The following is a 49620-nucleotide window of genomic DNA, read 5'->3' as shown; positions in this document are numbered from 1 at the left end:
CAGCCGCTTGGACAACGCTTCGCGTTGCCCACATATCCACAGCCCCGACGACTACGCCGGTTTAATCTATTGAAAAATGGAGAGAAGGCGAGATCGAGAGAGCTAACTTTAAAACATTGAGATAGGGGTGAAAATGCCGCGCTATGAAGAGACAAACCACAATTGCGACACCAGCTTAAACTTCTCTCTAGATACGCCCGGGGGGGGCAGCTATCACTGTTGGCTAGAATCAGCTTATGTTGAACAGAAAGCGCCCCTTGTATCCGTTGATTGCGGATACCGGTGACCTCTATCTTTGGCTTGTCCGCTAGCGGTCCGGCCCGTGACTGAGCCAACTACGAGAAAGCCATTCCCGCCTTCCAGCTTGCCCTATCTGCATACATCACCTTATGCTGGGATAGCGTTTCCATGGCGCTGTCATCAAAACCGCCGGTGTTATAAAGTATGAAATGTCCCATCAAACCTTGCTCCTCAGCTATGCTCTTTACCTTGAGAAACTCTTCTATATCATTTATTCCGAGCGCCTTTTCCCGGTCCTTGACACTGATCATAAGGTCCTGGCCATCTTCATAACTCTTCGCCCATATGTCTATCTCATATTCTCTGCCGCCCTCGAGACTGACTCTTGCGGGTTTGACTTCCCGGTAAGAGGTGAATTCCGCCCCCTCCTGGTAGTTATATACCTTGTCCTTGAGTCTGGCTCCCTCTTTCTTGAATTCCTCGAACCGCAAATACCTCATCAGAAGATATTCAAGAAAGTGACCCTTGTGGTAGCTCTGAAGACCTCTCAGACTCCTCAATTCTCGCTTTAATCTCTCTATTTCCCTCTTCTGCTTCTCCCTCTCCTCGGCCAGCGCCTCGCCTAGAGGGAGGCTATCTATCTCTTCCTCATACTTATACCTGAACACCTTGTAGAAAATATCATCTTTCATCCCTCGATACCTTGCGCTGGTATCCCCTTCTGCTATGAGATCCCCCTTCACCAGCATCTGCAGCTTTTCCTCTGCCTCCCGGTCTGTATAAGGCAGCCCAAGCTTCTCTATGATCTCCTTCCTGGTCCATTCCCTCTCCCTGTTCTTTGACAAGAATAGCACTATTTTCTTGGCATATACATCATTTACCTGCATCAAGGTCCTTCCGATATACTCAAGCCATGTGCCATAAATAGTCCCCCTACGAAGCTCATATTCCAGGGTATTGAGCAGTCCATCCACAGTAGTGAGGTCCTTGCCCTTGTAATGGCTCCTTATCACAGCACTTATATAAAATGGGTCTGAATCCACAAGTTTGTTGAGATACACCGCCACATCTTCTGCTACGGGCACGCCTGTCATGATGCTGTAATTTAGCACAGCCTCAAGGCCTTCTTCATCTGTGAGGTTGCCGAGCTCCATCTCCACGAATCTCCCTGGCAGCTGCATGTGGATGATATTTCTAAGCCAGCTTACCCAGCTACCTGTAACCAGCAGGGGGGCTATTTTGGACTCGGCTAGGGAGAGATATGTGCTTGCAAGGTCACTGGCAACCTTGGTCCTTTCCCTGTCATAGTAAATCTCACTGTTAAGGAACTGGAATTCATCAATGATTTGAACTATATAGTCTCCACTTATGCCTGCTATCCTGTGAGGTGCAGCCTGGGCATGATCCCATATATTATCTATAAGACCGCTTTTGAGGGCGAGTTTGAAAGCGTGGATATTCTCTTCGATTTTTGTGAGGCCAAGTCCACCAGCTTTGGCCTCGAGGATGTCCAGGGGTTTTGGATCCCGGCAGAATTCAACATCCCTTGCTTTAAATCCTATATATTGGGATATGAATGTCCTATAGAAAAGCTCCGCAAAATCGACGATCCATCTACTCCCCTCTTTTACTTCAAAATAGAATGGAATGATATTGCTATTCCGGGTGTAAATGATATTATACAGCCTCTCGACCAAGGCGGTTTTGCCCTTTTTTCTCCTGGAAAGAAGAGCGGTGGAACGGGAGAGCTTTCGAGGTATATTGTCCACCCATTCTATGAAAAAGGAAAGCTCCTCATGTCTACCTACAAAAAACTCTGGCTGGCCAATTCGTTCCTCGATGGCATAAATTAAGTCTTTTCCGCCCACGCCACTTTCCACCCCTTTTGCGCGGCACCAGGCGTCCCGGTCGCAAGACCTGAGGAGAGGCGCCGATCTTGCTTTCTTGAGATATATTTACACCCCATCCTTCGCTTGCATCGGTATGGGAACCTATTTACAAAAATTACCTATCCCCGTTGAACTCATGGACCGCATCAATCATGGCCACGATATTGGCGATCGGGGTATTCGCCTGAACATTGTGAATGGCATTGAATACAAAACCACCGTTTTTCGAGAAGATTTCACAGCGTCGCAAAACCTGATCCCGGACCTCTCGCGGCGTGCCAAAGGGTAACGTCCTCTGCGTATCAACCCCGCCGCCCCAAAATACAACCCGGTCCCCATATTTGCTTTTCAAGAGCTCAGGGTCCATCCCCGCCGCCGAGCACTGAACAGGGTTTAAGATATCAAACCCCGCTTCAATGAAGGCATTAATAAAAGGTTCGATGGCCCCACAACTATGTTTGAACGTCTTCCATCGCGTATTTCGATGAATCCACTGGTTAATCCGTCGATAATAAGGCAGCCATAATTCCCGAAATGTCTTTTCCGAGCAAAATGTGCTGACCTGGGTTCCAAAATCCGTGCCGCAGACAAATACCACATCCACCAAGCCGCCGATCCTTTGATTGAGTTTGGCCAGATTTTCCAGCGCAATCTCGGTTTGCTTCGCGAAGACTTGATGAATATATTCCCGGCGCGTCACAGTGGAAATATACCATTCCTGGACATCCCGGATTCCCTTGGGATATCTCAAACCCGGTCCAGGTACAAGGGCGATATCCCCCAAACCGGTGCCGCCGAAATTGGCGATGACAGCCTTCCCTTTGGCTGCAGCGTCTTTAATGGCATTTTCAAAATAGGTCAGATCCTCATCGGAAATCGGTTGATATTCTTCCAGGTTATCCTCGGGGTTCAACGCCTCTTCGTCAATTGGCTCCTGGCGGATGATCGCATCAAAGTAATAACCGCCTTCCGGCATTTTCCCACTGGGAGGAGAGTTTAAATCACCGGCCGGATAAATATAAGTATTCCCTGCCTCATCAGTGGTGGTATTGAACTTCTCCGGAACAAGTACTTCCAAACCATTGAATCTCCAAGACTTCCAATTTTCATTGGGAAAGCCGAACATAGTATTTCGTCCGTTCACACCAATGACATCAATACCAATAGCGTCTCTTAAATCATCCTCGATCTGGCCTAACATTTGAAATGGCTCATGAATCTTGACCGGCCGCTTTTCCAGGCCATAATAATCCCGTAAAGCAGCTACACAGGTTACATGCATGCCGGAGACAGGCGTACTGTCGAAATCAATCGGCACCCTATCAGGCACCTGGTGATTCAATGCCCTTACAACTCTTTCCCTAGAATTCATCATCAACCCTCCATCATCGTATCAAAAAAACTGCCGCTCACCAAGATCCGCCCGGATGGCGCCCGTCGCATGGGTCATTTACGATTACGCAGGAACAGGTCATTTGCAAGATCAACAGCCTCATTTCTGCAGGGAGATTGCGGGAAGCCCTCATGCTCGCATATAAGTATTACCATGCTTTGCGCCGCGGTGACGATAATATCGCCAGTCTTCGCGCATAGATGACGAAATCCTCGTCAGAGCTCGGACATCCGACCCTCTTTGGTACCCATACCTAACCTTTACCAGAAATATGGGTAATGTATAGACTCATAGATTAAAATCTATCCTTGTTTACCCAGTTGGGCGGAGCCTCTCCTTTCAAGACAGCAACGATGTTGCGGACAACCACGGCGGTCATGGCGCGGCGAGTTTCAATAGTAGCCGTACCAATATGAGGTGTAACCAGCAAGTTAGGGAGCCCGAGCAATGGATCGTCTGGTGATGGAGGTTCATTTGGCATGACATCTACCGCAGCTCCCGCTATGGTCCTATTTTCAAGGGCTTCGCGCAGAGCATCGTAATCAACGACACCGCCACGCGCAGCATTGATGAAATATGCGCCCGGTTTCATCAGGGAAAACTCCCGGGCCCCAATCAACTTGCGGGTCTCGGGCGAAAGTGGCACATGAACGCTCACAAAATCAGATACTCGGAATACCTCATGGAAATTCACATAGGAGATCCCGAGCCTATTCTCGATATCTACATCCCGCCGGACATCGTAATAGACCACCTTCATATCGAAACCAAGCATGCGCCGGGCAACTGCGCGGCCAATCCGGCCAAGCCCGATCAATCCTAGCGTCTTCCCGTGAACATCATTCCCGCGCATGAGGTCGGCGTCCCAACCCCTCCATCGCCTCTCGCGAGTATAATTCGCGGCCTCTACTATGCGCCGGGCTGCGCAAAGGATCAATGCAGCAGTGAGATCCGCCGTTGCTCCCGTTACCACATCTGGCGCATTTGTTACTATAATCTTCCTTGCAGTCGCAGCCTCGACATCGATATTGTCATATCCCACTCCGAAGTTTGAAACGACCTTAAGGCGTGGCGCTCTGGATAAAAGTTCCTCATCCACCCGCACCGCCACACAAAACAAGGCAGTGGCCTCGCTGATTTCCTCCAGCAGTCTCTCTCTGGGCATAACGCTCGGACCATCCCAGATCTTGACTTCCCCAAGCTCATAAAGTGGCGCTAAAGGTTCTTCAGGAACGATCCTTGTGATTAGTATTATAGGCTTCATGACGTCGCCCGGCGCAGAGGACACCGCAAAATCCGACACCTTTTTCGATTTTGCGAGCTAGCAGCCCCATAACCAGGCTTTCACTCCTTTCGAGATCTGATTTGTCCGTCCCCGGGAGCAGCCATATGATGAGGAAGCCGCACTCCCAAGAGCCCCGCCCGTGTAGACGAACCAGGCCTGGCTGGCATATGGCACGGGGATCTTGTAGCCGCATTTAAAGTCATTAGGAAATCAGGCCTGGCAAACGCGAGACGCTGATTCTCTATTCAAATCCGCGGACTTCCCATCTAGATCTTTGACGCAAAAGCCCCAAGTCCTTTGAATGCAGGAGACAAATTTGAGAGAGCCCGGACATAGACTTCGCGGTAGAAGGCATTATAGATATCTGCCTTATTTCGGTCAGGCTCCACAACGCGAGCTACTCGATTCGTCTGCCTGCAGGCGTCCGCGACATCAGGATAAACGCCAATACCTACGCCCGCAAGCAACGCAGCTCCTTTCACCACGAGCTCTTGCCCTTCGGGAATAATGAGAGGCCGGTTGAATATGGCGGCCTTGATATGAAGTTCGGACTTGCTCATCGCAAGCCCCCGCATTTATGCGCGGGGTAGCTGGCGGGCCATTCCCAGCCTCTTCTGACTTATATCGCTCACATGGTATTGGAAGAACAGCTCCCCCTGGCAAACCCCACCGCCAGCTTCACGGCCTGGATCATGCTCCCCGGATTGGCGCGTCCCTGGCCAGCCTTTCCGAAAGCCGTCCCATGGTCAACCGAGGTCCTGATGATGGGGAGCCCGAGTGTAACGTTGACACCGCTCACAGAGAGCCATTTGCCAGTTTCGGCATCCAGTCGAAAGGCAGAGGTCTTCATGGCTATATGGCCCTGGTCATGATACATCGCAATTGCCGCGTCGTATTGTCCACCTCGCGCCTTCGCAAATACCGTATCTGGCGGCACAGGCCCCTCAGCCAGGATCCCTTCTGCCTGCGCCTCGCGGATAGCCGGGCCGATCTCCTCGATCTCTTCGGAGCCAAACAAGCCTCCTTCGCCTGCATGCGGATTCAGGCCGGCAACTCCGATCCGGGGTCTTTCGATCTCAAGGCGCCTGAGGGCATCATGAGTAAGTCTTATCACCACCAGCACGCGATCTTTCTTTATCAGGTCACATGCACGCCGGAGTGATACATGCGTTGTCACATGCACTACTCTAAAATCACCATCAGCCAACATCATGGCGTAATCTCTCGTCCCAGTGAGTTTCGCGAAGATCTCTGTATGGCCCGAATAGTGGTATCCTGCGAGATTCAGTGACTCTTTATGAATGGGCCCGGTCACAATAGCGTCCACCTGACGCTCAAGGGCAAACCCTATAGCTTTTTCTATATACTCATAGGCCGCTTTACCCGCTACAGGGCTTACTTTGCCATATTCGACCTCACCAGGCCCCACATTATTCAGATCGATCAGATCAATGGTGCCGTGGGAAAAGAGACCATCACCCGGAGACGCAATGATATTTACTGACAATCCGCCGCCTGTCATCCGGATAGCGTCTGTGATCTGATCCATATCGCCAATTATCAAAGGTCTTGCGAGCGAATAGATCTCCGGCTCCTTGAGACATTTGACCGCAATCTCAGCCCCGATGCCGGCAGGATCGCCCATTGTTATGGCAATGATCGGCCTCAAATCTACATTTTTGTAATTCAAATTCAACCGCTCCCCCAATTCCCGTGTGTCGACGGCTATTTCTGAATCAGATAATTGAGCACATCGGCAAGCGCCCTCTCATCCCCGAAGGCGCCGGCTTTAGTGACGACTACAAGCCCCTCGAAAGGTCCCCCGATGATCTCGCCAAGAGGGATGCCCGGCAGTATCTCATCGAGGAGAGCTATGCCAGATGCGCTGATAGCCCGGCATACGCTTGCTGCGGTATCCCCGCCTGTGAGTACTATCCCTGAGACCGGCGCCGCATCTATTACCCTCCTTGCAATTCTGCCCAGCTGGTCGACCATAGACTGACTCAAATCAATGATGTCCGAATGGGCCTCTTCCAAGTCTATCCGTGGCCTGAAACCATCGTCTGGCAGGGTCTTCATGTCGCCCAATCGTCCTTCTTTCTCTTTTGAATCCCCCCACGACTCAGAGCCCCCGCCGTTCTCCGGACGAACTGAGACGACAACGCTTTTCCCATCCTCAAGCGCCTGGATTGCGTCACGGGCTATCAACTCACCTTGTTCCTGAAGTTCGACCTCTCTACGGGCAAGCATAGCGCCATTTCCTGCGGATCTCTCGTTGATGACAGGCGATGTTCTGCCGCTGACTGTTTCATCGATGTCTAGGGTAAGCCACCTGACCGGTAAGTCCTTATTAGCGCCCAAGAATCTCAACTGCTCCTGTGTGATCTGACTTCTGCTGCCAGCGACCACAAGCGCAGGAAGGCCCTTTTTGAGCCTGGGGATTTCACAGGGTTTCCGTCCCACAAGCCCGAACGCGCCAGGCAACTCTGCAGCTAGGCCAGCAGATCCGCACATCACTTCGTGAAATTCACTCTTCGCTATAGCCCTTGCTATGGTGCCAAGATGATCCTGTGTTACAGCATCCAAAACCAGGATCTGCATCCCCTCCCGAGCCAGTTCCGCAATTCTCTCGACCAGGGAATGCTCCCCCATCTCTATTTCTTGAAGCCCTATATGCGCGATCTTCCGCTCCGGTCTATATTCGAGAATCTCCGGAATATATGAACTACGCGCAGGTGATATGAGATCGCTGGCGATCTCCGTGTCTTCCAGGGGTTTGCCATTCAATAGCTGACGCCCATCTACTGTGACCCTTCGCATTGCCGGAAAAGCCGGCGCGACATAGGCAAGATGCGCATTCCACGCATCCATCACGGCATTTAATTCGCTGCCAACATTGCCCCTTAGCGTTGAGTCAACTTTTTTATATACCCTTTTAATACCTGTCAATTTCAGTATCTCGGAAATTTTTCGGACTTTCTCATATGCCCGTCCCGGCGATTCCCACCTGGTGTCTGTGTCAATGACTATGACTTCGGGTTTTATGGCGGAGCCCTGCTTTTCGACAGCAAGGCATTCACCGAAATATACAACGGTCCTCATGCCATTCTTACAGAACTGCACTCCTGTATCCATGGCACCCGTAAGATCATCTGCTATTACTGCTATCTCAGCATCCATCCAACATTGTCCATCCCTTCCGGACGGGCTGGGGCAACCTGCTACCATGAGCCTGTTCCGTCCCCTCGCGGCGTCTTGATGCATCATTTACCACTATTGACCAAAAACCTGATGATATGTATTTGCTGCAATATGATCATCGCAATAAACATGCCATGAATATGACATGAAGCGGATGTCCTCTTCCGCGCCGCCCTGGCTTTATTTTCACGCTGTCCTGCCTACGCCATTTCATCTTAGTCGAGAGCCTTTACCATAGGTGATTGTCTCAAAATGAGTCAACTGGGGGAGCCTCCATCCTTGCATTAGAACAGAGCCTCATATGTGCGCGGCGAATTGGTGCCGCATATCCCGAAGGTCCATGTAGCATTATGAAACATGGTGTACCAAATCGGAACTTACATTGGGGATCTTGCCGCCTCTTTTTCATAGCGGCGATCTAAAGTCAACGACATGAAAGTCGAGAATGTAGCACCCTCTCTAGGATGCGCTCGCGCTAGATAAAAGGCGATATTTGGACCAGAATCCAGCATGTCCCAGTTTTCCTTTTGCAAACATCCATTACAAATGCTGAAACGGGTCTATCCATGATCTATGGTATTTGATTCCATGGTTAAAATAGGATAATATGGCTCCGGTAAGGTATAAGCGACAGTGAATATGTCCTATAACGATAAATGCCATTTCACATCATTCCCCGGCATGGTGATGATTTTGCACATAATATCTATCCTATCATTCCATAGACATTACATTGGAGGTGGAAGACGGCTTGCGAAGGGATGCGATAGATCGTAGCGTAAAGGTACTGGCAAGGCGTTATCCAAGAGATTTTGCAGGACTTTTGCTGGGGAGTAGCGAAGGAATTGACGCAGAGATCATTGAGAACCCAGAGGTAAACATACCCCAAAGAAGGGGAGACTTTATCTGGGTGATCAAGCGGGGGAAGGAAAGGGCCATATTACATGCAGAGTTCCAGCTTAGACATAATAAAGCCATACCAAAGAGGCTATTTGCGTATAATGCATTTTACTCAGTGACCTATGATCTTCCTGTGATTTAGCAGTATTATATCTTGAGAAGAAAGACTATGAAAGGCTTCCCACGGAGTACATGGCGAGATTTGGCGGGAGAGGATATAATGCATTCAGTTACCGGGTCATCAAACTATGGGATCATGTGGAGGATATAGTGAGAGGGGATCTGAGGGCGCTTGCGCCGCTTCTTATCTTGGCATCGGAAGAGAGGAGCATTGAGGTTGTTGAGATAGCCAAGGAGCTCATTAGTCAGGAGAAAGATATAAAGAGACGTGCGGATGCATTGTCAGTGACTATGATGGTGGCAGAGAGGTATCTTGATAGAGACGTATTGCTGAGACTCTTCAGGGGGGATCTAGCCATGCTGGTGAAGGAATCAAGCTTTGTGCAAGATTGGATTAATGAGGGGAGACGGAGAGGTCTGGCTGAGGGAATAAAGAAAGGCGTTGAACAAGGGATCGAAAAGGGAATTGAAAAGGGGATTGAGAAGGGTGAAATCCTGGCTCTGCAAAATGCCATATTAGATGTACTTGAGGAGCGATTTGGGCCTGTTGGCGAAGATGTAAAGGAGCAATTACGAGCGATCAATAAACTGGGAGTCTTGAGACCTCTATTAAGGAAGGGGATCAGAGTGGGTGGCCTCGACGACTTCCGAAGGGAGATGAAAAGGTTGCAGAGTCTGCAGTAAATGGCGAAGCCTATTTTGCTGAGTCAGGTCACAAAGGAGACGGGATTCAGCCATATAAGTGTGCGATAGATGGCGATGTCCCATTTTGCTGGGTCTGCCCTGATTGAAATAGGGGCGGCACAAAGTTGCGGCGCTCCGCGAAGCGACGTGACCCGGGATTTTGCTTACCTTGACAGAAAGTACCGCCATGTTCGACAAGGGCTTATACCAACGCCATTCGATTAGGACCAAAGACGGGGGCTTTTCTGATAAGCTTCCCAGCTGAGATTCCATAGCTACCTGCCGGGTCTAGGATCCTGTCTCTCCAGCTTCCTCCACAGCGTACTCCTGCTTATACCAAGCCTGCGCGCCGCATCCGACCTGTTGCCATGGCAGGCGGCCAGCACATTTTGAATAACGCGGGTTTCGATTTCCTCAAGAGTCCCACGTATGGGGATCATTCCAGAAGATTCACCATCATTGCCTTCTTCAATGTTTTCTATCCCGGCCATCTGGGATAGAACACGAGATACCTCTTTACGACCTATCCTACTGCCCCTATTCATAAGAGCCAGTCGTTCGACAACATTTCTCAATTCCCTGACGTTCCCTGGCCAATCATATTGGCGCAATGCCTCTATGGCGGATTCATCAAGATTTGCAGGCCCGATGTCCTGTTCTCTTTGAAAAAGCACTAGAAAATGCTGGATGAGAAGCGGGATATCCTGCCGTCTCTGTCTTAAAGGCGGGATCCTCAGATTAAGCACATTCAAGCGATAGAAAAGATCTTCCCTGAAGGTTCCCTCCTTGACGGCCTTGACAAGATCCCGGTGGGTTGCGGCCAGCACCCGCACATTGACAGGTATGACCCTATCACCGCCAACACGCATGACTTCCTTTCGCTCGAGCACCCGCAGCAGCCTCGCCTGGAGGTTCAATGACATCTCGCCGATTTCATCCAAGAAAACGCTCCCCCCATGAGCGAGCTCAAAAAGCCCCGGCTTGCCGCCCTTTCGAGCGCCTGTAAAGGCCCCTTCTTCATACCCGAAGATCTCGGTTTCCAACAAGCTCTCAGGTAATGCCACGCAGTTGATGGCGACAAAAGGGCCGTCCCGCCTCTTACTGGCATTGTGAATTCCCTGGGCCAGCATCTCCTTGCCGGTCCCAGTTTCGCCGGTTATCAAGATGGTTGAATCAGTCGAGGCAAAATACCTTGCCTCTTCGAGAAGGCTTCCTAAAGGCGGGCTTTCCCCCACCAGATCATCAAGAGTATAACGCGCTACATGCCCCTTTAAATAGAGAGTCTTTCTGACCTTGGCCTCGAGCTTTTGGATGCCAGTGACATCCTGAAATGTGATGACAGCTCCGACATTTTCACCGTTTATTGAGATAGGAATGGAATTAGCCACGACGAGGGATTTTCCCAGGGAGATAACCTCATTAAGCTCTGACCCCCCGCCGCCGAGAGGGAAACGCAGTCCTGGCAGGACCTGGTCCACAGGCTTCCCCAGCGCCTTGGTCGCCTTAATTCCCAGGATCTTCTCAGCCGATGGGTTGAATACGGCTATGGAACCGCGAGCGTCTATGCTGATGATTCCCTCGTAAGCGTAATCCAGGATAGCCCTCAATTGCTCTGTCCTTTCATGCTCGCGCCGTCTTATGATGGCAGCCCGTTCTGCCAGATTGATGGCCTGCAAGATCGCCTCTTTGCCTGAGCGGATCAATACCCCCTGGATGCCCAGATTTTTCGCGGTACGGACTGATACCGCATCGCCCACAATGACCTTTATCCCTGCCTTTATCGCCTCTTTGATCTTGCCTTCGGCCTCATTCTCGGATTCCAGTAGAATCTCCCGGATGTCAAGTCCCAGAATGGATCTGATGCTCGCGGCGCCATATATGACATTTTTAAAGCCAACTACGCCTACAGGGGAACCCAATTGGCTCGCTGCATGGAGTCCTCTCAGGACGTCATAGCCGCTGACCTCAATGGCGATTACCGGAAGGTCCACGGATTCCTCGATAACGAGGGCAGTCCCTCCTCTGCTGATGATTACCTCCGTCCCGCGACGGGCCATATCCCGGGCAACGGCCACCCCTTGAGCAAGATCCCCAAGCCTTATATCAAGGCTCAACCCTAGCTCTCTGGAGACCTCTTCAGCCAGCCTGGCCAATTCGTCATAGGGAGCCACAAGACCGATACGAAGCCTCATAAGAATCAGACGATGGAGACCTCGGAATTTACTCCGGGGAGGAGATCGCCTTTCCTCCTTTCAATTAGTAAACTACAGATGACCAACTCCGAAGTTACAACAACATACAGACGCCGAGGGTAGCAGTGACGGAGATTTCGTCAGGTTTGTCCGAAGACTGGCGCGGCCGTCGCCACTTTCGCGCTTGGATTGGCCGAGATATCGCCACCTTCACCCAGGACATACCATAAATTTTATTATTTTGAATAATTGTCTCCTTGAGTCTTCCAATTTCGCGATGAGGCGCCGATGACGTGACTAGAATTTCGCCACCTGAAAGCCAAGACTGACGATACTGTCCCCACCCTTCGTCCCGACGTGCCTAGAATCTCGTCATCTACAAGCAAAATTCCTATATGATTTTCCAATTTTGGATCAGATTAGGTGAGATTTCCCTTCATATGAGTAAGGACTGGCAATATTGTCGTCAGCTCCGCGAGAGAACTGGCGCGACTATCGTCATCCTGGCAAAAAACGTGACGAGGTTCTCGCCACCCATGGGCGAGATTGGCCCAAAATTTTCCAAAATTAATCCGAGCTGACGATGGTTTAGCCACCTTTGCAGGGGGATCGACGAGATCTTCGTCACCCCTGCGCAAAGCCTGCCTAAAGATTCGCCACCCACGGTTTGATGTGACGAAGAGCTCGACATGTTTGTCTGGGGAGTGGCGAGCTTTTCGCCAGTCCATACTACCATAATAATACCACAGTCCGTGCAAAGAAGGATTGCGCTTCATCCCTCTGAATCTTCACAAGCTCGCGCAAGAAACGACTAGTTTCATCCCCTCAATCTTCATGAGCCCGCGCAAGGAAAGGCTGTGCCTCATTATCTTGGATCTTCATATTTTGGCGAAGATCCCCTCATGTGATCATTTTCCGCCTGAGAACGACAAATTTGGCTGGACTTCTTTAATCTAGCGCTTTGACTATTTGTTATGTTAAAGTATAGTAGTATCAGATGCTTTCTTTACATAAAGATCCGGGAAGGGAGTCAACCAGATGAAGAGGATAAATGCTACACGCAAAGTTCTCTTAATGGCATCCAGTATAATTCTTTTGCTTCTATCGGGCCTGATTGCTCCGGTTCTTGCAGCAAACCCATCCACTGACGATTCTCTGGAAAAAGTCCTCAGAGCCGGTAAGCTCACAATCGGGATCGATGATGCGTACCCCCCAATGGAATTCAGGGACCCCAACAACAACCTTGTAGGATTTGATATAGACCTGGCCCGTGAAATCGGGAAACGCCTTGGCGTCAAAGTTGAATGGATCCCAACTGAGTGGAACGGTGTCTTGCTGGCGCTCAACGCCCACAAGTTCGATATCATACTTTCTACATTGAGCGTAACTGAGGAGCGCGCGAAGGTCATTGATTTCGGACCTCCTTATCTCTATGAATCCCAGGTAATTGTTGTAAGGGCCAAAGATAACAAGATCAAGAGCAAGGAAGATCTCGCCGGTAAGGTGGTAGGCACGCAGCTTGGGTCAACCAGCGAGGAGGCGGCAAGAACAGTCAAAGGAATCAAGGAGCTAAAGAAATATAATAAGTTTACCGAGGTCTTCCTCGATCTCGGCATCGGCAGGCTTGACGCGGGTGTAGTCGATGAACTCGTCGGCCGGTACTACATGACAGAGAGGCCCGATGATTTCAAGGTTGTAGCTTCAATTCGTGACGAACCTGTGGCAATCGGGTATAGGAAACAGGACAAGAAACTCCAGGAAGCAATCAATAAGATAGTCGAAGAAATCAAAGCTGACGGCACCATGGCCAAGATATCACAAAAATGGTTCGGCACAGACATAACAGCGAAGAAGAAATAGGGAACATGCAGGGGGTTTATTCCCTCCGATGGCATTGATCTGAGGAGGAGCTACCAGGGCCTGGGGCTCCTCCCGCCTACTTCGATTGGAGTCCTTACCTATGGATTTTGCCGTTTTCATAAAGTATCTTCCAGTCCTTGCAGAAGGCGCAATAATGACAGTCGAGCTCACGGTTCTTGCCATAATAGTGGGAACTGCTCTGGGGCTCTTTATTGCTCTTGCCGAGATATCACACAGCAGGGTGGTCTCATCCGCAGCCCGATTTTATACATGGCTCGTTCGCGGAACTCCCCTTCTGCTACAGTTATTTACCATTTATTATGGCCTTCCACAGATCGGTCTTACTTTAAGTCCCTTTGTGGCTGCGGTGACAGGGATGAGCCTGAACTCGGCGGCCTATGTGGCGGAAATCATCAGGGGAGCCATTGAGTCTATAGATAAGGGCCAGATGGAGGCCGCAAGGTCTCTTGGAATGTCATATCTCCAGGCAATGCGTCGCATAATCTTGCCACAGGCCTATAGGAGGCTTATTCCACCCATGGGCAATGAATTCATCGCCCTCCTCAAGGATTCTTCTCTTGTTGCCACTATCTCGATGGTAGATCTTATGAGGACGGCGCAGCAAATGTATGCGACTACTTTCCGGCCGGTTGAGATTTTCGCGGGGGCGGGCTGCCTCTACCTGCTGCTGACAACGTTCTTTACTATAACTTTTGGACGGCTTGAGAAGCGCTTATCTGTCTACCAATAGAAAGAAGACGATCTCGAAGTCACGTTCCAACGAGGGATGGCTGGCAGAGACAAGGGGCCCATGGACGAAGAACGGCAAATCGGAGGAGGCATTTGGTCATTATGTTGAGCACAAGAATATTACAGTTCCGAGCTTCTGCCATGAAGGCGGCTCCTGACGCGGTCCCTGATATGCAATATCAGATTCCCGCGGACCGCCTTATTGCCATGTCGCAGCCATGGCAGGCTTCGCGGCAGGAAACTTGCAGAAGCATGAATATCATCGAGGTACACAATCTAAACAAGTCATTCGGCGCCCTCCATGTTTTGAAAGACATATCATTTTCCGTAAGGCGTGGAGAGGTAGTGGTTATAGTCGGACCAAGCGGCTCGGGAAAGAGCACGCTTCTCCGATGCCTCAATTGTCTCGAACGAGCTGATAGCGGGGTTATCTATATCGACGGCGCACCTCTTGCTAGAAGGCGGAGAGGCGACAGGTGGGTCCCAGCGTCTGAATCATCCATCAACAAGATCCGTTCGGAGATCGGCATGGTATTCCAAAAGTTCAACCTCTTTCCACATCTGACCGCCTTGCAGAATGTGACTGAAGCCCTGGTCACGGTCAAGAAGATGCCGCGCCGCGCCGCAGAACAGATTGGCATGGAACTCCTCGAGCGGGTCGGTCTTGCGGATAAGGCAAATACCTATCCAAATCACCTGTCAGGCGGCCAACAACAGAGGGTCGCAATTGCCAGGGCGCTGGCCATGAACCCCAAGATAATGCTTTTCGACGAGCCAACTTCCGCGTTAGATCCGGAGCTCGTGGGCGAGGTTCTTAACGTAATGCGTGATCTCGCCGAAAGGGGCATGACCATGCTGGTCGTGACCCACGAGATGGGCTTTGCCAGAGAGGTCGCCCATCGCGTGATATTCATGGATGAAGGGCAAATACTCGAGGAAGGAATCCCGGATGCCTTCTTCCGCTCTCCAAGGCACGCGAGGGCCAGGTCTTTCTTGCAGAGAATAAACAGGCCATGACTGACCCTCCACGATGTCGCTAGCTTCCGCTGCTCGCTACCTTCTCGCAGCATTATCACCAACCCTTAGGAGAGCTACCGTCTCCACATGATAAGTCTGCGGGAACATATCCACTGGCTGAACGTGTTCGACAGAATAGCCGCCTCCTGCAAGGCGTGCCAGATCCCGGGCCAGGCTAGCGGGGTTGCAGGAGACATATACGATTCGTTCCACGCGCGCCGCGATCAGAAGATCCAGGACCCTCCCCTCGCATCCGCTTTTCGGTGGATCCATGACCACCACATCAAATCTGATCCCCTGGTCCCGCATCAGTCTGGATAGAACAGCTGCCGTATCGCCTTCCATAAACCGGGCGTTGGTGATTTGATTCATCCTGGCATTTGCCCGGGCGTCAGAGATGGCAGCTGGGACAACCTCAATCCCATAGACTTCCCGAGCTTCTTCGGCCAGAAGGAGTGTTATCGTACCGATGCCGCAGTAAAGGTCAGCTACTACCTCCCGTCCTGATAAACCTGCAAACTCCACGGCCTTTCGATAAAGAGTCTCTGTCTGCGCCGGGTTCACCTGGTAAAAGGACTCCGCTGAAATCCGGAAACGAAAGTGACCAAGCATATCTATGATATGATCCTTGCCCCAGAGCACTCTGGAATGAGACCCCAGGATCACGTTGGTCCTCTCTTGGTTGATGTTCTGGATCACAGATTGTATCTGCGGCACGGCCTGATGAAGAGCCTCACCAAATTCCCTTCCTCTCGGGAACGACCTGCCATTCACAACAAGTACCACCATGGTTTCGCCCGTAGCGAAACCTATTTTCACAAGAACATGCCTCAGAAATCCTGACCCGGTCTTTTCATCATATGCATCGAGGCCAAAAGTTTCTGCGAGCCTGAGCGTTTCATTGAGAACGCGCCCTGCAAGCGGATGGTGGATCAGGCAATTCTCGCAAGGCACAATTACATGAGTGCCCTTTTCAAAGAATCCTCCAATAAGTCCTGCCTTCCCGGGCCCACCCTGCCTTAAGCCTACAGGGTACTGGGCCTTATTTCTATAGCGCCATGGCTCTTCCATTCCTATGGTAGGCTCTACCTTGATTCCAGCCAGCCGGCCGATACGTTCCAGGGCTTCCACAACCCGTTCCCGTTTGAACTCCAGCTGCCTCGTATAGCTGAGGTGCTGAAGCTGGCATCCGCCACATCTCTGAAAAACACCGCACGCCGGAGAAAGCCTATCTGGAGAAGGCGACAGGATATCCAAGGCCAAGCCGCGGCCGTAATTCTTCTTCACCGTCTCGACCTTGACCCGGGCAAGCTCACCAGGCAGCGCGCCAGGAATGAATATCGCAAAGCCCCCAACCCTAGCTACGCCTTCTCCTTCATGATTCAGATCCGTTATGGCAAGCTCGACGATATCCCCTGGTTTGACCGGCGGATTCACAGGTTCTCTTCTAGTGGAGGAGATCATCGAGTTTGTTATATTCGAGTCCATACGCTTCTGCAACACCTTTGAAAACGATCTTGCCGCAAATCACATTGACGCCGCGGGCCAATACCTTGTTCTCCCTAATCCACCGCCACATCTACCATCACAACTCCAGGCTTCATCTATTTTACCATTCCTCTGTCACAAACTTAGGCACCCCTTGCCCCCAGGGTCAAGACAGCCCCTATCAGGAGAGCTGAATATCTCACAGCACGATCAATATTATAGCTATTTGACTTAACTGTTATGACACTACCGTACAATACCTCATCTAAGTCATCTAAGTAGCGCAATCTTTAAGTAAACGGGTACCAACGTTTCTTTCGACGGGGGATTTATTCTTCCTCTTTTGCATCGTCACCCGCCACCTTGACGAAAGCTTCCCCGGCTGTCAAAATAGAAAAGGCGCAAAGGAGCGAATTCCCGGGCGGCAGGAGATCCTATGGTGGTCTCCATGGGTTTTGATTTGGAATTTAAGGGAGAAATAGATGATGCCGGTACTTAAGCTCCAGGATGTAACGAAATATTATGGCCCTTCTCTGATTTTAGATGGAATATCCTTTGAGCTCAATGAGGGTGAGCATGTCGCATTAATAGGCCCAAATGGCGCAGGTAAATCCACATTGCTCCGGATCATAGCGGGGCAAGAGGCGCCAGATAGGGGAAAAGTGACGCTCAGGGAAGGGGCTACCCTGGGATTTCTCACTCAGGATCCAGATCTCGATCCGTCGGCCACCTTGCTGGAGGAGGCGCGAAAAGGGTTTTCGAGGCTCCTGGAGCTGAAGGATCTAATGAATCGCCTTGAACACGAGATCACTGCCTCAGCTTCGAGGGAGGACCATGGTGGGTTATCATGCAAAGCAGAGAACCATAATGCGGTGTCCAACCTGCTGTCTGAATATGGAACCATCTCCAGCCGCTTTGAGATGGCCGGAGGCTATGAAATGGATAGCAGGATCGAGACGGTGCTTAATGGACTTGGTTTCCCGGCGGAAAGTCGAGATCAAATGATATCATCCTTCAGCGGGGGAGAGAAAACTCGTATCGGTCTCGCTAAGTTGTTGCTCAGTGAACCGGATATCTTGCTTCTAGATGAACCGACCAACCATCTTGATATTTCAGCCATTGAATGGCTCGAGAGCTTTCTCAGATCATATAGTGGCGCGGTTATAGTGGTCTCTCACGATCGAAGGTTCTTGGACGCAGTTACCAACCGCACCATAGAGCTTTCGAGGCACAAGATTAAGGATTACCCCGGCAATTATTCCAGATTCATGGAGATCAAGAAATTGCAGGAGGAAGCGCAAGCAAAGGCCTATGAACAACAGCAAAAAGAAATAGCGCGTCTTACAGAAATGTACTACCGCTATAAGGCTTGGGGCGGTCGCAACCCTCGCTTCCATAAACAGGCTGAGACTGTCAAGAAACGGCTCTTGCGTATCGAACGAATAGACCGTGTCCCCGCCAGCCCGAAGACAATGAAGATGAACTTTTCTGCCGCCAGGGAATCGGGAGACCTTGTGCTTGAGGTAAAAGGGATATCGATGGAGTTTCAAGGGAGAGTTCTCTTTGAGGACATCTCCTTCAAGATCATGAAGGGCGAACACGCAGCCATCATTGGGCCCAATGGCGTAGGCAAGTCCACCTTGTTCCGGATCTTGTCGGGAAAGCTCCCGCCCTCTTCAGGAACAGTCATTCTCGGACAAGGGGTTTCGATTGCCTATTATGATCAAGAACATGGAGAACTCGACCCTGATATGACGGTAATCGACAGCTTCCTGAAGGATTCTAAGCTTGGCATGCAGGAGGCGAGAAACATCCTCGGGAGGTTTTTATTCAGTGGCGATGATGTTTTTAAACCTGTTCGCGTGCTGAGCGGGGGAGAACGCAACAGGCTCTGCCTTGCTAAAATGGTCACAAGCGGGGCCAACCTGCTTATGCTGGATGAGCCCACCAACCATTTGGATATTCAATCGATAGAAGCTCTGGAAGACGCCCTTGCTTCATTCGACGGGACTCTCCTTGTCATATCGCACGACCGCCGGTTCCTCGAACGCATTGCGGATCGTATTCTCGATCTCAAAGTCCCGGTCGTCAATGCCAGGAAATCAGGGTTTTCCCACATTACGACACAGAGTCCCGCTTTGATCCATGACTTTCCTGGCGACTATTCAGCTTATACGGCAAATAGGACTACCATGACTGAGCCCGTGGCTGAGGCCGGCAATGACTTGAATATCAGTCGGAAACGCAAAGAAAGGATTCCGCGTAGAACGGGAAATTCTGAAGAAGCCCCCCGGGCAGGGAAAGCCGATGCCCTCCTGGAGGGACGCATAGCAGAGCTTGAGGAAGAGATTTCGCGCATCGAAGAAAAGGTAAAGGCTCTTGATGGAGAACTTGCCGACCTTGAGCTTTACCTTTTCCCAGACAAGTTGAAGGAGAAGGCAAAAGCTCGACGTGAGCTCCAGAGCAGGTTAGATGCCTGCTATTCCCAATGGGAAGAGCTTTTGAGCAGGTTCTAATCGCAAGATCATCGATGGTCGAGCGCGAGTTTGAGCCGTGAGCCGGCCATGCGTCGGTTCCCCGGCGCTCGCGCCGACATGATGATGCCATGTGTCTATCCCCACTGTCTAACCATCATTATTTTGATCCTGAGGAGCCATTCCGGCGATCAAGGTATAAACCATACCTGTTACTATGGTGCCCAGGGTAACGCCGACGAGTTCGTCATTCAAAATGCCCGTGAGCAAAAGGCCCAGGGGCCCTCCGATGAAACCGCTGACCACTGAGGCGACGAACTGCACCGGGGTTCCTGGCCGATTTTGTACAAGATCTGCCCCAAACACCCAGGCCAACGCCCCGAATGCGGCCAGGAAAGCCGAATGAAGCACGGAAGGGATTTCCTGATTCTCATCCGAGGGAGCGCCATTATCACCCTCGCCGGATTGCCCCGGCCACCGTCCTAATTGCCCGCGCAAGATCCCACTACCTCTGCGGTTATTGAATATACCCATCGAACCACCTTCGCCCTTGGCATGAAATTGGATTTATACCGGCAGAGCCAATACTTATACTTAAGCCATTGGGACCCTTGCCTGCATGGCAAGCCGCAGGCGCCTTTCAACGTCATTCCAATTAACCACATTCCACCAGGCATTTATATAGTCCCCGCGTCTATTTTGGTAGTCGACATAGTAGGCGTGCTCCCATACATCGACCACAAGAAGCGGGATCACTCCCCATTGCGTCAGATCTTCGTGCTTTTCAGCAGTCAAGACTTCTACCCTTCCCCACTGGGGCTGCCAGACTAAAAGCGCCCATCCTGAGCCTTCAACATCCTGAGCAGCCCGAGACATCTGCTGCTGAAACGCTCCAAAGTTGCCGAAATACAGCTTGATCTGCTCCAGCACAACCCCAGATGGCATGCCACCGCCCTCAGGACTCATATTGGTCCAGTATATGCTATGCAACACATGACCTGACCCGTTGAATGCCAGTTCTCTTTCCCAATATCGCACTAGAGAAAAGTCGCCGGAGCGGCGCGCTTCAACAAGGGCGAGTTCAGCCCTGTTGAGGCCCTCCACATAGGCCAGGTGATGGCGATCATGATGGATCCTGAGCGTGGTTGTGCTTATATATGGCTCAAGGGCATTATATGGGTATGGAAGTGACGGGAGCCGATGACCGCCAGGAGGCACTGATGGCACAGGTTGGGGAGACCCTGGCGAGAAAAAGCGAAGTGTCTCATCGTTTCCAGAGGCTTTCTTATCGTCAAAATTCATGCAGAACACCCTTTCGACAAGAGGTGAATGGTCTTTCACGAAATGATAGGATGGAGGCACGATCAACCCTGTGATAATAAGTATATTCCCGGAATAGGCCGCCGTGTTCCTCCGACGCACCGGGGCGGCAAAATTCTCGCCAGTATACCCCTCTATTCCGGGGACCTCCGTGTGCGAAATAACAAATTCTCTAGTCGTCTTTGCTGATCCAGCCCGGAGCGAGGCCAGATATGGGCCCAGGGGAAAAACTCTCTATTGTTTGCAGGATACTGCCGCAGCTGTCCAGAATATGTTATTGGCTGCAGTGGCATTTGATCTTGGGGCTTGCTGAGTAGGGGCATTTGGCGAGGATGCGGTAATCCAGTTCCTCGGGAGCAGGGGAGGATTAAGGCCGCCAATAGAACTAATTGCTCTGATATAAGCAGCCTCGCAGCAAGGGGGTAAATATGTGCGTATACTCGTCCTCATTAAACAAGTGCCCGATACCAACGACGTAAAAATGGACGAAGAAACTGGTACCATGATCCGAGAGGGCGTCGGCGCCATAATAAATCCGCTGGATCTCAACGCTCTCGAGGCCGCTCTAAGCCTGAGGGAGTCCATCGGGGGCGAGGTGACTGCGCTTTCCATGGGACCCCCCCAGGCTATAGATGCCATCCGCGAGGCCATAGCCATGGGGGCGAATCACGGATTGCTTTTGAGCAGCAAGAAATTCGCCGGGGCTGACACTCTTGCCACATCTTACACTTTGTCAGAAGCTATCAAAAGGCTCGAAAACCCTCCAGATTTGATCCTTGCTGGTGAAAGGGCCATAGATGGCGAAACCGGGCAGGTTGGTGTGGAAGTCGCAGTTATGCTTGGATTACCGTTCATAACCTATGTATCAAAGATCGAGGAAGCCACTGAGGAGTACATACGAGTAAGGCGCATTACGGAACACGGCTATGAGTTTCTGGAATCTCCACTTCCCGCCCTTATCACGGTGGTAAAGGAGATCAATGAGCCCAGAATGCCCACTCTCAGCGGGAAAGTCAGAGCAAGGAGCGTCACGGTCCCAGTCCTGCGTCCGGAAGATATTCAAGCCGATGAGGATCGCCTTGGACTTGCAGGATCGCCTACAAAGGTAGTCAGGGTCTTCTATCCGAAAGTCACACGAGACGGAGTCATCCTCAAGACATCTGAGCATAGTCCGGAGGAGTGTGTAGAATCCCTCCTGGGTTTTCTTGAGAGCCGGGGACTTATTTGAGGCCGCAAGGGGCAATCATCCATGCCAGATTGGCTGACGTCGATGAATGATGGAAATAATGTGTTTCTTCCCAGGACCACGAGCTTTGGCTCTGGGGTGATTCAGGGCGCGCCAATTTCAAAGGGAGCAGGATCGGTATATGACAACCCAGACTGAATATGACGGCATTTGGGTTATGGCAGAATATCGGGCTGGCCTGCCTCAGCCTATTACTTTTGAACTCCTCGGTAAAGGGCGAGAGCTAGCTTCAAAACTTGGGACTCATCTCACCTGCGTGGCCCTGGGACATCAGATCGAGGATGCCCAGGAAATGATCTATGGGGGCGCGGACAGGGTATACTTAGTGGATGATCCTGCCCTTGGCCATTTCATGGTGGAACCCTACCTGAATACGCTTGAATTTCTCGTGAAGAAATACAAACCCACGATATTGATAGCCGGGGCGACCACTACCGGCCGCACGCTTATGCCTGCGCTTGCCGCCAGGCTAAAAACAGGTCTCACTGCAGATTGTACCGGGCTCGACATAGATCCGGAGACCGGCCTTCTCTTGCAGACAAGACCTGCAATCGGCGGGAATGTCATGGCGACAATAAAGACGCCCTATGCGAGGCCTCAAATGGCAACCTTCCGGCCCAAGACTGCAGTCCCTTTCCCTCGAGACATTTCAAGAACCGGGGAGATCATAAAAGAAACGATAGATGGGAGACTTCTAGAATCCAGGATCAGGTTCCTGGGAGTGGAAGAAGATGAATCAGGTGAGGTCAGCCTCCAGGATAGCGAAGTAATCGTATCTGGAGGTAGAGGGCTTTCCCGACCGGAGAATTTCGAGCTGCTGCGTTCCCTGGCGCGGCTTTTGAATGGGGCAGTGGGTGCATCGAGGGTCTGCGTAGATCAAGGTTGGATATCTTATCCGCATCAAATCGGCCTGAGCGGCAAAACCGTCTCCCCAAGGCTTTACCTGGCAGTTGGGATCTCAGGCAGTGTGCAGCATATCGCCGGGATGCAGACCTCCGAAACAATAGTGGCGATAAATAAGGATCCAGATGCCCCTATATTCAAAATAGCCGATTTCGGCATTGTGGGAAACCTCTTTGAAATCCTGCCGCTACTCATTGAAAGGCTTAAAAATCGCGGCATCAATGGAAAGGGGGGTGCATGATTGAATCGGAGATATAATCCCGTCACCGAAGATGCAGTCAACCAATTGAAACGGATCGTAGGCGCGAATTTTGTGACTACTGATGCAGAAAAGCTGAGGAATTACGCTGCCGATGAAAGCATAGCCAAGGTTACCTATCTACCAGAGGTGGTGGTCAAGCCAGGAGATGCCATGGAGATTTCCGAAATACTCAAGCTGGCCAACAGGGAGCTGATACCAGTGACACCCCGGGGGGCAGGAACAGGACTTTCAGGAGGAGTGATCCCTGTAGCTGGTGGCATAGTCCTTTCACTTGAACGAATGAACCGGATACTGGAGATCGATGAGCTAAATCTGATGATGACTGTCGAACCAGGCGTAATAACCAACGAAGTGCAGAGAATCGCAGCCAGCAGAGGATTTCTTTATGCAGGAGATCCCTGCAGCAGCGAAAGCTCATTCATTGGTGGCAATGTGGCTGAGAATGCAGGTGGCAACAAGGCCATCAAATATGGCTCCACATCGAGGCATGTCTATGGACTCGAGGTTGTGCTGCCAACTGGTGAGATCACGTTCTTTGGAGGCAAAAGGGTAAAAGATGTCACCGGATACGATTTTGTTCACCTCATGTGCGGCTCCGAAGGCACGCTAGGGGTCATCACCAAGATTATACTCAGGCTCATGCCCCTTCCCAAATATCGGGCCTCCATACTGGTGCCTTTCGAGTCAGCAGACAAGGCCATCTCTATGGTTCCTCTCATTATGTCCGAGCGGAGGATCATTCCCACATCCATTGAATTTATGGATCGAGGTTCTGTGAAACTTACTGAACGTTACCTCAACATGCGCCTTCCCTTTGATGATGCCAGCGCACACCTCATCATCGAAATCGATGGCAATAACAAGACTGACATAGAGGGAGAATATGAAGCCATAGGCAACCTGTGTCTCAGGAATGGCGCTCTGGAAGTCTTTGTTGCAGATAATAAGACCACGCTCGACAAGATCTGGAAGGCCCGGAAGGCGATAGCGGAGGCAGTTAAGGCATTCAGTGAGGAATTTTGCATGGAAGATATTGTCGTCCCCATTAGTGAAATACCAAAGATGCTGAAGGAAATAGCGCGGCTCACCGAAGAATATGAGATTAGTTCCATCTCCTTCGGCCATGCGGGCGATGGAAACATTCATGTCACATATCTGAAAGATGAGAAATCCAAAAATAGATGGGAGAATGACCTTCCATCCTTACTCCGCGATTTGTACCATGCCACAGTCTCCCTGGGAGGGACGATCAGCGGTGAACATGGCATTGGGTTCAAGCGCGCAAGCTATATCGACATAGCGTTAGATAAAGCGCAACTTCAGCTCATCAGGCAGATAAAGAAGGCTTTTGACCCAAATTGGATCCTCAATCCGGGCAAAATCATTGAAGACTGATCGCCCCTATCGTCGTGATGATCCCGGTGAGACATGGCAATTAGACACACTTTCCAACAAGATGCGCCATCTGATAAACATGCGAGATCAGTTCCTCGAGCCGCGTCCCGACCCTCGCCAGGTTCGGGTCTGAAGGGCCGGCCGAGATATTGCCGACGATCAATCCATCAGTTCCGGCAACTATCGCGGTCCTTGCTATTGTTGTCAATACATCGTCGGGGCAGATTCCCATGGTGATCCCCGCCACCATAGGCAAACGACTCAGGCGCTTGCCCATAGCAATCGCCACTAGATCCGGAGCGCCCACGACCCCCTGCCGCCCAATAGAGGCGCTGTCTTCGTAAAGAATGATATTAGGTCCGGCAGACTCCGAGAGTTGCTCGGCGATTTCGATCCATTCTCTTACATCCTCTATCTCGCCCCGGCTCAAAAGTATTGGCCTGTATCCGGAACATCCCATTCTGCACGATTGATTCGCGATATACCGCAGGAGATCGGCATCCAAGCTTCTCCTTGCTGGGACCTCGAGAACATCCGCATAGGGCCAGGCAGCCTCCATAGCACCGGAATCATCTGCCGCCACAATCAAAGCAAGGCCGCTTAAATCCCTGATCTCATCCAGTAATTCTAGGTCCCGTCTGGCATACCCTTTCCCCAAATACACCCCGGAACAGCCTGCGGATGCTGCTATATCTACGACTTGTTTAATCGAATCTATCTCATGACTGCGGCCCGTGCAGCTCGATGACAGCCCAGCAATTATTGCAAATTGCCCGCCGCCCACAGCTGCATCTAGGATTGCGTCTCTGAGCACTTGCCGCGCAGCGAGGGCACTGCTCTCCACACCTAATATGGCCTCCAGACTCTCACCAATTCCAACCTTAGGCTCTATTTCTGGACGCAACCGAACCGCTACACTCTCAAGCATATCTGATCCCCCTCACCAGATCAGCTTTTCCAGATATAAAAAAAGCCCCCATCCGAAAGGGACGGGAGCTTACGCTCTCATGGTACCACCCTGGTTGGCCCAAGCCATTTCACCATCACCCGGGACCGACCATACCCGGAGTCTTGCTGTCCAAGGCTGCACCGGTGAACGGTCACGCTAGCAGAGGAGGCACTATGTGGCCACATCCCGTGACAATAGCAAAATAGCTGAAACCCACTCATTGACAGGCACAGAGATCTATGCCTGCTTTCTTGTAACGGCGAAAGCCCCGGTCACGCCTACTTCATGCCATTGAGGGCAGGTTCAGCTGACAGCTCCCGGGAGAACTTCACTGAAACGCAACATATCGCGCTCGCAGCTTTCACGCGACTCTCTTGGATGTTCCGTTTCCGCTACTTTTCCCGTTCAATGCTTTTGCTCCAATTTATAAACCATCAGACCTGATAGACCTGATCAATTGTGTATATAAATTTATATCATATAATCCCCGTACTTTGCAATACCCATGACACACAAAAATCAGGAGCTAATGCGAAGGTCAAATGTCTAGAATAGACTATTTCGGGAAATACTGGACATTTCGTCCCCTAGGTGGCATATCGTTGAAATCTATTTCCAAAACGACAAATACTGAACTTTTGATTTACCCATATAAGGAGTATAATGGAAAAAACACTGTTTACCAAAAGGTGTACATGTCTGGTTGGGGTGGGTAGATTCAAGGACAGGAGGCGTCTCTTTGAAACACAGAATGAATTACAGATTCTGTAAAGTATTGAGTGGAGGGGGAATATTCTTACCCAAAGAGATACGCGAAAGCGTTGGACTTGAGCCTTTAGATTCTGTTGAATTCTCGTTGGAAAAAGACGCCATAGTCATCCGAAAAATCGACGAATCGTCGTGGGTACCAGATGTACTGCCAGCCTCCGGGGATGCCAGCACGGTCGATCATCAAGCTTCTCCGGTGGGCGAAAATTCATGCGAAACCAAAGAGCAAGGGTCAGATTCATCAGTAAGACTCGGATCGGCAAGAATCCTTGGATCGTAATCTTCCTGAATCAAATCGATAATCAAATCGATCGAATCCGGGGCGAGGGGGCTAATGCCCCCTCCATCCACCTAGACCCAGACACCCCATGCCTGGGCTAAACGGCTCCGCCATGATTCACCAGTGTTTCACCTATCCTTGTGTCAGCTTCATCCTTTGGTTTAGAAAAGGCTCAGCTGACGTCTTGGGGCATGTCTATGCCCATCTAGGGGCACCTCCTTCTCAACTAGATCCCCCGGAATCTCTGAGAAGAAAGGAGATATGAAAGTCTCTTTCAGCTCGCCAAATCTTTGACGCTTTTTCGCCCTCAGGAGTATCAATTCCTCCCTCGCCCGGGTCATGGCTACATAAAAGAGACGTCGTTCCTCTTCTAAAGCTTCCTCGCACATTCCTCCCCCGGCATGATCCCCCGGCCTGATGAGAGGAATCATGCCATCCTCGAAGCCTGCCACAAATACCACCGGAAATTCGAGCCCTTTGGAAGCATGGATGGTCATGAGGGTCACCGATTCCGGCATCATGTTGATCTTGAAAGGCCGCTCGAGATCCCCTTCCTCACCCATGCAGATGCTCGCCACTAGTGTATGGAGAGAGGAATGGCGCGCCGCAAGACAAGCCAGGCGCTCTACATCTTGGTCCTGATCATGCCTGACTTCATCAGCAAGCTGCAATATAAGGTCGTGAGGAGCGAGGGAGCGAGAAAGCTCCTGGTATCTGGCCGCCATGCGCCTAAGAGCATCGACTTCCGGCCGCTCAGCTCCCGAAGGCGCCGGCATGGATCCGGATGACACCCCATATACCCCACTCCGCAATGATCTGGCATATTCCTGTGGCGTTTCATCCCCTGAGCACGAATCATTGAGAGAGGGCCACAATTTTAGGCACCTAGCTATGTGAAATTCATCATCAGGGTCTATGACGCATCTCAGAAAGGAAAGCATCCAGCGGATTATATCGGAATTCAGATAATCTTCTCTTCCCACCACGCGAAATGGAATTCCTTGCTGCAAAAGGCATCTTTCCAAGACACTCATCTGGCCGTTGGTCCGCGCCAGTATAGCAAAATCCGAAAAACTCCTTTCTACCTTAGGATCAGATGGATTCTTCCGCGATCTGCCAAGAGAGCCGCCTTGCCCATGAGCCTCCAGCATGGTAGTCCCGCCAACGGCTGCTGATATCGCTCGGGCTACTGCAATTCCCTCTGCCACTTCGCCAGGCAATTCAAGATACCTGATATTGGGCCCATCATTCCTTGTAGATAGAAGACTCTCAATTGCATGGTCCTGATTATGCTTTATCACCGCAGATGCGGCTCTTAGAATTTGCGGCGTTGAGCGGTAATTTACATCGAGCCTGATCTTTTTGACCCCGTGGAAATCCTCCTCCAGCTTTCCAAAGAAACGATGATCGGCGCCACGAAAACCGTAGATGGCCTGGTCCGGATCGCCGATCACAAATAGGTTTACGCCAGCCCCAGCCCACTTTTTGATGAGTTCGTATTGAACAGCATTCACATCCTGAAACTCATCAACCAGGAGATGCTGAAATCTGGCCATAAGTCTCGCGGGCAATGGATCCTGAGAGATGGTATGAAGCACACGGATCAGGATGTCATCATAATCAAGAGCATGATAATATTCGAGCCGCTCATGGTAAGCCTGTAGTATCTCAAAGGATGAGTCATCCGGACATAACTCGCGGAGTTGCTGAATTTCTGGGGTGATCCAGCGTCCCTTAAGACGCGATATATTCCTCTGAATCTCGCGCAGCTGTCGTCCCCCGGCCTTCCCGTCTCCACTCGTAAAAGCTGACATCAGATCACCTGGATCCCGCGAAGTAGATCTCAGTGCCTCGGCCAGTAGCATACGGGAATCCTCTTCGTCCAGAACACGGAGATCTGCCATCCCCAGATTTCTCAAGATATCGAGGCAAATGCTGTGAAACGTCCCGCAATTGACCCGCCCGGCGATCTCGGGATCATTCAACAAAGAGTTTAAACGGGCTCTCATTTCCTCTGCCGCTTTATTGGTAAAGGTTACGGCTGTGATATTCTCCGGCGCTATCCCCCGTTTGTTGATGAGATATGCGATGCGGTGCGTCAAGGTCATTGTCTTGCCGGTGCCTGGTCCTGCTATGACGACTACTGGCCCGTTTTCACACGTTACAGCCTCGATCTGCCTGTCGTTCAACCCCTCCTGCAAATTATCCGTCCCTTGTTCCCTGCCACTCAACCTTTGCCTCGATTGCTCTCGGGATAAGGCCGGCCCGTTTGAAATGACAGCAGATTTATCCTTCTGGATCCTGTTGTAATCTAAGGGCGCGCCTTCCTGAAGTTCATTCTTCGGAAGGCCATTCCCCCGGTCCCGCCGCGGCCTTGCCTCTCCCCCCTTTATCTCGAATAGCGCAGATTGTCCCTTCAGAACCCCACGCTCCTCATCCTTTATAACCCGGATGACGCCATATTCGCCATCAAAGCCTGGCTCTATATCAACATTGCCAGCCCTTACCCTGCGAACGGCCTCTGCCAGCAACGGGCCCGCGACAGATGCTATTTCCTCCACAGGGGCATCCATTAAGACAGAGATCTCGGGTCCTATCCTCGACAAAACATCGAAATACTGCTTGTCTACCAGCTTGGACCCAACGCCGATACCGAGACTAGATGCAATGAGTTCTTCCAAAGGAATGAGCCGGTGATAAGGCCTGCCTGCCGGGGGGACGATGCCTTCCTCGCGGTCAGCAAGCTGCCAGACCCTATTGAGAACGCCTATGGTGACCTTTCGCCCACACACGGGACATATCCCATTTTGGGCCTGCGTCTCCCTAGGATGCCACCTGACATGACATTGCCTGTGACCATCATAATGGTACCGGCCTTCCTCGGGGAAGAATTCTACCGTACCCACAAAATGGTTAGAGTCCTGCTCTGCATCTTTCGAATCTTCCCTTTTTGAATCCCCTTTTGCCCATGCGGTCTTCTTTGCGCATAATGCATCTCTCATACCTTCATAAGATAAATCCGCGTCAAAGAGATTCGCCTCTCTTGCTAAATTCTTCGGCGAATGGGCGTCAGAATTGGATACCAAGGTAAAACCATCGAGAGCCGAAGACATCCAATTCATGGGCGGATCTGACGACAACCCAGTTTCTACAGCCGCAATGTAAGGCACAAGATCCTCATAGCACTCTTCGATGGTGTCAAATCCAGAATTAGAACCAAAAAGCGAAAAGTGCGGAGTCCATATATGGGCGGGAATGAAGATGGCTTCAGGACATACCTCAAGAGTCAGCTCCAAAAGATGCCTACTATCCAGGCCCAGGATCGGACGACCATCAGAATGAATATTCCCTATCGCCTCAAGGCGGGCGCTGAGTCTATCTGCCCAATCAAGTCCTGGAAGGATTATTAGATGATGAATCTTCCGAGTCCTTCCATTCTTTTTGTAGATAGTGCTTATCTCTCCTGTGATTATGAATCTCACCAACGGGGCTGCCCCATGTCCCCTGCCGGGTGACGTCGGCATATATAGAGAATTCGAGGCGAGGTTTGCCAGAATCGGATCTTCGCGAAGGATATGGGCTTCAAGATCTGGCTTGAGGACATAGAGCCCTTCCTCCGCAGGCTCCAGCTTGTCCCTCAGCTCGCTTCGCCAGGCCGGATGGGTGAAATCCCCGGAGCCCACTACCGTAACACCTTTATATCCAGCCCATCTGAACAAATTCTCAGGGTCGCCTTCCTTGCTGGTGGCCCGTGAATATCTAGAGTGCACATGCAAATCCGCAATAAATCTCATTCCCGACTGCCTCCTGCCTTCACCAAGAGTATACCAGAAAAAAGATAAACTGATATATGGACAATTAATATCTGCAGATCGTAACAGGATCTTTCATGTAAATCCAATTTCGGGAAATATCCTGTCATGGCAGGAAAATCGTCTGTGGGCGTAGAAATAGGGGTCGAATAGTGGCGGAAATTGATGTGCCCTTACTTAATGTTGGCCAAGGGGGATACCTACATTGCCGGATGAATTCGATGAAATTGACTTATGGGATTATTGGATTGTATTGAGAAAGAGGTTCAGTCTGATCATGATCATATTCGCAGCAGCGGTAGCCGCTAGTGCCGCTATCAGCTTTTTTGTGCTGCCGCCGGTGTTTGAGGCGTCAACATCCATAATGGTGCAGGACCAAGGCGGCGAGGGAACCCCCGCATGGTCCCTGGATACCTATCTCAATATTTTGAATGGGGTGGCTCTACGAAGGGCCATCATCGACGATCTCAAACTTGACATATCAGAGGAAGAGCTGAAGGCCTCAGCCTCGGCCACCTTGATAAAGGATACCAACATCCTCAGGCTGTCAGTCAAGAGAGAATCTGCTGAAGAGGCCAGCAAAATCGCAAATGCCTGGGCGCGCCTTTTCGTGACAAGGGTCAATGCCTTGAAGCTCCACGACCTCTCCGGGGCAATCCGTCTGAAGGAGGCAGCTCTCGATACGGCTACCGCCGAGATCTCGAAACAAAAGCCCACTATTGAATTGAAGCGCGCTCTAGTGGATGAGCCCCTGGCCTATGAGGCGGCAAAGAGCGCCACAGGGCGCGGAATACATGGCTTATCCTCGATCCAGATCAAGTCGGAAGAGCCAAACCCTGTATACCAAGACCTATTGAGCAGAATCAACAACTACAGGCTTGAACTCCACGACATGCAGGCCAGAGCCGATCTCTTAAAAGCTGATTCCCAGATGTTTGTGCGGGTGTTGTCAGTAGCCAGGCCCCCCGAGAAGCCTGTGGCCCCTAGAAAATTGCTGAATATCGCTGTGGCAGGCATGCTGGGATTGATGATCGGGATCTTTCTGGCCTTCGCCATGGAGGCGCTGGAGACCGGAGCAAAGCGACATGCCACGGCACAATAGATTCATGCATACCTGACGCCATCCCCTAGGTCCTGACACTCTCCTGGGTTCAGGTCTGCCTGACTATCTAGCATGGGAATTTCTTAGCTGACCGCCAGATGTGTTACGCACGCCCGCGATCCGCACCATGGCCAGCCTGACCTACGCAATCCTGTGGCCCCGGCGTTCGACCGCCACCATTCTGGCTATATTGTCATCGCAGGCGAACTCGCTTTCTCCTACCCGGAAGACGCACGCCGGGAGCCTCTGTATCAGAGTGACCATCGCCCCAGGGAGAAGCCCCATCGCCGCAAGTTTTCGCAGATGCTTTTCATCATTGGTTCGAATCTCTATTACCATGGCTTCTTCACCAGGCCGCATCTGGCAAAGGGTCGCTTTCATGTGAAAGTCACTCCCAAAAAAATCAGTATGTTATTCACCAAAAAGCCACATATAAAAGCCAGAGCGAATACCGCCGCGGAAATCGCCATAGCCACCTTGAATCCACGTTCCTTTATCATGATGGAGAACTGCGCTACACAAGGAATGAACAGGGTCAGAGTGATGGCCGCGACTACGAGCTGCCGCGGCGTAAGAAGTCCCCCCTGGTCAAGATCGAATAGACCAGCGGCTCCATAATCACGCCTGAAGAATCCAAACAAGAAAGCGGTGGCTGCCTGGGGCGGGAGCCCTATACCCCGCATCAAAGGTTCTAGAGCATGTATCGCCATATCGAAGACCCCCGTAAGCTTCCCGGCCCATATCAGGACGCTGGCCAAGACGAAGATGGGTATTACCTCAAAAAAGTACCATTTCATCCGGGCAAAGGTCTTCTTCAGGATGTTTCCCATATGAGGAATCCTGAGAGGCGGCAGTTCCATGTAGAATTCAGGCGCGCTGCCAGGCAGCATCCTTGAAAGGAGCCATCCACTTAGTCCGAAAGCGCTGATGGTAAATACCAGCCATACTAGAAGCGCCCCCGGATGATGAGCAAGCAGCCCCATGATCACCCCCAATTGAGCTGAACAGGGAATCGCAAGGGCCATGAGAAAAGTCGCGATTATTCTCTCTCGTTCGGTCTCTAGAGTCCTGGTGACAATGGTAGCCATCGTATCGCATCCCAAACCCAGGGTGAGCGGCACTATAGCCCTTCCACTGAGCCCCACCATCTTTAACACCCGGTCGGATAGCATCGCCAGCCGTGGGAGATAGCCGGAATCCTCAATGATGGAAAAGGCCAGGAAAAAGGTGCCCACGATGGGAAGAACAATGGCTATGGCATATCGTAATCCCAGGGTCACGACTCCATAATCACCGGCTATCAAAAGACGCATTGATTCAAATGGAATGTATGCATGAACGAAATCCTCAACCCACGGGTTTATCACATGCCCAAATACCCGATCCTCGATGAAATCCACCAGTGTGCCGGCTCCAAACTGACCCACGAATTTATAGAACACAAGGTACATCACGATAATGAGGAACGGCACGCCAGTGATGGGATTTATGGTGATCCTGCTCAAATAAGCCGCAAGCCGATCTCGTCTCACTCTGGATCCCGAGATGATCCCCCTCAAAATGCGGTTGACCTCGGCCTGCCGTCTAAGGGTAATGGAATATCCAACAAGCTGGCCGGATCTCTCCTGATAGCTAGATGCAAGATTTCCTGCTAGATTCCCGAGATCAGCCCCCTGAGGCTCAAGCTTACGGATCATGGAAATCGCCCACGGATCCTGTTGGATGGCCAGCAGGCCCATCATCCTCCTTGATACCGGGTAGGCTGCTTGCAGCCTTGATGTGAGTTCTTCGAGCATCCGCTCTATTTCCCTGGTGTAGGTCACAATTCTGGCGCCATCGCCGGGCCGGGACTCGGGATTAGCATGAGCCATAGCACCACCCTGGGCACGGGAATCAGCCCTTTCTACATATCCCAGCTGTGCCGCTATAACATTCCTCAGTCTGTCGATCCCTGCCCCAGTTATCGAGGCTGTTCCAACAACGGGGATCCCGAGCCTTCTCTGAAGCTCATCCATATCCAGATTCAGGCCAGCCCTCTCGGCCTCGTCCATCATGTTGATCACCAGCATTACGGGGAGACCTGCCTCTATCAACTGGAAGGTGAAATTGAGCATCCTCGAGATGTTTCTGGCATCTACAACATGAAGAACTAGATCGAGCCCGCCTGAGATCAGCACATCCCGCGTCACTCTCTCTTCGTCGGTTATGGGCACAAATGAATAGGCTCCTGGAGTATCGATGACCTCTATCATATATCCATCGATACGTGCATGCCCCCTTGACACCTCAACCGTGGTTCCAGGGTAATTTGAGACCGTGGCATATAGCCCCGTAAGGTGATTGAAGATCATACTTTTCCCAACATTGGGGCTGCCCACCAGAGCGATCCTATACGCTTTCCTCGACCCATCGCCCTGTTGCGAGAAAGCCCCGTGACGGTGGCGCCAGCGCCAACGTCCGCCACGCCCTGATTTGGTGACTGAATCAGGGCGAGTGCCTATCCTGATGTCCCTGGTCCCAATCCCTCCGGTCATATGCCTTCCCTCTCCGTCTGGCAAGTTCGGCGATTACGCGGCTTTATCGGTATACATTCAACTGGCTTCCCTGCTGCAATCAGCGCAGTAACCATAGAATCTCAGGCTATGATCAGTGATAGAAAAACCCGTACGCTTCTGTATCGTATCCTCGAGATTCTCCAAAAGGTCCTGGTTAAATTCGATTATCTTGCCGCAGCCAAGGCATATCAGGTGATGGTGGAAATGCCCCGTCTCCATCTCAGAAACGAGTTCATACCTGCTGCCATTGCCTCCAAATTCCAGTTTCGCTACAATGCCGATGCGCTCCAACGCGTCTAGAGTCCGGTACACGGTCGCAAGCCCGATTCCAGGGTGCCTCTTCATAGTGCTGAGATAGATATCCTCAGCGCTTGGGTGAGTCCCCATACGCTCGACCAAGACCTCTAGGACGGCTTCACGTTCTGGTGTAACGCGGAGCGCCTTGTCAGACATGCGATCCTTAGCGCGGTCCACTTCACGCCGAAAATCTCGATTTACCATGACCTTTCCCCCAAATATATTGAGAATGATTCTCAATATCATTATGCAATAATGGAAGTCCATTTTCAAGACCCCGCGACGAAAATAAAAAACCCCGCTGCCGCCGGCTAAATGACCGACGGCGGACGGGGCCTATACCAAAATAAATCTTTCTACAGTTTCTTCCTTGCCATTCTCTGAGTCCCACCAGCTTTAGGCTTAAATGTCCTGCAACATGTCTCTTCAGACGTGGATGCCTTTATCTCACCAATCTCCCCTATTTCCATGCGTCCCCCCGTACCAACCGGGGAGTTATGCTGGACATGGATGGCTTCTGCATTACAGACATCGCCCGAGCCCCAATATTCACACGTATCAACCGAGCATCTTACATCCGGCTTTGGTTTGGCCATACTCTTATCACCTCCAGAGTAAAGCCTGACCCACAATGCCGAACTTTATTCCGGATATTCATGCCCCCTTGTTGCCATAGCAGGCAGGAGGCAGATTGACCTCTACCATGGGTATTATCGACATGCCCGGATCAGGTTTGCCACCGTAATCTTCAAGCCCAGAATCTTCCTCCGCATTCTGATCATCGGCCCCCTGCAGGGCAGGGACTCGAAGAGCCGTGTCAAGGACCTGATCCATGTGCCGCACCTTGATGAACTCCATCTCTTGTCTGACATTCTCAGGAATTTCCTCAAGGTCCTTTTCATTCTCCTCCGGGAGGATCACTATTCTGATCCCGGACCTGTGTGCAGCCAGCACCTTTTCCTTTATGCCGCCAACAGGGAGCACCCTACCGCGCAGGGTTATTTCCCCTGTCATGGCGAGATCTCCGCGTACAGCCCTCAAGGATAGGGCTGAAGCAAGGGCTGTAGCGATTGAAATCCCGGCTGATGGACCATCCTTTGGTATGGCTCCCTCAGGGATGTGAATATGCACATCCGTGTCTTCATGGAAAGAAGGGCTTATGCCTAGCTCCCTGGCGCGGGATCTGACGTAGGTATACGCAGCCTGAGCAGACTCCCTCATGACCTCGCCGAGCTTGCCGGTAAGGGTGAGTTTGCCATTACCTTTCATGACAGATACTTCTATGGATAAAATGTCCCCGCCAACCTCCGTCACCGCGAGGCCGGTGGCTACGCCTATCTTATCATCTATCTCAGCAGTGCCATAATGGTATTTTGAAATCCCAAGATATTTCTCCACATCTGACTCTGTTATCTCGATATGACCGCTCCGACCCTCAACCACCTCGCGGGCCACCTTGCGCAGGATGCCCGAAATCTCCCGTTCTAGATTTCTTACCCCGGCCTCTCTCGTGTATTCCCTTATCACTTTGAGGATGCAACCATCAGTCAAGGTGGGGCCATTGTCTTCGAGACCATGCTCCTTTATCTCTTTCGGCACCAGGAAGTGCTTGGCGATCTGGAGCTTTTCATCCTCGGTGTAACCAGGGATGGTGATCATCTCCATCCTATCTAAGAGAGGTCTAGGTATCGACTGAGCTATATTTGCAGTGGTTATGAACATTACCTCGGACAGGTCGAATGGAATCTCGAGGTAATGATCCTGGAAAGCGCAGTTTTGCTCCGGATCCAGGACTTCCAGCAAGGCCGCCGCCGGATCCCCTCGAAAGTCCGAACTCATTTTATCCACTTCGTCCAGGAGCAGAACAGGATTCTTGGACCCGGCCTGCCTCATAGCCTGTATAACCTTGCCAGGCAGCGCCCCAACATAGGTCCGCCTGTGCCCACGGATCTCTGCTTCATCCCTGACCCCGCCAAGAGAGAACCTCACGAATTTCCGGCCAAGAGCTCTCGCTATGGATTTACCGAGGGACGTCTTGCCTACGCCTGGCGGCCCCACAAGGCAGAGGATAGGCCCCCGCATCTTATTCGTCAATTGCTTGACAGCCAAATATTCAAGGATTCTTTCCTTCACCTTTTCCAAACCATAATGATCCTCATCGAGGATTTGCCTTGCAGCCTTCACATCGATGGTGTCCTTGGTCCTGACAGACCACGGAAGAGCAAGGATCCAATCAAGATAGGTCCTCACAACTACAGCTTCCGCCACCATAGGAGGCATCTTCTCCAGGCGATCTAGCTCTTTCAATACCTTTTCTTCCACGTCCTTGGGCAGCTTCGCAGCCTCGATCTTATCTCGATAATCCTCAACTTCAGCGGCCCTTTCGTCCTTCTCCCCAAGCTCCTTCTGGATCGCCCTCATTTGCTCCCTGAGGTAATATTCTTTCTGGGTCTTCTCCATCTGCTTTCGCACCCGGACGTGTATCTTCCTCTCGATCTCCAGTATCTCCATTTCTTTGCTCAAGATCGTACATAATTTCTCCAGGCGGATTCTGGGTGATCCTGCTTGAAGAATTGCCTGCTTATCCTCCATCTTGAGCGGGAGATGAGAGGCTATATCATCAGCAAGCCTACCCGGTTCATCAATCCCCATGACAGACAACAGAATCTCTGGCGGAATCCTTTTGCTCAGCTTCACGTATTGCTCAAAGGAATTGATCGCCGTGCGCATCAATGCCTCAATCTCCGGTGTCTTCTCCACTTCCTCCTCGAGTCTCGCGACCCGTACCTTATAGCATGGATCATGCTGGACGTATTCCTCGATCCTGGCCCTCATAATCCCCTCTACGAGAATGCGAATCGTCCCGTCAGGCAGCTTGGCCAGCTGCTTTATCTCTGAAATCGTTCCTATCTCATAGATTTCGCTGGGCGCCGGCTCGTTGATTCGTGCCTGTTTCTGAGCCGCGAGCATGATGAGCCTTTCATTCATCATAGCGTCTTCAAGAGCGCCGACTGATCTGTCACGCCCAACTTCCAGTGGAATCGTCATATATGGGAAAACCAGGACCCCTCTAAGAGGAAGCAGTGGCAGCACATCCCTGAAGCTTGCCTCTCCCACCTGTCCGATTGCCATCTGCTTCGCACCTCCTCAGCTACCATTTGCATACAAGAAATATACAAGTATTATAACAGTCATTTCCGATACGTAAAGACGGAGAAATCTAGCTGGTCCCCGAAAGGAAAATGAGATTTTCCCTATTAATACTGTATTCTCGGCTACCGGGGTGATTCCTTCACCGAGCTTATGTTAAATAATGGATGCAATATTGAGCAGTCGAAAGGTAATTTGCGAGGTTTCCCAGTCTTAGACCTGGGCGATCTGGCCATTTCCTAATCTTCGTGTTTGAGGCATGGAAATCGGGAGAGACTTCCTGGCATACAACATCTGATTCACCAAAGCGAGGCTTACTGCCTCCTCTACCCTTTCTACGGGGATCACCTCCGCTGAATCAATTTTCCTAAATATCTCCTGCCAATTTTCTTTAGGTATGATTATCCTTTTGGCTCCAGCCTTCAGAGCGGCTTCGACCTTCGGCACGATACCCCCCACCGGCCTCACAAGCCCGCGAATCGACAGTTCACCCGTCATGGCCACCCGATTGTCAATTGGCTCATTGGTTATAGCTGAATAGATGGCAGTAGCTAGGGCGATCCCGGCAGACGGTCCATCGACCGGCACCCCTCCGGGAAAGTTGATATGAACATCATAGTCCCGGGGATCGCAGCAAAGGTATTTTCGCAGCACGGTCATGACATTATCAACAGACCCCTTCGCCGTGCTCTTCCTCTTGCTGACCCTCCCCGCCTCACCAAACTCTTCTTCATCAATAAACCCAGTGGTTATTACATTTCCGCAGCCTTTTTCTACTGGAATAGCAGTGACTTCCACCTCGAGAAGAATTCCGATATTTGCCCCCACCACAGCCAAACCATTTACATAGCCAACCTGAGGGGCATCAGGGATCTTCCTTTCTGCCCTAGGGGAGAATTGGCCAGTATTTACCACCCATTCTACGTCTGCTTGTTCTATCCGATTTCTCCCCTCTGTCAGAGCCATACCTCCGGCCAGTTGAAGGATATTCACCGCATCTCTTCCATTGGTCGCATAACGTTTGATGACTTCTACTGCCTTGGGCAAGAGATCAAATCTAGCCTTCCTGGCTGCATTCAACACTATTTTCTCGATCTCATCTGGAGTTAAACTCCTGAAGAAGACCTCAACGCAGCGCGATCGTATGGCCTGCGGGATTTCGTGAGGCATTCGGGTCGTAGCCCCTACGAGCCTGAAATCGGCAGGTAGTCCGTTTTGGAAGATATCATGAATATGAGCCGGGATGTTAGGGTCTTCAGAGTTGTAATACGCGCTCTCTAGAAAGACCTTCCGATCTTCTAGCACCTTGAGAAGCTTATTCATTTGTATCGGATGAAGTTCGCCTATCTCATCAATGAACAATATTCCACCATGCGCCTTGGTAACGGCCCCTGGCTTCGGCTGCGGAATTCCGGCGATCCCAAGGGGACCTGCGCCCTGGTAGATTGGATCATGGACCGATCCAATGAGCGGGTCGGCAATCCCCCTATCATCGAAACGCGCAGTGGTAGCATCCATTTCCACGAATTTCGCCGAATCTCGAAAGGGCGAGAGGGGATTCTTCTTTGCTTCCTCCAGGATCACCCGCGCCGCAGCCGTCTTTCCGACTCCAGGAGGTCCATATATGATCACGTGTTGGGGGTTAGGCCCGCAAAGGGCCGCGCGTAACGCCTTGATGCCTTCTTCTTGGCCCACGATCTCTGACAGTCTCGCCGGCCTGGTCATTTCAGATAAGGGTTCTGACAAGGAAATGCTTCTGAGATATCTGAGTCTCTCTATCTCCTTCCTCGATTCCTTTTCTATGGAAGTACGCGAAGTTTGCTGGCCGCGCAACAGATTCCAGAAATATAGCCCAATGATCACGGTAAAGAAAAAACTAACCATCCCCACCATGCTTGAGGTGAAGTCCATAGCCACAAACCCCCCGAACCCAAGTCTCTAACCTAGTATGTCCACTGAGGGAATGGTTTATGGCGTGGTAAAGGGATGGTCATGTTCAAATCCAGTTTCGGCGGCCCTCCCGGCGTCACCATAGCCGGGCCCATCCGGCGCCTTCAGGGAATCAGGCAGTCTCTTCTTTCTTGCGAGCGCCTTTCTTCTCTGCCAGCACAAGAGTCGGTTCGGCAAGGCCTTCGACTACTTCCCGAGTTACCACACATTTCTTGACATCACTACGAGAAGGAACCTCATACATGACATTCAACATGATCTTTTCGATTATGGAACGCAACCCGCGAGCCCCGGTCTGGCGCTTTATCGCCTTCTTGGCGATGGCTATAAGAGCGTCCTGAGTAAATTCGAGCTCGACGCCATCCATCTCGAAGATCCTCTTGTATTGCTTGACAAGCGCATTCTTAGGCACCGTGAGGATCTTGACCAGAGCCTCCTCATCCAGCGCATCGAGGGGCACCACTATCGGAAGCCTTCCTATGAACTCCGGGATAAGTCCAAACTTTAGAAGATCTTCTGGCAGAACCTGCCTCAAGATATCCCCGACCTTCAGGTCGATCTTGGGTTTTACCTCGGCCCCAAAGCCTATGGCCATCTTGCCGGTGCGATTCTGGATTATCTTCTCGAGACCCTCAAAGGCTCCGCCACATATGAACAATATGTTAGTGGTATCGATCTGAATGAATTCCTGATGAGGGTGCTTGCGCCCTCCCTGGGGTGGGACACTTGCGATGGTGCCCTCCAGGATCTTCAGCAACGCCTGCTGCACGCCCTCCCCGGAGACATCCCGCGTAATAGAGGGATTCTCGGACTTTCGTGCGATTTTGTCTACCTCATCTATATAGACAATGCCCTTTTCAGCCTTCTCCACATCATAATCCGCGGCCTGTATGAGCTTGAGGAGAATATTCTCTACATCCTCGCCGACGTAACCCGCCTCAGTCAAAGATGTCGCATCCGCAATGGCAAATGGTACATTTAGAATCTTGGCCAGAGTTTGAGCCAGTAAGGTCTTGCCGACGCCCGTAGGCCCCAGGAGGAGGATGTTGCTCTTCTGGAGCTCAACGTCATCCATTCTTACGCCGGAATTTATCCGCTTGTAATGGTTGTATACGGCGACAGATAGAGTTCGCTTTGCCTCTTCCTGCCCTATGACATATTGATCCAGGATATCCTTGATTTCCTTAGGCTTGGGGATGTTTCCCAGTTCAACGTCAACTTCCTCGCCTAGCTCTTCTGCGATAATCTCATTGCATAGCTCGATACATTCATCACAAATATAGACGCCAGGACCTGCTATGAGTTTCTTGACCTGATCTTGGACTTTGCCGCAGAAGGAGCATTTTAATTGGCCCTTGTCGTCGCTGAACTTAAACATGGAATCACCCCTCTACTACTTCTTCTTTCCACGGAAGATCTCATCTACTATGCCGTATTCCTTTGCCTCCTCCGCCGACATGAAGAAATCCCTTTCAGTATCTCGGGCAACTTTTTCCACTGGCTGCCCTGTATGTTTCGCGAGGATGCTATGGGCAATCTCCTTGATCCGCTTGATTTCTCGCGCATGGATTTCTATATCGGTAGCGGGGCCCTGAGTCCCGCCAGCAGGCTGGTGGATCATTATCCGTGAATAAGGAAGCGCATAACGCTTGCCCTTGGCGCCAGCTGCGAGCAAAATAGCTCCCATACTAGCGGCCATCCCGATGCAGGTAGTAGCTACATCAGGCTTTATGTACTGCATTGTATCATATATAGCCAGCCCCGCCGTCACAGACCCTCCCGGACTGTTGATATAGAGGTTTATATCCTTCTCAGGATCCTCTCCCTGTAAGAATAAGAGTTGGGCGATCACCACATTGGCCAAGTCATCTGTAATGGGTCCGCCAACAAAGACAATTCTGTCCTTAAGTAAACGAGAGTAGATATCGTATGCACGTTCACCCCGCCCTGTTTGCTCAACCACTATAGGGATAAGACTCATCACTCGCCCTCCTCAGCTCTTCCCCTAATCTTAATTATACGCCTAATCTGTCTGGAAAGCATCCCGGGAAAACCAGGATTTCAGACCGTACACAGCTCTATCAGCCTGTTGATCGTCTTTCGTCTCTCTATTGAACGCCTTATGGAACTTACTCCCTCTTCCCCAAGGATATTTCTGAGTTCTGAAGGTTCTCTCCTGGCGCTCCTGGCCAATTGCTGCATTTCGTCATTTACTTCGTCGTCGGTTGCCTCGATTCCTTCTGCCTTGGCTATGGCATCTAGTACTAGATCCACCTTGACCTCTTCTGTCGCGGCCTCCTTGAAACGTTCGCGGATTGCCTCCAGGTTGGTAGAAGTGGCTTCAAGGTAAGATTCCAATGTCATTCCTTGCATCTCCAGGCTTTGCCTCATCTCGTCGATCATGGCATCGATGCGACGGTTCGCCAGAACATCGGGCACGTCGACCTTAGCGATTTCCGTCACCTTTTTCAATATCTCAGATCTCATTTCATTTGTCGCCCGATCAGAAGCTATCTTTTCCAGTCTTGACCTAATCTCGTTTTTAAATTCATCTACTGACGAGGCTCCAGAAACTTCCTTGACGAACTCATCATTCAACTCAGGTAGAACCTTTTGCATAATCTCCTTGACAGTGACTTCATACGAAATGGTCTTGTCTGCATATTTTGGATTTCCGGTCTTACTTCCTTCTACCTGTATTGTTTTCGTCTCTCCCGCGCCCATGCCTGGTAGCACTTCCTCAAAACCGATCAGGGAACCAGACTTGCCAGCCTCCACCAGAAGATGCCTCCTGGTAAGATCATCTACTTCCGTGCCGTCCACATATGCTACGGCATCCACCACTGCATAGTCTCCCTCCTGCAGGGCGTCTCTATCTATCTTCTCAAATTTAGCGCGCTGTTCACGGAGCGACTGAATGGCTAAATCAACATCCTCGTCCTTGATCTCAGGCGGGACCTTCTTTTCCACCTTGACGGACTTATAATCCCCCGGGTCCACCTCTGGCATCACCTGCACAGTGGCGGTGAACTTGTAGGGACCCCCCTCCTCAAGCTGGGTTACATCGATCTTCGGACTGTCAATAGGTCGGAGATCACTCTCAGCCACTGCCTTTTGATAAGAGCTGGGAACGAGGATCTCCACCGCTTCCTGGTGAATGGCCTCTTTACCTAACCGCAACTCCAGGATCTTGCGCGGGACCCGCCCTTTGCGGAAGCCATTGATCTTCACGTTCTTGGATATACGCTTGTAAGCTTCCTCAAGAGCCCTGGCTACCTCATCTTCTGGCACCTCGATCTCGAGCTTGACGATATTTCCTTCTAGTTTTTCCACGCTTGTTTTCAATTATCCCACCTCTTCCAAGACTCAAGGCAAAACCGCATGTATTGCACAGGCTTTCTGCGTTTCATGTCTGGCGTCATGGAAATCACAAAATGGCCTATTTCCACGCAAAATCCGGCATTATCATGACTGCAAGCTATTTTAGCATATCGGTCAAGAGGTGTAAAGCCAGCACCCAACGAACGACAATCTTACATATATAGCCATGTATATTCAAGCCTCGCTCTCATTCTTCACCAGATCTCGTCAACTAATACGATATTTTGAAGACGAGAGATCCAACCCATTGCTTTAAAAATTTTGATGTATATATTGACAATATTAATATCATGGTTTATTATTTTAACTGACGATAAACCTTCCTACATTTACAAGCGACGAAAAACCATAGCTCGATTGCGCCAGCAAGAACACAGGCCACATATCTTGGGGCGGGAATGTATATCACGAGACAGAGCGCGGAAAGGTTGGTGGGGAAAAACATGAGACGGAAGCAGATAGGGCAATGTCCTGTGTGTGGAGGAAATCTAGATGTGACAAAATTACATTGCCCGAGTTGTGACACATCAATTGAGGGTAACTTCGAGACCTGTAAGTTTTGTCAACTGCCGAATGATCAGCGAGACTTTGTGGAGACGTTCATAAGATGTAGGGGAAATATCAAAGAGGTTGAGAGAGAACTTGGCATCTCATATCCCACAGTGAGAAGCCGCCTTGACGCGGTCATCCAGGCGCTTGGTTATCCTGTAGAGAGCAGAGAGGGTGAGGAAACTGTTGCCTCGAGACGCAGGGAAATCCTTGAGGCGCTCAACAAAGGCGAGATTTCGACTGAAGAGGCTATAAAGGCTCTCAGACAACAGAGGGGGTAATCCGGATGAATGAGGAAATCCGAATGATCCTTAAAATGATTGAGGAAGGCAAGATCACCGCGGATCAAGCGGCGGAGCTTATAGAAGCCATCCGTGACAAGGATGCTGCCTATGACGAAGAAGGCGTTCCTAATGAGGATCAGACTCGGAATGAAGTAGAATCCATGGAGGGGAAAAGATCAGCAGAGCATGAGGGAAAAATTGCAAAAGACCGGGGGCCGGCAAAGCCTTCACGCGCAGGCCTGGATGATATGGTCGAAGAGCTCAAGGCATTTGGCTCTAATATCCGGAAGGAGCTTGAAGACTCTCAGCTCAAGGATACGATCAGAGATGCGGTAAAAAAGGCCCTATCGAACGCGGGATCCAGCCTTACGAATCTAGCCGGGAATTTCTTTGATATTGGTTGGGGAGGCGGAATGATCCAGCGGAGTCTCGAGGGGCACCTTGAGCCAGAGGAGGCTGACAGCGTTATTCACCTATTCCTAACCGGCCGAAACGGAGGTATCAAGCTTATCGGATGGGACCAGCCTGGTTACAAGGTCGTCGCTGTAGCGCGGGTTCCGTCCGGTAAAGAAGCGGAATATCAATTTGAGGACCTGGTTCAATATAGGGTCGGCGAAAAAAACCTCGAATTCGAAGCCAGAGGAGATCGGTTCAATCTGAAGGCTGTTTCATTGCAGGCGTTCGTTCCCAAGCGATTCACATATGATGTAGCATTGGAATCCTCAAATGGCTCAATAGAGGTAGCAGATATCAGCTGCACCAAGATCCATGCGGAAACGTCCAACGGCAAGATTGACTTCAATCGCGTGCGGGCTGACGCAGCCTATGTTGAAACATCTAATGGCGCAGTGGTCCTGAATACATCATCAAAATCACTTCACTGCGAAACCACCAATGGCAGCATAAGCGTCACCCCATTTGGAATAGATGGAACAAGCACCTGGGAACTCGAGACATCAAATGGGGCAGTGAAGGCTGTGGTCCCAGAAGATATGAATCTTGGCGTTTCCATTGCGGCCGAGGTAAGCTGCGGAGGAATTTCAGTGGATGTCCCGGACCTGGTATATGAACTGAATGAGCGAGGTAGGACAAACCAGGAGATTCGGGCAAAGAGTATGAACTTTGAAGACAGGGAGAAAAAACTCATCCTCAGGATCGAAACGTCCAATGGTGGAATAAGTGTCAGAAAAGAGACGGCAGCTTAAGGGCGTAAGGAGGAATTCGAAATGAGTGAAGAGAAAAAACAAGTATTGAGGATGCTTCAGGATGGAAAAGTTTCCATAGATGAGGCCATGAAACTTCTCGATGCTATAGACGAAGGCAAGGGCGGGCAGTCGTCCCCGAACCGGTCGGGAAGGATGCTCAGGGTCAGAATTGATGAGGAAGGAAAGACAAAAGTAAATGTGAATATACCTTTGTCCCTGGCGAAATGGGCCCTCAAATTGATACCGGCAAACGCTAGACACGAACTCATGGATCAGCATATCGACATTGATGAAGTGCTATCGTCTATAACGGAAACCACGATAGGGAAAATCGTGGATATTCAAGATGATGAGACAAAAGTTGAGGTCTTCGTCGAATGATGAGGCGTCCCAGTTTTTTCATGCTAATCCTCATTAAAAACCAGAATATGAAGCGGAGCCTGCCCATAATTCTCCCCGTCTTCGCCATATGCGACGCGATTGGGGCAGCGCTCAGCATATTCCAGGCGCTTCTAATGATATCCCCCGGGCTCAGAAAGGTTATCAAGAAAAGCGTTCCCGGGGGATTCCCCCTTGATCAAATAGGAGTCGCCAAGAATATCATGTACGAACTAGCATCTTATGGCACCTGGACATTTATAGATATCGCGACGGAGGATGGAACAAGGGTCCTGGTGAAGTTCATATGATGAAAGTATCCTCAGGCCATCTTGGGCCACCGAGCCGTTTTCAAGCGGATACCAGCGCCGCCGAGCCGTTTTTGTGGAGATGCCAGCGCCAAGCCATTTCTAAGGAGATACCAGCGCCACCAGCTCGGCGCCGGAAGGGAGATGGGATATCATGACGGGATTTATTATAAGGCTAGCGATGAACACCTTTGCATTGCTCATCCTCCCTTACATCGTTTCAGGGATCGAAGTGAGCGGCCCCATGGCAGCTCTGGCTGCGGCCATCGTGTTGGGGATCGCAAATGCCATCATAAGACCGATCTTGGTGATACTCGCACTGCCTATTCAAATCCTGACCCTTGGGCTCTTTACATTTGTCATCAATGCACTCATGCTCCTCATCGCCTCCGGGCTGGTAAAAGGATTTGAGGTGCATGGTTTCTGGCCTGCCCTCTGGGGCTCCATAGTGTTGAGCATAATAAGCGGGGTACTTACCTGGGCGACGAGGGATACTTCCAGGCGATAACCGGCCATGCCGACCTCTGGGATGGCGCCATCATATACCCTGTGGTAATGCCCCCGTGCATGCCTTCGGGCGATCTTAAAGGTGGCGCCCCTCGGTCTAGGCAAATGAGTTCGCATGTGAGTCCCGCTTGAGCTCTCGAATCAGGGCCGGAATGATCTTATGCAGATCCCCCACGATCCCATAGTTGGCTATACCGAAAATAGGAGCGTCAGGATCTTTGTTAATGGCCACGATAATGTCTGAAGAATCCATGCCTGCTGTATGCTGGATCGCGCCTGAAATTCCACATGCGATATAAAGCCTGGGGCTTACAATCTTGCCGCTCTGTCCCACCTGGCGTGATTCCGGGATCCATCCGGCATCGACCAACGGGCGCGACGCGGCTACGACCCCTCCCAGTAAACCTGCGAGCTCCTCAAGAAGCTGGAGGCTCTCTTCGGAGCCAACGCCCCTCCCACCGGATACGATAACCCGGGCCTCGGAGATATCAATTTCCTGCTGATGATCTTCCTTGAATACCCCCACCACCCTGGCGCGAGGCGCAGCAAAATCCCTGAAGAATCTCATTATCTCCCCGCGCCGGCGAGGATCGGGGGGAAGAGGTCTTATGGCGTGCGGCCTGATGGTTGCCATCTGCGGCCTTCTCTCAGGGCAGGCAATGGTAGCCATTATATTTTCACCAAAGGCAGGGCGAGTTGTAAGGAGGATTCCTGATGCAGGGTCAACCTCAAGAACCGTACAATTGGCAGTAAGCCCTGTACCAAGCCTCGCCGCGACACGTGGGGCCAGGGAAAGACCGAAATTGGTCGCCCCAAATAGGAGAATGGAGGGGCGATAATCACCCACAAGCTGGCAAATGGCTTCCGTATAGGGCTCTTCTTGCCTCAATAAGAGACCCGGGGCCGAGATGACGTAAACCGCGTCAGCCCCGCCTGCGATGAGTTCCGAAGCGGTAGGCTCCGTTTGATATAAATTCTCCCAAGTGTAGTGACCGGCGCTATCATGGCCACCGCCACCATAGCCACCGCTATAATGGCCGGGATCGGCTTTGCCCTCGGGGAGAAGGGCCACGAGGCTTACACCAAGTCTATCCGCAATGGGGCGTCCCGCTGCCAGGAGTTCATATACAATATCAACAGGACGACCTCCATCCGTTATTTCTACAAATATCCAAACATTACCATCCAGAGAACAACACCCCCAAATCGGTACAGAACGGCCCCTAACTTGAAAGCGCCTTCCGAATTACCTCAGCAAGCTCATGAGCGACTTCCTCCGGAGAACCCTGGAGAAGCCTGGCCTTATGGCTTTTTTCATGAGAGAAAATCCTGACAACCTTTGTAGGTGACCCTGAAAGACCAATCCGATCAGGCTCAGCCCCGATATCGCTCGCCCCCCAGGTGGGAATATCAGCCTTGCGGGCTCGCATCATTCCCTTCAAGGACGTGACTCTGGGCTGGTTGATGCCTTTATCAACGGTAAAGAGCGCGGGAAGATCCACCTGGATGGTCTCATATCCTTCATCAGACCTTCGCCTGACGCGGGCGCCGCTTGCATCTATCTCGTCGATGGCGAAGACGCGGGCTACATGTGGGATTCCCAGGAACTCCGCAAGCTCCGGCCCTACCTGAGCGGTGTCCCCATCAGTCGATTGCCGCCCACAAATGACGAGGTCAATAGTCTCCCCCGACACCATTTCCATCTTCCGGATTCCCTTGCCGAGGGTATAGGAAGTAGCGAGGACATCGGCTCCCGCAAAAGCCCGGTCGCTCAGCAGGATTCCGTTATCCACGCCCATTGCGATAGCCTCTTCTAACACGCTGCGCGCCTGCGGCGGCCCCATGGTAATGACCGTTATTCTAGTCCGGGCGCCCGCCTTTTGCAAACTTTCCCGTATCCTCAAGGCTTCTTCAATCGCAAAGAGATCATATGGGTTGACGATACATGGGATGCCCTCACGAACAAGGGTATTGGTCTCCCGGTTTATCTTCACAGCCCCGGGATCTTCCGGGACCTGCTTGATGGTTACCACTATATTCATATATCCGATCAAGTCCCTCCGGATCTATATCCAACTTGCATTCTCCATGAACAATCCGACCTTCATGACAATCCGGACCTTGCGCCACCGAGCATTCAAGCCTTCGCCTTTTTCTGGCGCCTGGCTTCTCGCAAAACCTGAGAACCCACTATTGTGCGCTGGATCTGGTTCGTTCCCTCATAGATCTGCGTTACCTTCGCGTCACGCATGAGCTTCTCCACAGGGTAATCACGCATATAGCCATAACCGCCAAAGATCTGGACAGCATCCACAGCCACACGCATGGCAATATCAGAGGCGAAAGTCTTGGCCATGGCTGATTCTTTCGCGAAATCCCGCGCCCCTCCATCGATCATTCTGGCGACCGAATAGGTGAAAGCCCTGGCAGCCTCGACCTGGATGGCCATATCAGCAAGCATGTGCTGGATAGCCTGAAATTCGCCGATCGGGTTTCCGAATTGAACTCGCTCCATAGCATAGGCTGCTGAGAGATCGAGCGCCCTTTGCGCGATCCCTACAGCCTGAGCGGCGACTCCAGTCCGGGTCCGGTCCAATGTTCTCATCGCTACGATAAACCCTTTTCCTTCTCTATCGAGAAGATTCTCACGAGGAATCCGACAATCTGAAAAAATGAGTTCACGCGTAGATGAGGATCGAATCCCCATCTTTTTTTCCTTCTTGCCAAATTCGAAGCCAGGTGTGCCTTTTTCAACTATGAAGGCTGTAATTCCGCGAACTCCGGCGTTTCGGTCAATTGTGGCCATTACCGTGTAGATCTCTGCTTCACCGGCATTGGTGATCCATTGCTTGGTCCCATTCAAGACATAGGAATCCCCGTCAAACACCGCAGTAGTCTTGATATTCCCGGCATCTGAACCGGCATCAGGTTCTGTCAGGGCAAATGCGGCAAGACGCTTGCCGGAAGCGATATCAGGAAGATACTTCTGTTTTTGTTCCTCTGTTCCAAAGAGAAGAATGGGGTAGGCACCGAGAGCGCTGGCCGCATAGGATGTCGCAACTCCTGCACATGCGCGCGAAAGCTCCTCTACGACCAGGCATTGCTCGAGGACCCCACCGCCCAGACCTCCATATTTCTCGGGGATCCAGACCCCGAATAGATCTGCCTGCGCGAGATCCCTCATTATTTCCCATGGGAATTCTTCCTTTTCATCAAGCTCAGCCGCGACAGGAGCTATTCTCTCCTCAGCTATCTTTGAGGCCAGGTCTTTGATCATCCTTTGGTCATCAGTCAAGAAATAGTCCATTGGGACTCCCCCCGTTCGAGTCTGCCTGGGCCGGTTGGGGAATCGTCTATCTGGATTCCCCATTCTTGGGCCTGCCTGCGCATACTGGTGCGCCAGGCGGGCGCTGGCGCGCCAAGTGAACGCTAACGCCCCGGATTGGCACTGGTGCGCCAGGCAAACGCCGATGCCCTGGATTAGCACCAGCTATTAATACGAGCTACTAACCCTGGGTTCAAAAAG

41 protein-coding genes are annotated in these 49620 nt (G+C 51.2%); 17 read left to right on the top strand and 24 right to left on the bottom strand.

The features are described from left to right. Nucleotides 1-335 precede the first annotated feature (335 nt). From HPY52_01315 to HPY52_01290, 6 genes are all read right to left on the bottom strand, one after another. Nucleotides 336-2108, bottom strand: coding sequence for a hypothetical protein (locus HPY52_01315; protein ID NPV78905.1), 1773 nt, complete (start codon nt 2106-2108; stop codon nt 336-338). A gap of 136 nt (nt 2109-2244) precedes the next feature. Next, nucleotides 2245-3504 (bottom strand): methyltransferase, encoded by a 1260-nt coding sequence (locus HPY52_01310; protein ID NPV78904.1) that lies wholly within the window; start codon nt 3502-3504, stop codon nt 2245-2247. Nucleotides 3505-3817: 313 nt separating this feature from the next. Next, nucleotides 3818-4786 (bottom strand): D-glycerate dehydrogenase, encoded by a 969-nt coding sequence (locus tag HPY52_01305; protein ID NPV78903.1) that lies wholly within the window; start codon nt 4784-4786, stop codon nt 3818-3820. Between the two features lie 287 nt (nt 4787-5073). Beyond that, a complete protein-coding gene (locus HPY52_01300) occupies nt 5074-5367 on the bottom strand; it encodes a hypothetical protein (protein ID NPV78902.1) in 294 nt (97 codons plus the stop codon). A gap of 68 nt (nt 5368-5435) precedes the next feature. After that, entirely contained in the window at nt 5436-6452 is a 1017-nt protein-coding gene (pdxA, locus tag HPY52_01295; protein NPV78901.1) for a 4-hydroxythreonine-4-phosphate dehydrogenase PdxA, read from the bottom strand. A gap of 80 nt (nt 6453-6532) precedes the next feature. Further along, nucleotides 6533-7987: a four-carbon acid sugar kinase family protein gene (locus HPY52_01290; protein NPV78900.1), complete on the bottom strand. Its 1455-nt coding sequence runs from the start codon at nt 7985-7987 to the stop codon at nt 6533-6535. A 772-nt stretch (nt 7988-8759) separates the two neighbouring features. Here HPY52_01290 and HPY52_01285 point away from each other — a divergent pair. Continuing rightward, entirely contained in the window at nt 8760-9050 is a 291-nt protein-coding gene (locus HPY52_01285) for a hypothetical protein (GenBank protein NPV78899.1), read from the top strand. Nucleotides 9051-9100: 50 nt separating this feature from the next. After that, nucleotides 9101-9712, top strand: a complete 612-nt coding sequence (locus HPY52_01280; GenBank protein ID NPV78898.1) for a hypothetical protein — start codon at nt 9101-9103, stop codon at nt 9710-9712. A gap of 275 nt (nt 9713-9987) precedes the next feature. On the opposite strand, the gene HPY52_01275 is transcribed toward HPY52_01280, so the two are convergent. Continuing rightward, nucleotides 9988-11904, bottom strand: a complete 1917-nt coding sequence (locus tag HPY52_01275) for a sigma 54-interacting transcriptional regulator (GenBank protein NPV78897.1) — start codon at nt 11902-11904, stop codon at nt 9988-9990. A gap of 1038 nt (nt 11905-12942) precedes the next feature. Between HPY52_01275 and HPY52_01270 the strand changes: the two genes are divergently transcribed. The 3 genes from HPY52_01270 (at nt 12943) to HPY52_01260 (ending at nt 15531) form a co-directional block, all read left to right on the top strand. After that, entirely contained in the window at nt 12943-13764 is an 822-nt protein-coding gene (locus HPY52_01270; protein NPV78896.1) for an amino acid ABC transporter substrate-binding protein, read from the top strand. A 100-nt stretch (nt 13765-13864) separates the two neighbouring features. Continuing rightward, nucleotides 13865-14515, top strand: a complete 651-nt coding sequence (locus HPY52_01265; GenBank protein ID NPV78895.1) for an amino acid ABC transporter permease — start codon at nt 13865-13867, stop codon at nt 14513-14515. Nucleotides 14516-14772: 257 nt separating this feature from the next. Beyond that, nucleotides 14773-15531: an amino acid ABC transporter ATP-binding protein gene (locus HPY52_01260; GenBank protein NPV78894.1), complete on the top strand. Its 759-nt coding sequence runs from the start codon at nt 14773-14775 to the stop codon at nt 15529-15531. 36 nt (nt 15532-15567) lie between these two features. Here the strand turns inward: HPY52_01260 and rlmD are convergent, their stop codons facing one another. After that, a complete protein-coding gene (gene rlmD / locus HPY52_01255; GenBank protein NPV78893.1) occupies nt 15568-16995 on the bottom strand; it encodes a 23S rRNA (uracil(1939)-C(5))-methyltransferase RlmD in 1428 nt (475 codons plus the stop codon). A gap of 509 nt (nt 16996-17504) precedes the next feature. Between rlmD and abc-f the strand changes: the two genes are divergently transcribed. After that, nucleotides 17505-19535 carry an ABC-F type ribosomal protection protein gene (gene abc-f / locus HPY52_01250; protein ID NPV78892.1) on the top strand — a complete coding sequence of 677 codons (2031 nt, stop codon included), beginning with the start codon at nt 17505-17507 and terminating at the stop codon, nt 19533-19535. Between the two features lie 108 nt (nt 19536-19643). Here the strand turns inward: abc-f and HPY52_01245 are convergent, their stop codons facing one another. Then, complete coding sequence (locus tag HPY52_01245; protein NPV78891.1) at nt 19644-20027, bottom strand: hypothetical protein; 384 nt, start codon at nt 20025-20027, stop codon at nt 19644-19646. Between the two features lie 60 nt (nt 20028-20087). Further along, nucleotides 20088-20795, bottom strand: a complete 708-nt coding sequence (locus tag HPY52_01240; protein ID NPV78890.1) for a superoxide dismutase — start codon at nt 20793-20795, stop codon at nt 20088-20090. A gap of 103 nt (nt 20796-20898) precedes the next feature. Between HPY52_01240 and HPY52_01235 the strand changes: the two genes are divergently transcribed. The 4 genes from HPY52_01235 (at nt 20899) to HPY52_01220 (ending at nt 24619) form a co-directional block, all read left to right on the top strand. Continuing rightward, nucleotides 20899-21126, top strand: coding sequence for a hypothetical protein (locus HPY52_01235; GenBank protein ID NPV78889.1), 228 nt, complete (start codon nt 20899-20901; stop codon nt 21124-21126). A gap of 117 nt (nt 21127-21243) precedes the next feature. Next, nucleotides 21244-22041, top strand: coding sequence for an electron transfer flavoprotein subunit beta/FixA family protein (locus HPY52_01230; protein NPV78888.1), 798 nt, complete (start codon nt 21244-21246; stop codon nt 22039-22041). A gap of 139 nt (nt 22042-22180) precedes the next feature. After that, on the top strand, nt 22181-23203 hold the full coding sequence (locus tag HPY52_01225) for an electron transfer flavoprotein subunit alpha/FixB family protein (protein ID NPV78887.1): 1023 nt from the start codon (nt 22181-22183) through the stop codon (nt 23201-23203). Then, nucleotides 23204-24619: an FAD-binding protein gene (locus HPY52_01220; protein NPV78886.1), complete on the top strand. Its 1416-nt coding sequence runs from the start codon at nt 23204-23206 to the stop codon at nt 24617-24619. It begins immediately after the preceding gene. Nucleotides 24620-24659: 40 nt separating this feature from the next. Here HPY52_01220 and HPY52_01215 read toward each other — a convergent pair whose 3' ends face one another. Next, nucleotides 24660-25547, bottom strand: a complete 888-nt coding sequence (locus HPY52_01215) for a hypothetical protein (protein ID NPV78885.1) — start codon at nt 25545-25547, stop codon at nt 24660-24662. Nucleotides 25548-26307: 760 nt separating this feature from the next. Here HPY52_01215 and HPY52_01210 point away from each other — a divergent pair. Beyond that, complete coding sequence (locus HPY52_01210) at nt 26308-26616, top strand: AbrB/MazE/SpoVT family DNA-binding domain-containing protein (GenBank protein ID NPV78884.1); 309 nt, start codon at nt 26308-26310, stop codon at nt 26614-26616. Between the two features lie 161 nt (nt 26617-26777). Here HPY52_01210 and HPY52_01205 read toward each other — a convergent pair whose 3' ends face one another. After that, the gene (locus HPY52_01205; GenBank protein ID NPV78883.1) at nt 26778-30410 is read right to left on the bottom strand and encodes a UvrD-helicase domain-containing protein; all 3633 of its coding nucleotides are present in this window, start codon (nt 30408-30410) and stop codon (nt 26778-26780) included. Nucleotides 30411-30633: 223 nt separating this feature from the next. Between HPY52_01205 and HPY52_01200 the strand changes: the two genes are divergently transcribed. Further along, nucleotides 30634-31530: a hypothetical protein gene (locus HPY52_01200; GenBank protein ID NPV78882.1), complete on the top strand. Its 897-nt coding sequence runs from the start codon at nt 30634-30636 to the stop codon at nt 31528-31530. A gap of 141 nt (nt 31531-31671) precedes the next feature. On the opposite strand, the gene HPY52_01195 is transcribed toward HPY52_01200, so the two are convergent. From HPY52_01195 to tig, 9 genes are all read right to left on the bottom strand, one after another. Next, a complete protein-coding gene (locus HPY52_01195; GenBank protein NPV78881.1) occupies nt 31672-31911 on the bottom strand; it encodes a ferrous iron transport protein A in 240 nt (79 codons plus the stop codon). Continuing rightward, entirely contained in the window at nt 31908-34064 is a 2157-nt protein-coding gene (gene feoB, locus HPY52_01190; GenBank protein ID NPV78880.1) for a ferrous iron transport protein B, read from the bottom strand. Before feoB ends, HPY52_01195 begins: the two co-directional genes overlap by 4 nt. Nucleotides 34065-34121: 57 nt before the next feature. Further along, a complete protein-coding gene (locus tag HPY52_01185) occupies nt 34122-34586 on the bottom strand; it encodes a transcriptional repressor (GenBank protein NPV78879.1) in 465 nt (154 codons plus the stop codon). 152 nt (nt 34587-34738) lie between these two features. Further along, nucleotides 34739-34978: a DUF1540 domain-containing protein gene (locus tag HPY52_01180; protein ID NPV78878.1), complete on the bottom strand. Its 240-nt coding sequence runs from the start codon at nt 34976-34978 to the stop codon at nt 34739-34741. A gap of 58 nt (nt 34979-35036) precedes the next feature. Beyond that, a complete protein-coding gene (gene lon / locus HPY52_01175; protein ID NPV78877.1) occupies nt 35037-37514 on the bottom strand; it encodes an endopeptidase La in 2478 nt (825 codons plus the stop codon). 231 nt (nt 37515-37745) lie between these two features. Then, complete coding sequence (lonB, locus tag HPY52_01170; GenBank protein NPV78876.1) at nt 37746-39443, bottom strand: ATP-dependent protease LonB; 1698 nt, start codon at nt 39441-39443, stop codon at nt 37746-37748. A gap of 151 nt (nt 39444-39594) precedes the next feature. After that, nucleotides 39595-40860 (bottom strand): ATP-dependent Clp protease ATP-binding subunit ClpX, encoded by a 1266-nt coding sequence (gene clpX / locus HPY52_01165; GenBank protein NPV78875.1) that lies wholly within the window; start codon nt 40858-40860, stop codon nt 39595-39597. A 15-nt stretch (nt 40861-40875) separates the two neighbouring features. Then, nucleotides 40876-41463, bottom strand: coding sequence for an ATP-dependent Clp endopeptidase proteolytic subunit ClpP (clpP, locus tag HPY52_01160; GenBank protein ID NPV78874.1), 588 nt, complete (start codon nt 41461-41463; stop codon nt 40876-40878). An 80-nt stretch (nt 41464-41543) separates the two neighbouring features. Further along, the gene (gene tig, locus HPY52_01155; protein NPV78873.1) at nt 41544-42827 is read right to left on the bottom strand and encodes a trigger factor; all 1284 of its coding nucleotides are present in this window, start codon (nt 42825-42827) and stop codon (nt 41544-41546) included. A gap of 479 nt (nt 42828-43306) precedes the next feature. On the opposite strand from tig, the gene HPY52_01150 reads away from it, so the two are divergent. The 5 genes from HPY52_01150 to HPY52_01130 all read left to right on the top strand — a co-directional run bounded on the left by HPY52_01150 (nt 43307) and on the right by HPY52_01130 (nt 46095). After that, nucleotides 43307-43693, top strand: a complete 387-nt coding sequence (locus HPY52_01150) for a DUF2089 domain-containing protein (GenBank protein ID NPV78872.1) — start codon at nt 43307-43309, stop codon at nt 43691-43693. A gap of 5 nt (nt 43694-43698) precedes the next feature. After that, nucleotides 43699-44901, top strand: a complete 1203-nt coding sequence (locus HPY52_01145) for a DUF4097 family beta strand repeat protein (GenBank protein ID NPV78871.1) — start codon at nt 43699-43701, stop codon at nt 44899-44901. Between the two features lie 21 nt (nt 44902-44922). Continuing rightward, nucleotides 44923-45282: a hypothetical protein gene (locus tag HPY52_01140; protein ID NPV78870.1), complete on the top strand. Its 360-nt coding sequence runs from the start codon at nt 44923-44925 to the stop codon at nt 45280-45282. A 20-nt stretch (nt 45283-45302) separates the two neighbouring features. Then, entirely contained in the window at nt 45303-45590 is a 288-nt protein-coding gene (locus tag HPY52_01135; protein ID NPV78869.1) for a hypothetical protein, read from the top strand. A gap of 151 nt (nt 45591-45741) precedes the next feature. Beyond that, entirely contained in the window at nt 45742-46095 is a 354-nt protein-coding gene (locus HPY52_01130) for a phage holin family protein (GenBank protein NPV78868.1), read from the top strand. 96 nt (nt 46096-46191) lie between these two features. Here the strand turns inward: HPY52_01130 and HPY52_01125 are convergent, their stop codons facing one another. From HPY52_01125 to HPY52_01115, 3 genes are all read right to left on the bottom strand, one after another. Continuing rightward, nucleotides 46192-47283, bottom strand: a complete 1092-nt coding sequence (locus HPY52_01125) for an electron transfer flavoprotein subunit alpha/FixB family protein (protein NPV78867.1) — start codon at nt 47281-47283, stop codon at nt 46192-46194. 34 nt (nt 47284-47317) lie between these two features. Then, nucleotides 47318-48136, bottom strand: coding sequence for an electron transfer flavoprotein subunit beta/FixA family protein (locus HPY52_01120; GenBank protein ID NPV78866.1), 819 nt, complete (start codon nt 48134-48136; stop codon nt 47318-47320). Between the two features lie 95 nt (nt 48137-48231). Then, nucleotides 48232-49401: an acyl-CoA dehydrogenase gene (locus tag HPY52_01115; protein ID NPV78865.1), complete on the bottom strand. Its 1170-nt coding sequence runs from the start codon at nt 49399-49401 to the stop codon at nt 48232-48234. Nucleotides 49402-49620 lie beyond the last annotated feature (219 nt).

This window comes from Bacillota bacterium, assembly GCA_013178415.1.
GTDB lineage: Bacteria > Bacillota > SHA-98 > Ch115 > Ch115 > Ch115.
The sequence above is the reverse complement of the archived record's forward strand: the minus strand, read 5'-3'. Positions and strand labels throughout refer to the sequence as shown.

Bases quoted from the DNA above. Each gene is read 5' to 3' on its own strand.
- HPY52_01310 (NPV78904.1), bottom strand. From the start codon at position 3,504: ATGATGAATTCTAGGGAAAGAGTTGTAAGGGCATTGAATCACCAGGTG.
- HPY52_01305 (NPV78903.1), bottom strand. From the start codon at position 4,786: ATGAAGCCTATAATACTAATCACAAGGATCGTTCCTGAAGAACCTTTA.
- HPY52_01300 (NPV78902.1), bottom strand. From the start codon at position 5,367: ATGAGCAAGTCCGAACTTCATATCAAGGCCGCCATATTCAACCGGCCT.
- pdxA (NPV78901.1), bottom strand. From the start codon at position 6,452: ATGGGCGATCCTGCCGGCATCGGGGCTGAGATTGCGGTCAAATGTCTC.
- HPY52_01290 (NPV78900.1), bottom strand. From the start codon at position 7,987: ATGGATGCTGAGATAGCAGTAATAGCAGATGATCTTACGGGTGCCATG.
- HPY52_01280 (NPV78898.1), top strand. From the start codon at position 9,101: ATGGCGAGATTTGGCGGGAGAGGATATAATGCATTCAGTTACCGGGTC.
- HPY52_01275 (NPV78897.1), bottom strand. From the start codon at position 11,904: ATGAGGCTTCGTATCGGTCTTGTGGCTCCCTATGACGAATTGGCCAGG.
- HPY52_01270 (NPV78896.1), top strand. From the start codon at position 12,943: ATGAAGAGGATAAATGCTACACGCAAAGTTCTCTTAATGGCATCCAGT.
- HPY52_01265 (NPV78895.1), top strand. From the start codon at position 13,865: ATGGATTTTGCCGTTTTCATAAAGTATCTTCCAGTCCTTGCAGAAGGC.
- rlmD (NPV78893.1), bottom strand. From the start codon at position 16,995: ATGATCTCCTCCACTAGAAGAGAACCTGTGAATCCGCCGGTCAAACCA.
- abc-f (NPV78892.1), top strand. From the start codon at position 17,505: ATGCCGGTACTTAAGCTCCAGGATGTAACGAAATATTATGGCCCTTCT.
- HPY52_01245 (NPV78891.1), bottom strand. From the start codon at position 20,027: ATGGGTATATTCAATAACCGCAGAGGTAGTGGGATCTTGCGCGGGCAA.
- HPY52_01240 (NPV78890.1), bottom strand. From the start codon at position 20,795: ATGAATTTTGACGATAAGAAAGCCTCTGGAAACGATGAGACACTTCGC.
- HPY52_01225 (NPV78887.1), top strand. From the start codon at position 22,181: ATGACAACCCAGACTGAATATGACGGCATTTGGGTTATGGCAGAATAT.
- HPY52_01215 (NPV78885.1), bottom strand. From the start codon at position 25,547: ATGCTTGAGAGTGTAGCGGTTCGGTTGCGTCCAGAAATAGAGCCTAAG.
- HPY52_01205 (NPV78883.1), bottom strand. From the start codon at position 30,410: ATGAGATTTATTGCGGATTTGCATGTGCACTCTAGATATTCACGGGCC.
- HPY52_01195 (NPV78881.1), bottom strand. From the start codon at position 31,911: ATGAAAGCGACCCTTTGCCAGATGCGGCCTGGTGAAGAAGCCATGGTA.
- feoB (NPV78880.1), bottom strand. From the start codon at position 34,064: ATGACCGGAGGGATTGGGACCAGGGACATCAGGATAGGCACTCGCCCT.
- HPY52_01185 (NPV78879.1), bottom strand. From the start codon at position 34,586: ATGGTAAATCGAGATTTTCGGCGTGAAGTGGACCGCGCTAAGGATCGC.
- HPY52_01180 (NPV78878.1), bottom strand. From the start codon at position 34,978: ATGGCCAAACCAAAGCCGGATGTAAGATGCTCGGTTGATACGTGTGAA.
- lon (NPV78877.1), bottom strand. From the start codon at position 37,514: ATGGCAATCGGACAGGTGGGAGAGGCAAGCTTCAGGGATGTGCTGCCA.
- lonB (NPV78876.1), bottom strand. From the start codon at position 39,443: ATGGACTTCACCTCAAGCATGGTGGGGATGGTTAGTTTTTTCTTTACC.
- clpX (NPV78875.1), bottom strand. From the start codon at position 40,860: ATGTTTAAGTTCAGCGACGACAAGGGCCAATTAAAATGCTCCTTCTGC.
- clpP (NPV78874.1), bottom strand. From the start codon at position 41,463: ATGAGTCTTATCCCTATAGTGGTTGAGCAAACAGGGCGGGGTGAACGT.
- HPY52_01150 (NPV78872.1), top strand. From the start codon at position 43,307: ATGAGACGGAAGCAGATAGGGCAATGTCCTGTGTGTGGAGGAAATCTA.
- HPY52_01145 (NPV78871.1), top strand. From the start codon at position 43,699: ATGAATGAGGAAATCCGAATGATCCTTAAAATGATTGAGGAAGGCAAG.
- HPY52_01140 (NPV78870.1), top strand. From the start codon at position 44,923: ATGAGTGAAGAGAAAAAACAAGTATTGAGGATGCTTCAGGATGGAAAA.
- HPY52_01135 (NPV78869.1), top strand. From the start codon at position 45,303: ATGCTAATCCTCATTAAAAACCAGAATATGAAGCGGAGCCTGCCCATA.
- HPY52_01130 (NPV78868.1), top strand. From the start codon at position 45,742: ATGACGGGATTTATTATAAGGCTAGCGATGAACACCTTTGCATTGCTC.
- HPY52_01120 (NPV78866.1), bottom strand. From the start codon at position 48,136: ATGAATATAGTGGTAACCATCAAGCAGGTCCCGGAAGATCCCGGGGCT.
- HPY52_01115 (NPV78865.1), bottom strand. From the start codon at position 49,401: ATGGACTATTTCTTGACTGATGACCAAAGGATGATCAAAGACCTGGCC.